The 54,617-nt window shown below is 69.8% G+C and carries 54 protein-coding genes (1 of these 54 running past the window's edge); 34 read left to right on the top strand and 20 right to left on the bottom strand.

Annotation, left to right across the window (positions count from 1 at the left end; genetic code table 11):
- From HNQ70_RS15245 to HNQ70_RS15215, 7 genes are all read left to right on the top strand, one after another.
- On the top strand, positions 1 to 3,242 hold the 3' portion of the coding sequence (locus HNQ70_RS15245; RefSeq protein ID WP_183969258.1) for a DUF3683 domain-containing protein. 841 nt of this gene lie to the left of the window's left edge; the window shows 3,242 of its 4,083 coding nt (coding positions 842-4,083); its start codon lies beyond the left edge, outside the window; its stop codon occupies positions 3,240 to 3,242.
- A gap of 70 nt (positions 3,243 to 3,312) precedes the next feature.
- Positions 3,313 to 4,083 carry an SDR family NAD(P)-dependent oxidoreductase gene (locus HNQ70_RS15240; protein ID WP_183969256.1) on the top strand — a complete coding sequence of 257 codons (771 nt, stop codon included), beginning with the start codon at positions 3,313 to 3,315 and terminating at the stop codon, positions 4,081 to 4,083.
- A gap of 102 nt (positions 4,084 to 4,185) precedes the next feature.
- Positions 4,186 to 4,644 carry an HIT family protein gene (locus HNQ70_RS15235; protein WP_183969254.1) on the top strand — a complete coding sequence of 153 codons (459 nt, stop codon included), beginning with the start codon at positions 4,186 to 4,188 and terminating at the stop codon, positions 4,642 to 4,644.
- Between the two features lie 110 nt (positions 4,645 to 4,754).
- Positions 4,755 to 6,470 carry a hypothetical protein gene (locus tag HNQ70_RS15230; protein WP_183969252.1) on the top strand — a complete coding sequence of 572 codons (1,716 nt, stop codon included), beginning with the start codon at positions 4,755 to 4,757 and terminating at the stop codon, positions 6,468 to 6,470.
- Positions 6,471 to 6,591: 121 nt separating this feature from the next.
- The gene (locus tag HNQ70_RS15225) at positions 6,592 to 6,963 is read left to right on the top strand and encodes a gamma-butyrobetaine hydroxylase family protein (RefSeq protein WP_183969906.1); all 372 of its coding nucleotides are present in this window, start codon (positions 6,592 to 6,594) and stop codon (positions 6,961 to 6,963) included.
- Positions 6,960 to 7,700: a bifunctional demethylmenaquinone methyltransferase/2-methoxy-6-polyprenyl-1,4-benzoquinol methylase UbiE gene (gene ubiE / locus HNQ70_RS15220; RefSeq protein ID WP_183969250.1), complete on the top strand. Its 741-nt coding sequence runs from the start codon at positions 6,960 to 6,962 to the stop codon at positions 7,698 to 7,700. Before HNQ70_RS15225 ends, ubiE begins: the two co-directional genes overlap by 4 nt.
- Before the next feature lie 127 nt (positions 7,701 to 7,827).
- The gene (locus HNQ70_RS15215) at positions 7,828 to 8,769 is read left to right on the top strand and encodes a Tim44 domain-containing protein (protein ID WP_183969248.1); all 942 of its coding nucleotides are present in this window, start codon (positions 7,828 to 7,830) and stop codon (positions 8,767 to 8,769) included.
- On the opposite strand, the gene HNQ70_RS15210 is transcribed toward HNQ70_RS15215, so the two are convergent.
- A complete protein-coding gene (locus tag HNQ70_RS15210) occupies positions 8,720 to 9,166 on the bottom strand; it encodes a septal ring lytic transglycosylase RlpA family protein (RefSeq protein ID WP_183969246.1) in 447 nt (148 codons plus the stop codon). The two genes, HNQ70_RS15215 and HNQ70_RS15210, sit on opposite strands and share 50 nt — an antisense overlap.
- Positions 9,167 to 9,366: 200 nt before the next feature.
- Here HNQ70_RS15210 and HNQ70_RS15205 point away from each other — a divergent pair, with 200 nt between their 5' ends.
- A complete protein-coding gene (locus HNQ70_RS15205) occupies positions 9,367 to 10,275 on the top strand; it encodes a ubiquinone biosynthesis accessory factor UbiJ (RefSeq protein ID WP_183969244.1) in 909 nt (302 codons plus the stop codon).
- 31 nt (positions 10,276 to 10,306) lie between these two features.
- Here HNQ70_RS15205 and HNQ70_RS15200 read toward each other — a convergent pair whose 3' ends face one another.
- The 3 genes from HNQ70_RS15200 to HNQ70_RS15190 all read right to left on the bottom strand — a co-directional run bounded on the left by HNQ70_RS15200 (position 10,307) and on the right by HNQ70_RS15190 (position 13,691).
- Positions 10,307 to 11,458, bottom strand: a complete 1,152-nt coding sequence (locus HNQ70_RS15200) for a YbdK family carboxylate-amine ligase (protein ID WP_183969242.1) — start codon at positions 11,456 to 11,458, stop codon at positions 10,307 to 10,309.
- Entirely contained in the window at positions 11,451 to 12,659 is a 1,209-nt protein-coding gene (locus HNQ70_RS15195; protein ID WP_183969240.1) for a cation:proton antiporter, read from the bottom strand. The genes HNQ70_RS15200 and HNQ70_RS15195 overlap by 8 nt, the downstream gene beginning before the upstream one ends.
- Before the next feature lie 270 nt (positions 12,660 to 12,929).
- Complete coding sequence (locus HNQ70_RS15190) at positions 12,930 to 13,691, bottom strand: SDR family oxidoreductase (RefSeq protein WP_183969238.1); 762 nt, start codon at positions 13,689 to 13,691, stop codon at positions 12,930 to 12,932.
- A 79-nt stretch (positions 13,692 to 13,770) separates the two neighbouring features.
- On the opposite strand from HNQ70_RS15190, the gene HNQ70_RS15185 reads away from it, so the two are divergent.
- Positions 13,771 to 13,932: a hypothetical protein gene (locus HNQ70_RS15185; protein WP_183969236.1), complete on the top strand. Its 162-nt coding sequence runs from the start codon at positions 13,771 to 13,773 to the stop codon at positions 13,930 to 13,932.
- A gap of 6 nt (positions 13,933 to 13,938) precedes the next feature.
- Here HNQ70_RS15185 and HNQ70_RS15180 read toward each other — a convergent pair whose 3' ends face one another.
- The 11 genes from HNQ70_RS15180 to HNQ70_RS15130 form a co-directional block, all read right to left on the bottom strand.
- Positions 13,939 to 14,370 (bottom strand): GreA/GreB family elongation factor, encoded by a 432-nt coding sequence (locus HNQ70_RS15180; RefSeq protein ID WP_183969234.1) that lies wholly within the window; start codon positions 14,368 to 14,370, stop codon positions 13,939 to 13,941.
- Positions 14,371 to 14,674: 304 nt separating this feature from the next.
- Positions 14,675 to 15,319 carry an urease accessory protein UreG gene (gene ureG / locus HNQ70_RS15175; RefSeq protein ID WP_183969232.1) on the bottom strand — a complete coding sequence of 215 codons (645 nt, stop codon included), beginning with the start codon at positions 15,317 to 15,319 and terminating at the stop codon, positions 14,675 to 14,677.
- Positions 15,316 to 16,008, bottom strand: coding sequence for an urease accessory protein UreF (locus HNQ70_RS15170; RefSeq protein WP_183969230.1), 693 nt, complete (start codon positions 16,006 to 16,008; stop codon positions 15,316 to 15,318). The genes ureG and HNQ70_RS15170 overlap by 4 nt, the downstream gene beginning before the upstream one ends.
- Complete coding sequence (gene ureE, locus HNQ70_RS15165; RefSeq protein WP_183969227.1) at positions 16,005 to 16,637, bottom strand: urease accessory protein UreE; 633 nt, start codon at positions 16,635 to 16,637, stop codon at positions 16,005 to 16,007. The genes HNQ70_RS15170 and ureE overlap by 4 nt, the downstream gene beginning before the upstream one ends.
- Positions 16,637 to 18,361 (bottom strand): urease subunit alpha, encoded by a 1,725-nt coding sequence (gene ureC, locus HNQ70_RS15160; protein ID WP_183969224.1) that lies wholly within the window; start codon positions 18,359 to 18,361, stop codon positions 16,637 to 16,639. The genes ureE and ureC overlap by 1 nt, the downstream gene beginning before the upstream one ends.
- A gap of 46 nt (positions 18,362 to 18,407) precedes the next feature.
- A complete protein-coding gene (locus HNQ70_RS15155) occupies positions 18,408 to 18,713 on the bottom strand; it encodes an urease subunit beta (protein ID WP_183969222.1) in 306 nt (101 codons plus the stop codon).
- Between the two features lie 11 nt (positions 18,714 to 18,724).
- Positions 18,725 to 19,357, bottom strand: a complete 633-nt coding sequence (locus HNQ70_RS15150) for a HupE/UreJ family protein (protein ID WP_343060798.1) — start codon at positions 19,355 to 19,357, stop codon at positions 18,725 to 18,727.
- 56 nt (positions 19,358 to 19,413) lie between these two features.
- Positions 19,414 to 19,716 (bottom strand): urease subunit gamma, encoded by a 303-nt coding sequence (gene ureA, locus HNQ70_RS15145; protein WP_183969215.1) that lies wholly within the window; start codon positions 19,714 to 19,716, stop codon positions 19,414 to 19,416.
- Positions 19,717 to 19,899: 183 nt separating this feature from the next.
- Complete coding sequence (locus tag HNQ70_RS15140) at positions 19,900 to 20,739, bottom strand: urease accessory protein UreD (protein ID WP_183969213.1); 840 nt, start codon at positions 20,737 to 20,739, stop codon at positions 19,900 to 19,902.
- A gap of 32 nt (positions 20,740 to 20,771) precedes the next feature.
- Positions 20,772 to 21,665 (bottom strand): response regulator transcription factor, encoded by an 894-nt coding sequence (locus HNQ70_RS15135; RefSeq protein WP_246434997.1) that lies wholly within the window; start codon positions 21,663 to 21,665, stop codon positions 20,772 to 20,774.
- Complete coding sequence (locus HNQ70_RS15130) at positions 21,649 to 25,053, bottom strand: hybrid sensor histidine kinase/response regulator (protein WP_183969209.1); 3,405 nt, start codon at positions 25,051 to 25,053, stop codon at positions 21,649 to 21,651. The genes HNQ70_RS15135 and HNQ70_RS15130 overlap by 17 nt, the downstream gene beginning before the upstream one ends.
- A 194-nt stretch (positions 25,054 to 25,247) precedes the next feature.
- Between HNQ70_RS15130 and urtA the strand changes: the two genes are divergently transcribed.
- From urtA to HNQ70_RS15080, 10 genes are all read left to right on the top strand, one after another.
- A complete protein-coding gene (gene urtA, locus HNQ70_RS15125) occupies positions 25,248 to 26,516 on the top strand; it encodes an urea ABC transporter substrate-binding protein (RefSeq protein WP_183969207.1) in 1,269 nt (422 codons plus the stop codon).
- Between the two features lie 96 nt (positions 26,517 to 26,612).
- The gene (urtB, locus tag HNQ70_RS15120) at positions 26,613 to 27,527 is read left to right on the top strand and encodes an urea ABC transporter permease subunit UrtB (protein WP_183969205.1); all 915 of its coding nucleotides are present in this window, start codon (positions 26,613 to 26,615) and stop codon (positions 27,525 to 27,527) included.
- A 25-nt stretch (positions 27,528 to 27,552) separates the two neighbouring features.
- Positions 27,553 to 28,755 carry an urea ABC transporter permease subunit UrtC gene (gene urtC, locus HNQ70_RS15115; RefSeq protein WP_183969203.1) on the top strand — a complete coding sequence of 401 codons (1,203 nt, stop codon included), beginning with the start codon at positions 27,553 to 27,555 and terminating at the stop codon, positions 28,753 to 28,755.
- Between the two features lie 24 nt (positions 28,756 to 28,779).
- Positions 28,780 to 29,523, top strand: a complete 744-nt coding sequence (urtD, locus tag HNQ70_RS15110) for an urea ABC transporter ATP-binding protein UrtD (RefSeq protein WP_183969201.1) — start codon at positions 28,780 to 28,782, stop codon at positions 29,521 to 29,523.
- Between the two features lie 25 nt (positions 29,524 to 29,548).
- Positions 29,549 to 30,238: an urea ABC transporter ATP-binding subunit UrtE gene (urtE, locus tag HNQ70_RS15105; RefSeq protein WP_183969199.1), complete on the top strand. Its 690-nt coding sequence runs from the start codon at positions 29,549 to 29,551 to the stop codon at positions 30,236 to 30,238.
- A gap of 60 nt (positions 30,239 to 30,298) precedes the next feature.
- A complete protein-coding gene (fmdA, locus tag HNQ70_RS15100; RefSeq protein WP_183969197.1) occupies positions 30,299 to 31,528 on the top strand; it encodes a formamidase in 1,230 nt (409 codons plus the stop codon).
- A gap of 49 nt (positions 31,529 to 31,577) precedes the next feature.
- Positions 31,578 to 31,931: an FmdB family zinc ribbon protein gene (locus HNQ70_RS15095; protein WP_183969195.1), complete on the top strand. Its 354-nt coding sequence runs from the start codon at positions 31,578 to 31,580 to the stop codon at positions 31,929 to 31,931.
- A gap of 85 nt (positions 31,932 to 32,016) precedes the next feature.
- Positions 32,017 to 33,057: an aliphatic amidase gene (locus HNQ70_RS15090; protein ID WP_183969193.1), complete on the top strand. Its 1,041-nt coding sequence runs from the start codon at positions 32,017 to 32,019 to the stop codon at positions 33,055 to 33,057.
- 67 nt (positions 33,058 to 33,124) lie between these two features.
- Positions 33,125 to 33,949 carry a CbbQ/NirQ/NorQ/GpvN family protein gene (locus HNQ70_RS15085; protein WP_183969192.1) on the top strand — a complete coding sequence of 275 codons (825 nt, stop codon included), beginning with the start codon at positions 33,125 to 33,127 and terminating at the stop codon, positions 33,947 to 33,949.
- Between the two features lie 4 nt (positions 33,950 to 33,953).
- Entirely contained in the window at positions 33,954 to 35,759 is a 1,806-nt protein-coding gene (locus HNQ70_RS15080; protein WP_183969190.1) for a nitric oxide reductase activation protein NorD, read from the top strand.
- A gap of 24 nt (positions 35,760 to 35,783) precedes the next feature.
- Here the strand turns inward: HNQ70_RS15080 and HNQ70_RS15075 are convergent, their stop codons facing one another.
- A complete protein-coding gene (locus tag HNQ70_RS15075) occupies positions 35,784 to 36,299 on the bottom strand; it encodes a nuclear transport factor 2 family protein (RefSeq protein WP_183969188.1) in 516 nt (171 codons plus the stop codon).
- 215 nt (positions 36,300 to 36,514) lie between these two features.
- Here HNQ70_RS15075 and HNQ70_RS15070 point away from each other — a divergent pair, with 215 nt between their 5' ends.
- Positions 36,515 to 37,342 carry an NADPH-dependent oxidoreductase gene (locus HNQ70_RS15070; RefSeq protein ID WP_183969186.1) on the top strand — a complete coding sequence of 276 codons (828 nt, stop codon included), beginning with the start codon at positions 36,515 to 36,517 and terminating at the stop codon, positions 37,340 to 37,342.
- Positions 37,343 to 37,425: 83 nt separating this feature from the next.
- Here the strand turns inward: HNQ70_RS15070 and HNQ70_RS15065 are convergent, their stop codons facing one another.
- Entirely contained in the window at positions 37,426 to 38,292 is an 867-nt protein-coding gene (locus HNQ70_RS15065) for an alpha/beta fold hydrolase (protein ID WP_343060797.1), read from the bottom strand.
- A 160-nt stretch (positions 38,293 to 38,452) separates the two neighbouring features.
- On the opposite strand from HNQ70_RS15065, the gene dctP reads away from it, so the two are divergent.
- From dctP to HNQ70_RS15050, 3 genes are all read left to right on the top strand, one after another.
- Positions 38,453 to 39,493 carry a TRAP transporter substrate-binding protein DctP gene (dctP, locus tag HNQ70_RS15060; RefSeq protein WP_183969184.1) on the top strand — a complete coding sequence of 347 codons (1,041 nt, stop codon included), beginning with the start codon at positions 38,453 to 38,455 and terminating at the stop codon, positions 39,491 to 39,493.
- 129 nt (positions 39,494 to 39,622) lie between these two features.
- Complete coding sequence (locus HNQ70_RS15055) at positions 39,623 to 40,168, top strand: TRAP transporter small permease subunit (RefSeq protein ID WP_183969182.1); 546 nt, start codon at positions 39,623 to 39,625, stop codon at positions 40,166 to 40,168.
- 15 nt (positions 40,169 to 40,183) lie between these two features.
- Positions 40,184 to 41,503: a TRAP transporter large permease subunit gene (locus tag HNQ70_RS15050; RefSeq protein ID WP_183969180.1), complete on the top strand. Its 1,320-nt coding sequence runs from the start codon at positions 40,184 to 40,186 to the stop codon at positions 41,501 to 41,503.
- A 49-nt stretch (positions 41,504 to 41,552) separates the two neighbouring features.
- On the opposite strand, the gene HNQ70_RS15045 is transcribed toward HNQ70_RS15050, so the two are convergent.
- On the bottom strand, positions 41,553 to 41,738 hold the full coding sequence (locus HNQ70_RS15045; RefSeq protein WP_183969178.1) for a hypothetical protein: 186 nt from the start codon (positions 41,736 to 41,738) through the stop codon (positions 41,553 to 41,555).
- A gap of 157 nt (positions 41,739 to 41,895) precedes the next feature.
- On the opposite strand from HNQ70_RS15045, the gene HNQ70_RS15040 reads away from it, so the two are divergent.
- The 5 genes from HNQ70_RS15040 to HNQ70_RS15020 all read left to right on the top strand — a co-directional run bounded on the left by HNQ70_RS15040 (position 41,896) and on the right by HNQ70_RS15020 (position 45,551).
- A complete protein-coding gene (locus HNQ70_RS15040) occupies positions 41,896 to 43,221 on the top strand; it encodes a M16 family metallopeptidase (protein WP_183969176.1) in 1,326 nt (441 codons plus the stop codon).
- Entirely contained in the window at positions 43,218 to 43,622 is a 405-nt protein-coding gene (locus tag HNQ70_RS15035) for a DUF302 domain-containing protein (RefSeq protein ID WP_183969174.1), read from the top strand. The genes HNQ70_RS15040 and HNQ70_RS15035 overlap by 4 nt, the downstream gene beginning before the upstream one ends.
- A 133-nt stretch (positions 43,623 to 43,755) precedes the next feature.
- Positions 43,756 to 44,136 carry a DUF6746 family protein gene (locus tag HNQ70_RS15030; RefSeq protein ID WP_221302836.1) on the top strand — a complete coding sequence of 127 codons (381 nt, stop codon included), beginning with the start codon at positions 43,756 to 43,758 and terminating at the stop codon, positions 44,134 to 44,136.
- Positions 44,137 to 44,191: 55 nt separating this feature from the next.
- Complete coding sequence (locus tag HNQ70_RS15025) at positions 44,192 to 45,205, top strand: DnaJ C-terminal domain-containing protein (RefSeq protein WP_183969172.1); 1,014 nt, start codon at positions 44,192 to 44,194, stop codon at positions 45,203 to 45,205.
- Positions 45,206 to 45,236: 31 nt separating this feature from the next.
- Positions 45,237 to 45,551, top strand: coding sequence for a MerR family transcriptional regulator (locus HNQ70_RS15020; RefSeq protein WP_183969170.1), 315 nt, complete (start codon positions 45,237 to 45,239; stop codon positions 45,549 to 45,551).
- Positions 45,552 to 45,591: 40 nt separating this feature from the next.
- Here HNQ70_RS15020 and HNQ70_RS15015 read toward each other — a convergent pair whose 3' ends face one another.
- Together HNQ70_RS15015 and HNQ70_RS15010 are read right to left on the bottom strand one after the other, a co-directional pair.
- Complete coding sequence (locus HNQ70_RS15015) at positions 45,592 to 45,756, bottom strand: hypothetical protein (protein ID WP_183969168.1); 165 nt, start codon at positions 45,754 to 45,756, stop codon at positions 45,592 to 45,594.
- A 109-nt stretch (positions 45,757 to 45,865) separates the two neighbouring features.
- Complete coding sequence (locus HNQ70_RS15010) at positions 45,866 to 48,406, bottom strand: ATP-binding protein (RefSeq protein ID WP_183969166.1); 2,541 nt, start codon at positions 48,404 to 48,406, stop codon at positions 45,866 to 45,868.
- A gap of 208 nt (positions 48,407 to 48,614) precedes the next feature.
- Here HNQ70_RS15010 and HNQ70_RS15005 point away from each other — a divergent pair, with 208 nt between their 5' ends.
- The 6 genes from HNQ70_RS15005 to HNQ70_RS14980 all read left to right on the top strand — a co-directional run bounded on the left by HNQ70_RS15005 (position 48,615) and on the right by HNQ70_RS14980 (position 54,385).
- The gene (locus HNQ70_RS15005; RefSeq protein ID WP_183969164.1) at positions 48,615 to 49,352 is read left to right on the top strand and encodes a PEP-CTERM sorting domain-containing protein; all 738 of its coding nucleotides are present in this window, start codon (positions 48,615 to 48,617) and stop codon (positions 49,350 to 49,352) included.
- On the top strand, positions 49,297 to 49,659 hold the full coding sequence (locus HNQ70_RS15000; RefSeq protein ID WP_183969162.1) for a PEP-CTERM sorting domain-containing protein: 363 nt from the start codon (positions 49,297 to 49,299) through the stop codon (positions 49,657 to 49,659). The genes HNQ70_RS15005 and HNQ70_RS15000 overlap by 56 nt, the downstream gene beginning before the upstream one ends.
- Before the next feature lie 134 nt (positions 49,660 to 49,793).
- Positions 49,794 to 50,192, top strand: a complete 399-nt coding sequence (locus HNQ70_RS14995) for a hypothetical protein (protein WP_183969160.1) — start codon at positions 49,794 to 49,796, stop codon at positions 50,190 to 50,192.
- A gap of 25 nt (positions 50,193 to 50,217) precedes the next feature.
- Positions 50,218 to 52,656, top strand: a complete 2,439-nt coding sequence (locus HNQ70_RS14990; protein WP_183969157.1) for a DNA/RNA helicase domain-containing protein — start codon at positions 50,218 to 50,220, stop codon at positions 52,654 to 52,656.
- An 83-nt stretch (positions 52,657 to 52,739) separates the two neighbouring features.
- On the top strand, positions 52,740 to 53,024 hold the full coding sequence (locus tag HNQ70_RS14985; protein ID WP_183969155.1) for a helix-turn-helix domain-containing protein: 285 nt from the start codon (positions 52,740 to 52,742) through the stop codon (positions 53,022 to 53,024).
- Between the two features lie 2 nt (positions 53,025 to 53,026).
- Positions 53,027 to 54,385 (top strand): type II toxin-antitoxin system HipA family toxin, encoded by a 1,359-nt coding sequence (locus HNQ70_RS14980; RefSeq protein ID WP_183969152.1) that lies wholly within the window; start codon positions 53,027 to 53,029, stop codon positions 54,383 to 54,385.
- The last annotated feature ends 232 nt before the right edge of the window (positions 54,386 to 54,617 follow it).

The raw sequence follows: 54,617 nt of genomic DNA, 5'->3' as shown, positions 1-54,617 counted from the left end.
CTGACGCAGCCGAGCGCGCCGGCCTGGTGTTCGCGGTGGATCCAACCTCGATCGACGCCTCCTGCATTGGCGGCAACGTCGCGATGAACGCCGGCGGCAAGAAGGCCGTGCTCTGGGGCACCGCGCTCGACAACCTCGCCTGGTGGCGGATGGTCGACCCCGACGGCAACTGGCTGGAGGTCACCCGGCTGGCCCACAACCTGGGCAAGATCCATGAGGTGGACGTCGCCCGCTTCGAGCTGCGCTGGTTCGCGCCGGACCAGCTCGGCGCCGACGGCGGCATGCGCGGCGAGCCGCTGCGCACGAAACTGCTCGAGATCGAGGGTCGCGCCTTCCGCAAGGTCGGACTGGGCAAGGACGTCACCGACAAGTTCCTCTCCGGGCTGCCGGGCGTGCAGAAGGAGGGCTGCGACGGACTGATCACGTCGGCGCGCTGGGTGCTGCACCGGATGCCGAAGCATGTGCGCACGGTGTGCCTGGAGTTCTTCGGCCAGCCCAAGGACGCGGTGCCCTCGATCGTCGAGATCAAGGACTACCTGGACGGCCTGTCGAAGGCGCTGCCGGCCGCGGACGCGCCGCGCGTGCTGCTTGCCGGCCTCGAGCACCTGGACGAGCGCTACCTGCGCGCGGTGGGCTACACCACCAAGTCGCGCCGCGGCGGCCTGCCCAAGATGGTGCTGATCGGCGACATCGTCGGCGACGAGGACGAGGCCGTCGCGCGCGCCGCCTCCGAGGTCGTCCGGATCGCCAACAGCCGCGCCGGCGAGGGCTTCACTGCGGTCTCGCCCGAGGCGCGCAAGGCCTTCTGGGCCGATCGCTCGCGCACTGCCGCCATCGCCCGCCACACCAACGCCTTCAAGATCAACGAGGACGTGGTGATCCCGCTGCCGCGGATGGGCGAGTACACCGACGGCATCGAACGCATCAACATCGAGCTTTCCACCCGCAACAAGCTGCGCCTGCTCGACGAGCTCGACGCAGTCCTCGCCGGCGACCTGCCCGCGGGCAAGCGCGGCGACGCGGACTCGGACCCGCGCGCCACCGGCGAACTGCTCGCCGCGCACCTCGGCGAGGCGAGGGCGCTGATCTCCCGCACCCGCGAACGCTGGCGCTTCCTGCTCGACGAGATCGACCTCCCGCTGGCCGAGGCGATCGGGCGCTTCGGCGCGGTGGGGCTGTCGCACCTGCTGCCCGATGCGCGCGCACGCATCGATGCCGACGAGCGCGAGCAGGCGCCTGCCGAGCGCCGCGCGCGCCTGTTCCACATGCTGCAGGACCGCAGCATCCGCGTGTCCTGGAAGACCGAGGTGCGCGCGCCGCTGTGCGGCATCCTCCAGGGCCAGCCCTTCGAGGCGCTGCTCAAGGCCTGCGACGACAGTCATCGCCGCGTGCTGCGCAGCCGTGTGTTCGTGGCGCTGCACATGCATGCCGGCGACGGCAACGTGCACACCAACATCCCGGTCAACTCCGACGACTACCCGATGCTCAAGGAGGCCGAGGCCGCGGTGGCGCGCATCATGGCGCTGGCCCGCTCGCTCGACGGCGTGATCTCCGGCGAGCATGGCATCGGCATCACCAAGCTCGAGTTCCTCGGCGAGGACGAGATCGCCGCGTTTCGCGACTACAAGACGCGCATCGACCCCGAAGGCCGCTTCAACAAGGGCAAGCTGCTGCCCGGCGGCGACCTGCGCAACGCCTATACGCCCAGCTTCGGGCTGATGGGCGCGGAATCCCTGATCCTGCAGCAGTCCGACATCGGTTCGATCGCCGATTCGGTCAGCAACTGCCTGCGCTGCGGCAAGTGCAAGCCGGTGTGCTCGACGCATGTGCCGCGCGCCAACCTGCTCTACTCGCCGCGCAACAAGATCCTGGCCACCTCGCTGCTGGTCGAGGCTTTCCTGTACGAGGAGCAGACCCGCCGCGGCGTCTCGATCCGCCACTGGGACGAGTTCTCCGACGTGGCCGACCACTGCACCGTCTGCCACAAGTGCCTGACACCCTGCCCGGTGGACATCGACTTCGGCGACGTGTCGATGAACATGCGCAACCTGCTGCGCAAGATGGGCAAGAAGAAGTTCAATCCCGGCAACGCCGCGGCGATGTTCTTCCTCAACGCCACCGACCCCGACACCATCAATGCCACGCGTGCCGCGATGGTGGGCGTGGGCTACCGGGCGCAGCGTTTCGCCAACGACCTGCTCAAGCGCTTCGCCGGCGCGCAGACCCGCAAGCCGCCGGCCACGGTCGGCAAGGCGCCGCTGGTGTCGCCGCCGCTCAAGTCGCAGGTGATCCACTTCATCAACAAGAAGATGCCGGGCAACCTGCCCAAGAAGACGGCCAGGGCGCTGCTCGACATCGAGGACCACCGCTACGTCCCCATCATCCGCGACCCGAAAGCCACCAGCGCCGACACCGAGGCGGTCTTCTACTTCCCCGGCTGCGGCTCGGAGCGCCTGTTCTCGCAGGTGGGGCTGGCCACGCAGGCGATGCTCTGGCACGTCGGCGTGCAGACCGTGCTGCCGCCGGGCTACCTGTGCTGCGGCTATCCGCAGCGCGGCTCCGGGCAGTTCGACAAGGCGGACAAGATCATCACCGACAACCGGGTGCTGTTCCACCGGCTGGCCACGACGCTGAACTACCTCGACATCCGCACCGTGGTGGTCAGCTGCGGCACCTGCTACGACCAGCTGGCGGGCTACGAGTTCGAGAAGATCTTCCCCGGCTGCCGCATCGTCGACATTCACGAGTTCCTGATGGAGAAGGGCGTGAAGCTCGAGGGCGTCACCGGCGCACGCTACATGTACCACGACCCCTGCCACAGCCCGATCAAGCAGTACCAGCCGCTCACCGTGGTCAACGCGCTGATGAACGAATCGCTCAACGGCCGCATCGAGAAGAACGACCGCTGCTGCGGCGAGTCGGGGACGCTGGCCGTCAGCCGGCCCGACATCTCCACCCAGGTGCGCTTCCGCAAGGAGGAGGAGATGCGCCGCGGCGCCGACGCGCTGCGCGCCATCCCGGTGGTCGGCGCCGACGGCAGCGAAGCGGCCTTCGACGGCCCGGTCAAGGTGCTCACCTCCTGCCCGTCCTGCCTGCAGGGCATGTGGCGTTACTCGGAGGACGCCAAGGTCGACGCCGACTACGTCGTGATCGAGATCGCGCGCCACGTGCTTGGGCAGCATTGGCTGCCGGAGTTCGTCGGCCGCGCGAACGACGGCGGTATCGAGCGGGTGCTGCTGTGATTTCCGCGTTCCGCTTCTCGGAACGCGCCCGTCCTGCGCCGGCCCCGGCCGGCCTATACTCGTGACCACCATGTACAAACCATTCGATCTCAGCGGCCGCACGGCGGTCATCACGGGCGGCAACGGCGGCATTGGCATGGGCATGGCGAAAGCCCTGCTCCAGTCCGGCGCGCAGGTCGCGATTTGGGGCAATCGTGCCGAGAAGACCGAGAAGGCGCGCGAGGAACTGTCCGCGCTGGGCAAGGTCCACGCCTTCGTCTGCGACGTCGGCGACGAGGCGGCGGTCGATCGCACCTTCGCTCAGTCGGTCGAGGCGCTCGGCGGCCGCGTTGACGCCTGCTTCGCCAACGCCGGCGTGTCCTCCAAGGGCCCCACGCCCATCCACCAGATGGCGGCCGAAGAGTTCCGCCGCGTCATGCGCATCAACGTCGAAGGCGTGTTCTACACCTTCCGCGCGGCGGCCAGGCACATGATCGACGGCGGCCATGGCGGGTCGCTGGTCGCCACCGCCAGCACCGCGGCGATCGAGGGCGCGGCGCGCAACAGCCACTACGGCGCCTCCAAGGGCGCGGTCACCTCCTACTGCCGCGCGCTCGCCGTCGAGCTCGCGCGTCACCAGATCCGCGTCAATTCCATCCTGCCGGGCTGGATCGTCACCGAGATGACCGAGCGTTCGGTCGGCGACGACCGCTTCGCCTCCGCGGTGATGCCGCGCATCCCCGCGCGCCGCTGGGGCACGATGGACGACTTCGGCGGTGTCGCCGTCTACCTGGCGAGCGATGCCGCCGCGTACACCACGGGCGAGCAGTTCGTGATCGACGGTGGCTATACGAAGTTCTGATCGCTTGGTTTCCGCCGCAGGCGCGACCCCGGCCCCGAGCCGCGGTCGCGCTTTTTCCTTGAGCGGCCCGACAGGCACGGGCCGTCCGCGAGGAGCCTCGGGATGAATTCTCCGTCCGCTCCGCTCGTCCGCGCCTGCCCGCTCTGCGAAGGCCCCGGCGGCGAGATCCTCTGGCAGGGCGATCGCCTGCGCGTGATCCTGGCCGACGAGCCGGCCAACCCCGGCTTCACCCGCGTGATCTGGACCGCTCACGTCGCCGAGATGACCGATCTCCCCGGCAGCGCGCGTGCTGCGCTGATGGCCGCCGTCTGGACCGTGGAGGCGGCAATGCGCGAGGTCATGCGGCCCGACAAGGTCAATCTCGCGAGTCTTGGCAACGCCGTGCCGCATCTGCACTGGCACGTGATTCCGCGCTGGCGCGACGATGCGCAGTTTCCGCAGCCGGTGTGGGCCGCACCGGTGCCAGGGCGCGAAGCGGGCACCGAGAGACTGCGGCTGCTGGTCGAGCGGGCCATTCCCGCCTACCGCCGCCTGCTGGCGCAGCACCTGGGCGGCTGCTGAGCGCCATCCGTCGGCCCGGTGCCGCCGACGCGTCCCCTGGGCGGTCCCCGCCGCAGCCCTTCGCAGCATCATCGGCGAATCGCGGCCGGATGCCGCCGGACGGACTGCCGATGACTGCCGAAGCCTTGCTCGAACCTTCGCGCGTGCGCGACGCCGCCAGTTGCCGGGCCTGGCTCGAGCGTCTGGCCGCCGCCAGGGCCGGGCGCCTTGAGTCGGTCGACCGCCTGTGGCGGACTCTGCAGGGGGCCGGCCACCCTACCGAGCAGCAGCTCGAGATCGCCGAGCAGGCGCGGCCGGCGCACCTCGGCGAGGTCGAGGCCGTGCTCGAGCGCATCGACCCGGCGGCCTACCCGACGCCCGACCGGGAGCGTGCGCAGCTCGCCGCAGTGCTGGCCAGCCTTGCGCTCGCGCGCGACGTCTATCGCGGCATTCACGTCCGCCTCCAGGAGGAGGCCATGTCAGGCGGCCAGGCGCGGGCGGGTGACGACGCCGCAGCCCGTCCGGCTGCGCCTGCGGGCCGCTCGGCCAGCGCGGTGCCGGCTGCTGCGCTGCGCTCGGTGATTCCGCTGGTCCGTGCACTGGACTACCAGGTCCGCCTGCTGGCGGCGATGCAGCGGCTGCGGCTGGCGATCGACACGGACGAGTGGGAGACGCTCTGCATGCTCGCAGAAGCCCTGCGCGCGAGCACTTTTCTCGACACCCAGATGCCGGACCCGGCGCCGCTGCTCGGCAGGCCCGCGACCTCGCGGGCCCTGTTCGTGTATCCGCTGCTGCTCCGGCTGGCGGCGCCCTGGAGCCTGGGGACGGCGGAGTTCAGGCTCGCTGCGCGGCTGGCGCGGCGCTGGGCCGGCCTGGTGGGGTTCAGGCTCGACGAGGCCGCAGGCGCGGAGGCCGACCTGCGGCACGGGCCGGCGCTGATGCTCAGCGAGCGCCGCACCGTCCGGCTGGTGACCCGCAGGCTGAGGCGCAGGCTCGACGAGCGCCGCCGCGATCTCGCTGCGATCGACCCCAAGGCCGCCGAGCGCCTGCCGGCGGGGCTCTCGCCCGACGCCGCCCGCCAGCTGCTGGCCGACCTGGAGCGGCGCTGGTGCGATCCGCACATCGTCCAGCAGGTCCCGGACGTCCCCCTGGGGCGGATGGGTCTGCGCTTCGCGCTGCCGCAGGCCGACAACGCCGGCGCGGGCCCACAGGATCGCCGGCCTGCGGCGCTGCACGCGGCGGCGACGCGCGCCTACATCTACGGCCGCTTCGAGCACAACACGATCATCCGGCAGGCGCTCGACCCGAGGCGGCCCGCCGACGCCCTTTCCTCCTGGGCGCAGGGCGCGCAGGAGGCCGAGTGGGTGTCGATCGAGCGCGCGCAGTCGGTGTTCGAGACGGAAGCGGTGACGCCGGGGCTGGAGCTCGGCGGGCTCGCGATGGTGGTTGCGCCCAGGGCGGAGACTGCCGGCGGCAACGCCCGTACCGCACGGGCCGAAGCCGCCAGGGGGCGGATGTTCGGCCGCGTCGTGTCGCTCGGCCAGCGTCTTCCGCAAGACCTGCGCCAGCCCACCCGCAAGCGGATCGGACTGAACGTCTGGTCCGGGTCGCCGGTGGTGGTGGGTGTGCGGATCGGGGAGTTTGCGCCCTGGCAGGACGCGTTCATGCTCTGCCCGGACCCGGCCACGGGCGAGCCGGCCAGTCTCGTGATGCCGGCCGGCGCCTTCTTGTCGGCCGCGTCGGCCACCCTGCGCGAAGCGATGCGCGAGCGCCGGATCCGGCTCGAGGAGCTGCTCGACCGAACCCGCCAGTTCGACCGGGTCAGGTTCGTCCCGGAAAAGAGCTGATCCGCGCGGTCGCGCAGGCTGCAGATCTTTCCGGCCGCAGGGCCGCCGAGCCGGGCGGGCGACGGATTCCGCTAAGATGGTCGACCGCACTCCGTGCGCCTCGACGACAGCGTTCGCGCAGATGGCAGGCCTCGACAGCAAGACCCCGCATCCCACCAGCATCGTCGTGCACCGGCAGTCCCGCGTGCTCGAGATCGAGTTCGACCAGGGCAGCGCCTTTCGGCTGCCCTTCGAATTGCTGCGCGTCTATTCCCCATCGGCCGAGGTGCGCGGTCACGGCCCGGGGCAGGAAGTGCTGCAGATCGGCAAGCGCGGTGTCGACATCGTCGCGCTCGAGCCCGTCGGGAACTACGCGGTGCAGCCGCGCTTCTCGGACGGCCATGCCACCGGCCTGTATTCCTGGGACTACCTGTACTGGCTCGGCGTCAACCAGGAGACCCTCTGGAACGACTACCTGAAGCGGCTGGAAGCCGCGGGAGCAAGCCGCGAATGAGCGATCCGGACAGCACGCATTTCGGTTTCCAGGAAGTGCCGGAGGACCAGAAGGCCTCCCGCGTCGGGGCCGTCTTCGACTCGGTGGCCAGTCGCTACGACGTGATGAACGACCTCATGTCGGCGGGCCTGCACCGCGTCTGGAAGGCCTTCTCGATCGCCCAGGCCGCGGTTCGCCCCGGCATGAAGGTGCTCGACGTGGCCGGCGGCACTGCCGACCTGTCCCGGGAGTTCGCCCGCCGGGCCGGCCCCGGCGGCGAGGTGTGGCTCACCGACATCAATGCGTCGATGCTGCGCATCGGCCGCGACCGCATGCTGGACGACGGCCTCGTCCAGCCCGCGCTCCAGTGCGACGCCGAGCACCTGCCTTTCCCGGACGCTTATTTCGACCGGGTGATGGTGGCCTTCGGCCTGCGCAACATGACCCACAAGGACCAGGCGCTCGCCGAGATGACGCGGGTGCTCAAGCCCGGCGGCAAGCTGCTGGTGCTCGAGTTCTCGCGGGTCTGGAAACCGCTGGAGCCGCTCTACGACCTGTATTCCTTCGGCGTGCTGCCCTGGCTGGGCAAGCGCATCGCCGGCGACCCGGAGAGCTACCGCTACCTGGCCGAATCGATCCGCATGCATCCCGACCAGGAAACCCTCGCGCAGATGATGCGCGATGCCGGACTGTCGCGCGTGCGCTTCTTCAACATGGCCGGCGGCGTGGTCGCGCTGCACGAGGGCGTCAGGCTGTAGGCGCAGGCGCGACCAAGTCACTGGGACGGGGCGTCCGCAGCTGTCATGCTCGCCCAGAGCGAGGGCGAGGCACTGGGCCCGTAACGAACGAATTGCATTGAATGACATCGCACGGAGGAGTGCACCCATGAAGATTCTCGGAAAGTTCCTGGCGGTCGGCCTCGTGTCGGTCGCCTTTTTCGCGGCAGAAGCCGAGGCGAAGAGGCTCGGCGGCGGCAAGAGCTTCGGCCGCCAGTCGAACACCGCCACGCAGCGTGACGCCACGCCGGCGCAGCAGAACGTGACGCCCTCGCAGTCCGCCCAGACCCAGGCCGCGGCCCGGCAGAATCCGGCGGCGGCCTCGGCCGCGCAGCCGGCGCGCAACCGCTGGCTCGGTCCGGTGGCCGGCCTTGCGGCAGGTCTCGGGCTGGCCGCGCTCGCCAGCCACCTGGGCCTCGGCGAGGAACTCGCATCGATGATGCTGATCCTGCTGATGGTCGTCGCCGCAGTGGTGGTGGTCCGGATGGTGATGGCGCGTCGTGCCCAGCCTCGCCCGGCCTTCCAGACGGCGGGCTATCCGGCCGACGGCGTGGGCTCGGAGGCCAGCGTGCGGTTCTCGCCGCTCCCCCGTGACCAGGGCGGCTCGGCGCGCCCCGGCACCCCGGTGGTGGGTCCTGCCGCGGCAGCTGCGCCGGACTTCGGCGCGCAGGCCCGCATCCCCGACGGTTTCGACGTCGAAGGCTTCGTGCGCAACGCCAAGGTGCAGTTCGTGCGCCTGCAGGCGGCGTTCGACGCCGGCGACGTCAACGATCTGCGCGAGTTCACCAGCCCGGAGATGTTCGCCGAGCTCAAGATGCAGATCGGAGAGCGCCAGGGCGAGCCCAACCGGACCGACGTGGTGCGGCTCGACGCCGAACTGCTGGGCATCGAGTCAAGCCAGGTCGATCATGTCGCCAGCGTCCGCTTCTGGGGGCTGGTGCGTGAGAACGAGGCCGCGCCGGCCGAGCCCATCGACGAGGTCTGGAACCTCGTCAAGCCGGTCAGCGGGCAGGGCGGCTGGGTCCTCGCGGGGATCCAGCAGTTGGGCTGAGGATCGGGTCCAGCACTTCCAGCCTGGCCCGCACCAGGCCCTTGCGGATCATGCCGAGCAGCCTCGCCGCGGCGGGGCTGACATCGGCGATCCGCGCACCATGGAACGGCCCGCGGTCGTTCACCGTCAGCACCACGCTGCGTCCGGTGTTCAGCGTGGTCACTCGCACCAGCGTCCCGAAAGGCAGGTGCGGGTGCGCCATGGTCATGGCCTCCGGGTCGAACAGCTCGCCGCTGGCCGTGGCCCGTCCGGCGAAATGCTGCGCGTAGAAGCTGATCCTGCCCTGCTCGTGCGCGAGCATCTGCGCCGCCACCGGGGCGAGCGAATCGGCCTCCTGGGCGATGGCCGCCGGCCCGCCGGGCAGCAGCGTCCAGGCCGCGATCAGCAGGGCCGCCATCGCCGGTGCTCCGGGGCGCGCTCGTCCGGCGCAGCTTGCGGCGCGCAGCTCAGCGGGTTCGCGGGGTTCGCGGCTGCTCGCGCAGCGCAGTGCTGATGGGGCCGGGCTAGGCATCGGGTCTCCGGTCTCGCAGTGCGTCTGATTGTAGTCGGTTCACCGTTGCCGCCTGTGCCTTGGCGGGCGGTAACGGCCGCCGGCCGATGTACCGTATCATCGCGACGATGAACGTCGGCCCCGAAGATCCCCCGATCGATTCCCCCGCCTCGCCGGCGGTCGCCATGTTCGGCGAGTTCGCATGGCAGGTCCGCGATCGCGCGCTGCGGGTCGTCCATGCGGCGCTGGAGCACCTGCTGCGGCAGCAGTCCTGGGCGCGCGACCGCCTCCGGATGCACGCCGGGCGCTCGGTGCGCGTGGCCTTCGATGGCGTCGTCCCGGGCGGCGGCACTGCGCCGGAGTTCCTCGCCACCATCGACTCCGAGGGCCTGCTGCGCGCGTCTGCCCCCGGCACGCCTGCCGATGCCACGCTGCTCCTGAAACCTTCCGCCGACGCGCTGGCCACGCTGCTGCGAGACGGCCCGCAGGGCCTGTCCGCCCACCTGCGGATCGAGGGCGACGTGATGCTCGCCGCAACGCTGGGCGAACTCGCCCAGCACCTGCGCTGGGACGCGGAAGAGGACCTCAGCCGGGTGGTCGGCGACGCCGCGGCCCATCGCCTGGTGAGGCTTGCGGGTCAGGGCTTCGGCTTCCTTCGCGATCTCGGCCGGCGGTTCGAGTCGGCGGCGGGGCAGTTCCTGGGCGCTCCGCAGGGGCCGCTGGCGGCCGGCAATCAGCTCGATGCGCTGCGTCGTGATGCCGCCGGCCTCGACCGGCAGTTGCAGGGGCTCGAAGCCCGCGTCGCCCGGCTCGCACGCGGCCGCATTCCCGGCAGGCAGTTCGAACGCACCGGCCAGCCAGAACGCACCGGCCAGCCAGAACCGGCCTTCCCTGGCGCTGTCCGGGGCCCCGCTTCGACCGGCGGGCCCGCTTCGACCGGCGGGCCCGCAGGGGCCTCATCCTCGCCCGGGCTGCCGGACAACCCCTACCTGCCGCCGCCTTCGCCGCGGCGCTGAGCGCGCGCGGACAGGGAGCGCCCGCGGGCGCTCAGCCCCGGCCGCTCCAGCGCAGCGTCTGACGCCGCACCACTTCCGGCAGCAGGAGTTCCTTGGCGTACTGCTGACGGATCCAGGTCGCGTCGTTGCCGCGGCCCGCAGCGTCCTCGCCGAGCTGGCGGCAGGCGGCCTCGCAGCCCAGCGCGGCGGCGTGCGGCCGGATGCGCTCGATCGTCGAGAGGATGTCCTCCCTGAGGCTGCGGTGCGCACCCGTCTTCGGATCGACGTAGGTGCCCTCGAAGCCGAAGCGGCAGGCCTGGAAGCGGTTGAAGGTATAGACCAGGTAGTCGTCTTCCACCGGCTCGACGGGACGTTCCTCGAGCAGCCAGCGAGAGACCGCCTGGATGTAGCCTGCGATCGCGGCGGCCTTCTCGATGCTGAGCGGCGTGTCCATCACGCGCACCTCGATCGTGCCGAACTCGGGCTTGGGCCGGATGTCCCAGTAGAAATCCTTCATGCTCTTGACCACGCCGGTGCGGGTCATCTTGCCGAAGAACTCGCCGAAACCCTGCCAGGTCAGCACGAAAGGCGCGCGGCCGGACAGGGGGAAGGCGAAGACCGAGTTCAGGCGCGCCGACTGGAAGCCGGTGTCCACGCCCTGGACGAAGGGTGACGAGGCTGACAGTGCGATGAAATGCGGGATGTAGCCCGACAGCGAATGCAGCAGCCAGAGCGCCTGGTCCGGGTTGGAACAGCCGACGTGCACATGCTGGCCGAACACGGTGAACTGCTTGGTCAGGTAGCCGTAGAGCTCGGACAGCTGGTGAAAGCGCGGCGTGTCGAAGATCTTGCGCTCGCTCCACTGCTGGAAGGGGTGCGTGCCGCCGCCGCTGAGCCCGACGTTGAGCTTTCTCGCCGCCGCGACCAGTTCGTCCCGGATTCCCGACAGCTGGGCCAGCGCGTCCGCGTGGTTCTCGCAGATCCCGGTGGCCATCTCGATCATGCTCGAGGTGACTTCCGGCTTCACGTCGGCGGTCAGCCGCGAGCGCTTCATCACCCGCAGCAGGTCGGCCGACCCGGAAGTGAGGTCGTAGTCGTGGGTGTTGACGATCTGCAGCTCGAGCTCGACGCCCAGCGTCAGCGCGCGTGACTCGGCGAAGGGCTCAAGCGCCTCCGGAGCCTGCCCGGCGATTTCCTCAGACATGGGTTTCTCCGCTTCGGCGCAGCGCCCAGTGGACAACGAGCGGGCCGAGGAGCTCGAGCAGGGCGATGGTGCTGAACATGATCGGCCCTGCGTGCGCGGTCAGCTCGGGCGAGGCGGTCAGCAGGTCAGCGGTCAGCAGGAAGGCCAGGCCAGAGGCCGGCATCAGCGCGACGCCCAGCGCCACCGACTGCCGCGTGCCCAGGCCGCTCGGCCAGGACAGCACCGCGCCGGCAACGCCCTTGGCCAGCGCGCGCGCCGCCACCAGCGCCAGCGCGATCACGCCGCCCGCCAGGAACTGCCCCATCGACACCGCCATCCCGGTGCACAGGAACAGCGCGGCGACCAGCACCCCGCCTGCGGTGCCGAAGTGCCGCGGCAGCAGCAGCGGGCGCTCCGAATAGATCTTGAGGACCATTCCCGCGATCAGCGGCGTGAGCAGCCCGGACAGCCGGCCCATGTCCACCAGCGCCAGCGCCAGCAGCAGCATCCCGAGCAGGACCAGCACCGCGTTGTCCTCGCGGGCGTCGAAGTGCCGGGCGGTCCAGCGGATCGCGAAGGCCAGCGCCACGCCGAGCAGGCTCGAGCCGACGATCACGTACACCGGGTAGCCCAGCGCGGTCAGCACCGGCCCGCCGCCCTCGTGGTTCAGCCAGCCGAGCATCGCCTTGGTGCCGAGCACAGCGTAGATCGAGTTCAGCGCGCTCAGCATCATCAGGCGTTCGGTCACCTGCCCGCCGGCGCGGAACTCCGAGACGACGCGCATCACCACGGCCGGCGAGGTGGACATCAGCACCACTGCGATGGCGGTTGCGCTGGTCGGGTCGGTGCCGGTCAGCCGCAGCACCGCGAACACCGCGGCGAAGCTCGCAGCGGCCTCGCCCAGGCTGGTGACCAGGATCCAGGGATTGGCCTTCAGCCAGCGCAGGTCGACCCGGGAGCCGAGCTCGAACAGCAGCACCGCGATCGCCAGGTCGATGACCAGGCGCAGGTCGCCGGGAAGCGCCAGCGGGTCGAAGCCCAGGCCCCAGGAGCTGAACAGCAGGCCGACGAGGAAGTAGCCGGTGACCCGCGGCAGGCGCATCACGCGGAACAGCAGTTCGCCGGCCATGCCGGCGGCGATCGCGGCCAGCGCGATCCACAGGACGGTGTCGGGCTGGGACGGCAGGTCTGGCAGGAAGCGGTTCAGGCTGCTTGCAGTCATCGGTCGCCATGTTCGGGCGGGCCCCGAAAGGGGCGCCGGGCGGCCTGCATGCGTGGGGCGCCGGAGCGCCCCTGCGACCTGGGCGGTCGGGTGCGCAGGCTGGAGGATGCCGGCGGCAGGGCCGCCTGGCGAGAGTGCCGGCGAATATAGCACGCGGATCCGGGAGGGCGCCGAGCCCCGGGGCCGCGCTCCGGGTGGCTGCGCGGCCGGGTCGGCCTGCGACCGGATCAGCCCGCGTCCGGAAAGCGTCCGGTTCAGCCTGCGGCCAGATCAGCCCCGCCCGACGAAGGGCATCTTGGTGGCCATGATGGTCATGAACTGCACGTTCGCCTCCAGCGGCAGCGAGGCCATGTGCATCACGGCGTCCGCGACGTGCTGGACGTCCATCCGCGGCTCCACCGCCATCGTTCCATCGGCCTGGGGGATGCCCTGGGCCATGCGTTCGGTCATCTCGGTGGCGGCGTTGCCGATGTCGATCTGGCCGCAGGCGATGTCGTACTTCCTGCCGTCGAGCGAGGTGGCGCGCGTGAGGCCGGTGATCGCATGCTTGGTGGCGGTGTAGGGCGCGGAGTCGGGCCGCGGCGCGTGCGCGGAGATCGAACCGTTGTTGATGATGCGTCCGCCGCGCGGCGACTGCGCCTTCATCACCCGGAAGGCGGCCTGGGTGCAGAGGAAGGCGCCGGTCAGGTTCACGTCCACCACCCGGCGCCACTGGTCGGGCGTGAGGTCTTCGAGCGGGATCGCGGGTGCGCCGGTGCCGGCGTTGTTGAAGAGCAGGTCCAGCCGGCCCCAGGCGGCGCGGGTGCGCTCGAAGAGCGCGTCGACCGCTGCCGGGTCGGCGACGTCGGTGGGCACGGCGAGCGCGTGATGCAGGGGCGCGCCGGAGCTCCGGATCGCGGCCTCGAGCAGTTCAGCGCGCCGACCGGCGAGCGCGACCCACCAGCCCGACCTGAGCATGGTGACCGCCACGGCGCGGCCGATGCCGGTGCCCGCGCCGGTGACGATTGCAACCTTCCCGCCCGAATTCGTCATCGCTCCGCTCCAGGCTCAGCTTGTGAGCCTCTCGTTGCATAGGATCGCATCGATACAACCCGACGCGAAGGAGTCCAGCATGGCACCAAGGCACCCGATTGCACCGGTCGTTCCCGCGGGTCGCCCCCGGCCGCGTTCCAGGCCCATGGTGCCCAGCCGCCGCCGGCTCGACCCGGATCGGATCGTCGGCTTCGCCTGTGCGGCGCTGCTGCCCCTGGCGCTCTGGCTGGCGCGCACCTGAACGCCGTCAGAGAGTGAAGTCCCCGCTGGCTTCGGGCTGGAACAGGATTTCCAGGATCCGCAAGGGCGGCGGCGCGGAGCCGGGTGAGCCCGGCTCGGCGATCTCGCCGACGCGCTTGCCCAGCAGCGCGGCGCCGATCGGCGAGAGCACCGACACGAAGCCTTCGGCCGGGTCGGTGTCTTCCGGGTAGCACAGCGTCAGCACGCTGCGCTTCCCGGTGGCGGTGTCCTCGACGGAAACCCTCGAGTACATCGTCACCACCTCCGGCGGCATCTCGCGGGGGGAGACGAGGTCGGCGCCCTCGAGCACTTCGTGCAGCGGGCTGCCGGTCGGCACAGCGGGGTTGCGCAGCATGCGGGGGTCGCGCTGCAGCAGGCGGGAGATGCGGACGTGGTCGAGCTCGCTCAGGGTCCGGTCTTCGTTGAAAGTCGGTTGCATGGTGTACTCCGAATGAATGCGGATCGGGCGCCCGCGGACGCGGGCTGCCAGGGGCGCCTTGTAGGGCCCGGCGATCGGATCAGTGCGCTGGAACTGTGTGGGTGTGGTCGGTGATCGCCGGGCTCAGACGAGGCAGGCCGGCTGCCGCGGTCGGACGCACAGCAGCTGGCGTCGCGACTTGCGCGCGAAGCCATCGGCCCGGGCGCTGTTGCGCGCGCAGGCCGTGCTTGGGTCGAACGGGCTGAATGTCACCATCAGGGCAGGATAGCCCATCGGCGGGGGAAAGCAAGTGCCCGCCCCCGGGTCAGCCGGCGAGCAGTCCGCGTCGCTCGATGAAGCCGATCACGTCGGCGAGTCCGGCCTGGGTCTTGAGGTTGGTCATCACGAAGGGCCGGTCCGGGCGCATCCGGCGGGTGTCGGCCTCCATCACGCCGAGGTCGGCGCCCACGTATGGGGCCAGGTCGGTCTTGTTGATCACGAACAGATCGCTGCGCGTGATCCCGGGGCCGCCCTTGCGCGGAATCTTCTCGCCGGCGGCCACGTCGATCACGTAGATGGTGAGGTCCGAGAGCTCCGGACTGAAGGTGGCGGCCAGGTTGTCGCCGCCCGACTCGATGAACACGATGTCGGCGTCCGGGAAGCGCTCGAGCATGCGGTCGATGGCCTCGAGGTTGATCGAGGCGTCCTCGCGGATCGCGGTGTGCGGGCAGCCGCCGGTCTCGACCCCCATGATGCGCTCGGGTTCCAGCGCTCCGGCAACGGTCAGCAGGCGCTGGTCCTCCTTCGTGTAGATGTCGTTGGTGACCACCACGAGGTCGTAGCGTTCGCGCATCGCCTTGCAGAGCATCTCGAGCAGGGTGGTCTTGCCAGAGCCCACGGGACCACCGACGCCGACGCGCAGCGGTGGGAGCCGGCGGCTGCGGCCTGGAATTGAATGCAGTGCGCTCATGATCGGAACAGCCTCGAGTACTGGGTTTCGTGGCGGGCCGACAGCACCGCCAGCATCGGAGATGAGGACTGGCGCTCGTCCTCGGGCAGCGCCAGCGCGATTTCCACGGCCTGCGGGATCGCCGCGGCGAGCCGCTCGAGCACCCGCTGTCCGCCGTTCTGGCCGAGCGGCACAGCCTTGATCGCCGCCTGCGCCATGTTCTCGGCCCAGCCGAAGGCGAACGCCAGCAGCGCTTCCCGCGGGCCTGCGCCGGCCTGCGCCGCGGCCAGCGCGAAGGCCACCGGCCAGGCCGGCGCCGGGCGCAGCGCCGCGAGCGCATCCAGGCGGGGATCGGCGCCGCGGTTGCGCAGCCATTCGACCAGCGAACGCCCGGTCTGCTCGGCCTGGCGGCGCAGTTCCGCGGTTTCTCGGGTGGCGAGCGCCCAGTCGTTCAGCGCGGAAACCCGCGCGAGGTCGCTGCGGGCCCAGGCTTGCAGCGCGTCGGCGAGCACCGGCAGGTCGGCACGGGCCAGGCCCAGCCGAAGCTGGTCGAGCAGCCAGTCGCCGGCCTGGACTTCGCCTGCGACACTGCCGCCGTCCACCGCGGCTTCCAGCCCTTCGGAATAGCTGAAACCGCCGACCGGCAGTGCCGGCGACGCGAGCCACATCAGCTGCAGCAGCGTGGAGGCGGGGAGGGGCGCGCAGCTCATCTGGCGGGGGCGCCCGCACGGCTGGCGTCGTCTCCGTGGCCGCGTGGCGCGGCGGCGTCATCGCCATGCCCATGCGCGTGCAGCGCGGCGGGGCCATGTCCGTGCGCGTGCCCGTGCGGCACGTCGTCGCCCTGAACATGCCCGTGCCCGTGCCCCGAATAGGCGCCGCCCTCCGGTTCGAACGCGCCGACCGTCTCCTCGACCTCGAGGCCCATTGTGCGCAGCATCGCGGCCAGCACGTGGTCCGGGTCCAGCTTCAGGCACTCGGGAGCGAGCTCGAGGCGGACATGGCGGTTTCCCAGGTGGTAGGCGGCGCGGACCAGGTCGAACCGAGACCCGGAGGCGCGGGCGCGCACCACCATCACCGGCTCGTCGGCGGCCACCACCCGGGCCAGCGAGCCGTCCTCGGCGACCAGCACGTCACCGCCGCGCAGCACGCTGCCCCGCGGCAGGAAGACGCCCAGCCTGCGGCCGGCGGAGTCGACCGCGTCGAAGCGGCTGCGCTGGCGGACGTCCCAGGGCAGCATCAGCGCGGGGGCGCGGCGGACCAGTGCCGGTGCGAGCCCGCCGCCGCCGGCGAGCACGCGGCAGACGGTGAGCAACGGTGCGGGGACGCTGGCGGCGCGCATCAGAAGAGGAAGTAGCGCTGGGCCATCGGCAGCACGCTGGCCGGCTCGCAGGTCAGCAGTTCGCCGTCCGCGCGCACCTCGTAGGTCTGCGCGTCCACCTGCATGCGCGGCGTGTAGGCGTTGTGGATCATGTCGGCCTTGCGCACGCTGCGGCAGGCGCGCACCGCCGAGACCGCCTTGCGCAGCCCGAAGGCCTGCGCGATCCCGCCGTCCACCGCGGCGCGGCTCATGAAGGTGATCGAGGTGGCGGAGCGCGCGCCGGCGAAGCTGCCGAACATCGGCCGCTGGTGCACCGGCTGGGGTGTCGGGATGGAGGCGTTCGGGTCGCCCATCGCGGCCATCGCGATGAAGCCGCCCTTGAGCACCAGCGAGGGCTTGACGCCGAAGAAGGCCGGCCGCCAGAGCACCAGGTCGGCCCATTTGCCGGGCTCCACGCTGCCAACTTCGTGGGCGATGCCGTGCGCCAGCGCCGGGTTGATCGCCAGCTTGGCGACGTAGCGGCGCACCCGCTGGTTGTCGGCGGCGCCGTCTCCGGGCAGCGGCCCCCGCTGGGCCTTCATCTTGTGCGCCGTCTGCCAGCAGCGCAGGATCACTTCGCCCACCCGTCCCATCGCCTGGCTGTCGGAACTGAAGATGCTGATCGCGCCGAGGTCGTGGAGCACGTCCTCCGCGGCGATCGTCTCCCGGCGGATGCGGCTCTCCGCGAAGGCCAGATCCTCGGCGATCCCCGCGTCCAGGTGATGGCAGACCATCAGCATGTCCAGGTGCTCGTCGATCGTGTTGATCGTGTACGGCCGCGTCGGGTTGGTGGAGCTGGGCAGCACGTTGGGCTCGCCCAGCACCCGGAGGATGTCCGGCGCATGACCGCCGCCCGCGCCCTCGGTGTGGAAGGTGTGGATGGTGCGGCCCTTGAAGGCGGCGATCGTGTCTTCGACGAAGCCGCTCTCGTTCAGCGTGTCTGTGTGGATCGCGACCTGGATGTCGTGCTCCTCGGCCACGCCGAGGCAGCAGTCGATCGCCGAGGGGGTGGTCCCCCAGTCCTCGTGCAGCTTCAGGCCGATGGCGCCGGCCTCCACCTGCTGGCGCAGCGCCTCCGGGCGGCTCGCATTGCCCTTGCCGAAGAAGCCCAGGTTCATCGGGAAGGCCTCGGCGGCCTGCAGCATCCGCTCCAGGTTGGCCGGGCCCGGCGTGCAGGTGGTGGCCATCGTTCCCGTTGCCGGACCCGTGCCGCCGCCGAGCATGGTCGTGATGCCGCTGGCCAGCGCTTCGTCGATCTGCTGCGGGCAGATCCAGTGGATGTGGCTGTCGATGCCTCCCGCGGTCACGATCATCCCCTCGCCGGCGATGATCTCGGTGCCGGGGCCGATCACGATGTCGACGCCGGGCTGGATGTCGGGGTTGCCGGCCTTGCCGATCGCGGCGATCCGCGTGCCCCGGATGCCGATGTCGGCCTTGACGATGCCCCAGTGGTCGACGATGACGGCATTGGTGATGACGCAGTCCACCGCATCGCCGGCTCCTGGGCCGTTCGGACGCTGGCCCTGGCCCATGCCGTCGCGGATGGTCTTGCCGCCGCCAAACTTCACTTCCTCGCCGTAGCCGCCGGCGCGCAGCGTGAAGTCGCGCTCGATCTCGATGACGAGGCCGGTATCGGCAAGCCGCAGCCGGTCGCCGGTCGTGGGGCCGAACATCTCGGCGTAGGCCTGCCGGGAGATCGAGGTCATGGTCGGTCCTGTGAGGATGCGGGCGTCATCCGGGCGTGCTGCGGCGTCACAGCGGCCCCTGCACCTGGCCGCGGAACCCGTGCACCAGGCGCCCGCCCGCGTAGTCGACCAGGGTCACGGTGCGCTGCTGGCCGGGCTCGAAGCGCACCGCAGTGCCCGAGGCGATGTCCAGCCGCATGCCGCGGGCCGCGGCGCGGTCGAAGCGCAGCGCGCCGTTGGTTTCTGCGAAGTGGTAGTGCGACCCGACCTGGATCGGCCGGTCGCCGGAATTCTCCACGGTCAGCGTGAGGCGGCGCCGGCCCGGATTGAGCTCCAGGTCGCCGGCGGCGGGAATGAGTTCGCCCGGAATCATGACAAGTCGGCTCAGGCGCGCGCGGCCATCGACGCGAGCAGCGCGACGCCGGTCAGCGCGGTGGCTGCGCCCGCGACGCGGGCCCACCAGGCGTTGGCGCCGCGGCTGGCGAATCCCAGGCCAAGGCCGGCTGCGAGCAGCATGACGCTGGCCGCGAGCATTCCCGCCAGCGGACCGAAGCTGGCGGCGTGCAGCTCGGCGGCGTGCGCCGCGCCATGGAACGCGGCGAACGCGCCAGCGGGCATTGCCAGCGCGACCGCCGACAAGCGGGCGCGCGCCGTCACCAGGGCGCCCAGCACCAGCAGCGAGGCTGCGATCGCCGGCTCCACTGCCGGGAAGTGCACACCGGTTCGGGCCAGCAGCGCACCGGCCAGCATCGCTGCAGCGAACACGGCAGGCGCGAGCCAGGCGCGGCGGGCGTGCGCCGCGGCGGCGAAGCCCACAGCCAGCAGCGCGAGCAGGTGGTCGATGCCCGTGAACGGATGCGCCAGTCCGTCGAGGAATCCGTGGTGGACGCCGGCGTCCGCGCCGGTGTGCGCGGCGGCGCCGGTCGACAGGGCGGCCAGCAGCAGGGCGAGGCCGGCCCGCAGGGGGACCGTGTCTGCGCGGCTGGCGCGCAGGGGCAAGGGGAGCGCGTTCGTCACTTGTTTCTCCTGGGGCGAGTGGATCGGGCAGGGGGCTCATGCACCTGCGTGGTGCGTCATGCAATCGGCTGGTGCACGGTGACCAGCTTGGTGCCGTCGGGGAAGGTGGCCTCGACCTGGATGTCCGGGATCATTTCCGCCACCCCGTCCATCACCTCGCTGCGCGACAGGATCGACTTTCCGGCGCTCATCAGCTCGGCCACCGTCCTGCCGTCGCGCGCGCCTTCCATGATCGCGGCGCTGACGTAGGCCACCGCCTCGGGGTAGTTGAGCTTGAGCCCCCTGGCCTTGCGCCGCTCGGCGAGCAGCGCGGCAGTGAAGATCAGCAGCTTGTCCTTCTCGCGCGGGCTCAGGTCCATCGGTTTCGTTCATGAGGTGTGTGCAATCGATGCCGCGATGCTGCGCGCAGCGGCTGGCTGCGCGACGGTGCAACGGCGCTACGGGTGAGAGCAATGCAACAAGCGGGCCAGGACGATCGCGGGGCGCTGCGGCGGGCGCCCTCGGGGCCAAGGCCCTCGCGACTGCGGCCCTCGCCGGGCCGCTCAGGTGCGCCAGATCCTCGGCGCCGCTGGCGGCAGCTTCCAGAGCCGCTCCCGCCAGACGCGGCGCACCGCCTGCACGGCCTCCCAGAGCGGCTCCACCCGGGGTGCCAGCGCGCGCAGCAGCACCAGTCCCGGCGCCGGCGAGGTGGCGCCGGACCGCGCCGCCAGTGGGCCCGCGGCCAGCGCCTGCCGGGCGTCGTCCAGCAGCGCCTCGCGCAGCGCGTCCGGCCAGGCCTCGCCGCAGGCGCACCACACCGTCGCCATCGCCCGCTGGCCGTCCCAGCCCAGCGGACCGTCCAGCAGGCGCCCGAACCAGGGGTCCGCCGCATCCACGATGGCGCGGTCCAGCCAGCTGCCGGGCAGCTCGATCCGCTGCTCGTAGCGTCCCAGGTCGAAGGCCTGGCCGGAGGCCGGCAGACCCAGCGCCAGCATGTCCCAGCCGATCATCTGCGCGCCGCCGGCCAGCGAGAAGCGCATCCGGTTGGCGGCGTGCGTGCCGCGATAGGCGATCGTCTCGAGGGGCAGCCACTCGAGCCGTGCGCCGGGTTCGAGCCGGGCGTCGACCGACTGCAGCGCCTGCTCGCCGAGGCTGCGATAGAAGCGGGTCGCGCCGGGCGTGGTGATCAGCGCATGGGTGCCCTGGCCGAGCGTGGCGACCAGCTCGAGGCGGTCGCCCCCGGCAAGCCCGCCGGGCGGGTGGACCAGCACATGGTGGCAGGTGCCCGGCCCCTCCGGGTGCAGGCTCTTGAGCACGCGCAGCGGGCCGTGATGACGGTCGCGGCCCACGGTGCGCTGCCCGTCCAGCCGGTAGTCGAGTTGCAGTCTTCCCTGCCATGCCATCGCGTCGTTCCGTGTTCCCGTCGGGTGCAGGGTCAGCCCAGCGTGCGCGAGGCCAGCGCGGCGGCGGCCGCGCGGGTTTCGACGCCGAGCTTCTCGAACACATGCTCCAGGTGCTTGTTCACGGTGCGCGGGCTCATGCCGAGGATCTCGGCGATGTCGCGGTTGGTCTTTCCCTTCGCCACCCAGGACAGCACCTCGGTCTCGCGCGGCGTGAGCGCAGCGCTCTCGATGCGGTCCTCGCGCGCCGCGGGGTCGCGCCGCACGAGCAGCAGCATTGTCTCGTCCAGGCCCGCCCGGCCGAGGCTTCTGGCCACGAGCTGCTGGCCCGCGCTCGCCGGGGCGTCGAGCTCTCCGCCCGGCGCCAGCGCGATGGCCTGCGCGAGCCATTCGGGCGCGGGGTCGCCGTCGTTGCCGGCGAAGCACTCCGCCAGCCAGCGTCCCGCCTGCGGCGAGCGCCATGCGACGCGGGCGCGCGCGTCGAGCATCAGAACCCCCAAGCCGCCGAGGTCGACCGCGTCGCGGGCGAGCCGCGCCACGCGGGCGTTGCGCAGATGGGTGGCCAGCCGCGCGAGCACCTCGCCCGCGCGCACCGGCTTGACCACGTAGTCCACCGCCCCGCTCTCGAAGCCCTGGACGACGTCGCCGGTCTCGCTCAAACCCGTCATGAAGATCACCGGCACGTGCGCCCAGGCAGGGTTGGCCTTGATGCGGGCGCAGGTCTCGAAGCCGCTGAGCCCGGGCATCAGGGCGTCGAGCAGAATCGCGTCCGGAACCAGGTACTCCAGCCGCGACAGGGCTTCGGTGCCGCTGCGCGCGACCAGCACCGTGTAACCCTCCTGCTCGAGGAGCTCGCAGAGCCAGCGCAGGGTGTCCGGGGCGTCGTCGACGACCAGCACCGTGCCGGTGTTCTCAGGATTCGGGGTCATCGGGCATCCGCAACTGGGCGGCCAGGGCATCGAAATCGAAGGCATCGACCAGCCGGTGCCAGCGGGCGCAGGTGGCCGCCAGTTCCGGCTGCTCGGAGGCGAGGCGCTCGAGCGCCTCGCGCAGCGCCCTGGGCTGGCCGCTCAGCGCGAAGCGACGCAGCGTGGCAAGGGTCTCGGCGGGAATCCGCGCCAGATCTTCCGGGCTGGCGAGCTCCGCCGCCGGCGCCGGACCCGTGACCGGCAGGGCGTCCGCCCCGTCCTCGGAGAGCCACTCGAGCCGCAGCAGCCGCCCCAGCGCGTCGAGCAGCTCCGACTCGATCACCGGCTTGGCGACGAAGGCCTGCGCGCCCGCGGCTGCCAGGTTCTCCGCGCGATTCTCGAAAACGTCGGCGGACACCATGACGATCGGCAGGTCGGTCATCCCGGATGCGCGGACCCGCCTGGCCGTCTCCCAGCCGTCGAGGTCGTCCATGCTGATGTCCATCAGGATGGCGTCCGGGCGCGCTTCGCGGATGCTCTCCAGGCACTCGCTGCCGCTGGCCGATTCGCGCAGCGTGAAGCCCAGCGGGGCGAGCAGTCCGGACAGCAGCTGGCGCTGGATCGGCTGGTCGTCGACCACCAGCAGGGTGCGGCGCGGGCCCGCATAGCCGCCGATCGGGCGGTGGCGCGGCGGGCGGGGCAGCGACTTCAGGCTGGAGTGGGTCAGCTCGCGCAGATACAGGCGCACCGTGAAGGTGCTGCCGGAGCCGGGCGTGCTGCGCACCGAGAGCTCGCCGCCCATCAGCTCGGTCAGCAGGTGAGTGATGGTCAGGCCCAGCCCGGTGCCGGGCTCCGCGGTGCGCCGCCCCCCGCTGCCGCGCTCGAAGGGCAGGAAAATGCGCTCCAGGTCCTGGGGCTCGATGCCGATCCCGGTGTCCTCGACCTCGAAGCGGATCACCGCGCGGCGCGCATCCACCCGCAGCGTCACGCGTCCCGCTGCGGTGAAGCGCACCGCGTTGCCCAGCAGGTTCAGCAGGATCTGCCGCAGGCGTTTCGCGTCCGACTGCACATAGGCCGGGACCCGGCCCGAGGTCTCGTAGACGAAATCCAGGCCCTTGCCCTGGGCGGCCGGCCCGACCATGCGCACCACGTCCTCGAGGAGCTCGCGAAGCGACACGGGCGAGGCGTCCAGCCGCAGCCTGCCGGCTTCGATCCGCGCCAGGTCGAGCAGGCTGTCGACCAGCGCCCGCAGGTGCTCGCCGCTGCGGTGGATGGTGGTGACCGCGTCGCGCGACGAGGGGTCGAGGCGGTTGCCGCGCAGCAGGATCTGCGCATAGCCCAGGATGCCGTTGAGCGGGGTCCGCAGCTCGTGGGTGATGCCGGCGACGTAGCGGGTCTTGGCCTCGCTCGCCGCCTCGGCCACTTCCTTGGCCGTCTGCAGCGCCGCGTCGGTGCGGCGATGCGCGTCGATCTCGCTCTGCAGGCGCTCGTTCTGCCGCGCGGATTCGTCCTGCGCCATCCGGCGGCTCTCGCTGGCCAGCACGACCCACCAGGCGCACACCGCCGCGACCAGCACGAGCAATGCGAACACCTTGGCGAAGGGCGCGGCCAGCAGCCCGTTCCCGGTGGCGAAGCGCTCCTGGTCGAAGACCACCGCGAGCACCAGTGCGATGGCCAGGCACAGCGAGACGAGCACCACTGCGAAGTGGCCGAGCCGGCCGCTCAGGCGGCGCGCGAGCGGCGCCGGCAGCACCCCGGCGATCGCGTCAAGCGCCTGCTCCGAGGCGCGCGAGCGCGACTTGCAGCGATCCCGGCAGCGGGACTCCAGCGTGCAGCACAGCGAGCAGATGGCGCCCCCGTAGGCCGGGCAGGCGGCCATGTCCTCGGATTCGAAGCGGTTCTCGCAGACGGTGCAGCGCACCATGCGGCCCGGCTCCCAGGAGCCGGACGGGATGCGTGCAAGGTAGCGCCGGCCGCGGGTCAGCCAGGCGATCGCCGGTGCCGCCGCCATCGAAGTGCCCAGCGCGATGAAGGGCGAGAAGGCTTCAGCTTCCGGCCCGAGCAGGCCGGTGTACGCGGTGATCGCCGCCCCGGTCGCCAGCGTCATCGCGCCCAGCCCCACCGGGTTCAGGTCGTAGAGGTGGGCGCGCTTGAACTCGATGTGCCGCGGACTGAGCCCGAGCGGCTTGTTGATCACCAGGTCGGCCACCAGGGCGCCGATCCACGCGATGGCGACGTTGGCGTACAGCCCCAGCACCCGCTCGAGCGCGCCGAACACGTCGAGCATCATCAGCAGCAGCGCGATCGACACGTTGAACGCCAGCCAGACCACCCGCCCCGGGTGGCTGTGCGTGAGCCGGGCGAAGAAGTTGGACCAGGCCAGCGATCCGGCGTACGCGTTGGTGACGTTGATCTTCACCTGCGAGACGATCACGAAGACCACCATCACCGCCATCGCGGTGCCGGGGTGCCCGAAGGCCTCCATGAAGCCCGCCAGGTACATCTCCGTGGGCTTCACTGCCTGCGCCGCGGTGGCGCCTTGCTCCAGCGCCAGCGCGGCGAGCAGCGCGCCGGCCAGCATCTTCAGCATCCCGGGCACCACCCAGCCGGGCCCCGCGATCACCACCGCGCTCCACCAGCGCCAGCGGTTCTCGCGAGTCTGCTCGGGAAGGAAGCGCAGGTAGTCCACCTGCTCGCCGATCTGCACCACCAGCGCGATGGCGACGGTGGCGGCCGCGCCGAACATCAGCGGATCGAATTCGCTGCTTCCCGAGACGCTGCCGCGCAGCTGCGAAAGCGAGGTGTAGGCCTGTGGATTGGAGAAGGCGAGGGCGAGGAAGGGCAGCGCGAACAGCACCAGCCAGACCGGCTGCGTCCAGAGCTGCAGCCGCGAGATCAGCGTGATGCCGTGGGTGACCAGCGGAATCACCACCACTGCGGAGATCACGTAGCACCAGGCCAGCGGCACCTCGAGCACCATCTGCAGCGCGAGCGCCATGATCGCCGCCTCGAGCGCGAAGAAGATGAAGGTGAAGCCCGCGTAGATCAGCGAAGTGATCGTCGACCCCAGGTAGCCGAAGCCCGCGCCCCGGGTCAGCAGGTCCATGTCGATGCCGTGGCGCGCCGCGTAGATGCTGATCGGCAGGCCGGTCAGGAAGGTGATCAGCCCCACGGCGAGGATCGCCCACAGCGCGTTGGCGAACCCGTAGTTCAGCGCGATCGTCCCGCCGATGGCCTCCAGCGCCAGGAAGGACACCGCCCCGAACGCGGTGTTCGCCACCCGAAACTCGGACCACTTGCGGAAGCTGCGCGGCGTATAGCGCAGCGCGTAGTCCTCCAGGGTCTCGTTGGCGACCCAGGCGTTGTAGTCGCGGCGGATGCGGAAGATCTTCTGTGGAGCGGCGGCCAAGGGGATGCCCTGAAACGGTGCAGGCCTTCCTTGCAAGCAAGAAACGCGCCAGATACGCAAGTACGTCAATCGACGTATTCAGCGTTTTTGCGGCGCAGCACAAAGTTCGACCCAACACGCAGCCGATTGCTCCGGCAGACGCGGCGTGCAGCACCTCCCCAGGTCAAACAAGTTCTTGTGCAAGGAGCCTCCAGATGTCGCACGATCACGACGACCCCACCGGCGCCGCCGCCTACAACCTCCGCCGCCGTCGCCTGCTGCAGGGCATGAGCGCCTTGCCGCTGGCCGGCCTGCCCACTCTCGGCTTTGCGCAGAAGACCCCCACGGCGCAGGCGATGACCACCGGCAAGGCGGTCACGGACACCGAGGTCACCGTGGGCCAGCTGCACTCGGCCACCGGCACCATGGCCATCTCCGAGACCGGCTCCATCCAGGCCGAACAGCTCGCCATCGACCAGATCAACGCGATGGGCGGCGTGCTCGGCCGCAAGATCAAGGTCATCAAGGAGGACGGCGCATCCGACTGGCCGACCTTCGCCGAGAAGTCGCGCAAGCTGATCATCAACGACAAGGTGGCCTGCGTCTTCGGCTGCTGGACCTCGGCCTCGCGCAAGGCGGTGCTGCCGGTCTTCGAGAAGGAGAACAACCTCCTCTACTACCCGACCTTCTACGAGGGCCTGGAGCAGTCGAAGAACGTGATCTACACCGGCCAGGAGGCCACCCAGCAGATCATTTACGGCCTGGACTGGGCCGCCAAGGAGAAGAGCGCCAAGAAGTTCTTCCTGGTGGGCTCCGACTACATCTGGCCGCGCACCTCGATGAAGATCGCGCGCAAGCACATCGAGGCCTTCCAGAAGGGCAAGGTGGCAGGCGAGGAGTACTACCCGCTCGGCCACACCAACTTCAACTCGCTGATCAACAAGATCAAGGTCGCCAAGCCGGACTGCATCTTCGCGGCGGTGGTCGGCGGCTCCAACGTGGCCTTCTACAAGCAGCTCAAGGCCGCGGGCATCACCGGCGACAAGCAGTTCCTGCTCACGCTCTCCGTCACCGAGGACGAAATGCTCGGCGTCGGCGGCGAGAACTTCGCCGGCTTCTTCTCGTCGATGAAGTATTTCCAGTCGCTCGACAACGACAACAACCGCAAGTTCGTCGAGGCCTTCCGGGCCAAGTACGGGCCCAAGGCGGTGATCGGCGACGTCACCCAGGCCGCCTACCTCGGCCCCTGGCTCTGGAAGGCGGCGGTCGAGAAGGCGGGCAGCTTCGACGTCGACAAGGTGGTTGCCGCCTCGCCGGGAATCGAGCTCAAGAGCGCGCCCGAGGGCTACGTCAAGGTGCACCAGAACCACCACCTCTGGAGCAAGGCGCGCATCGCCCAGGGCCTGCCGGACGGCACCTTCAAGGTGGTCGCCGAGTCGGCGCAGCTGATCGAACCCAACCCCTTCCCGAAGGGCTACCAGTAAGCGAAACGGCGGACCGCGCGGCCTCTGCGCCGCGCGGTCCGCGGCCGCGGCGCCCGGTGCGCCGCGGTCCTTCCAGTCGTGTCCAAGGAGTCGGCGATGACCTTCCCGGAAATGCTCAACATCGGCCTGATGCAAGGCTTCGCGGGCCTGAGCCTGTTCTCGGTGCTGCTGCTCATGGGCCTCGGCCTGGCCGTGATCTTCGGCCAGATGGGCGTCATCAACATGGCGCACGGCGAGTTCATGACCATCGGCGCCTACACCGTGTTCCTCGGCTCCGTGCTGACCGAGAAGTTCGCGCCCGGGATGGTGCAGGCCTACTTCCCGGTGGCGATCGTCGCCGCCTTCCTGTTCGCTTTCGTTGCCGGCTGGCTCGCCGAGTGGGCGCTGATCCGGCATCTGTACAAGCGCCCGCTGGACACGCTGCTGGCCACCTGGGGCCTGAGCCTGGCGATGCAGCAGGTGTTCCGCACCGCGATCGGCCCGAAGGAGGTGAGCCCGACGCTGCCCGACTGGCTGATGGGCTCCTGGGCCCCCTCCGAAGGCCTGGACATCCCGATCAACGGCATGTTCGTGATGGCGCTCACGCTGGTCGTCACCGGAGGCCTGCTGTTCGCGATGTACCGGTCGCGCTGGGGACTGCGGGTGCGCGCCACGGTGGCAAACCGTGCGATGGCCAACGCCACCGGCATCAACACCCGGCTCACCGACCGGATGACCTTCGCGATCGGCTGCGGCATCGCCGGCGTCGCGGGCGCGGCCTTCACCACGATCGGCTCGACCGGCCCCACCAGCGGCTCGCTCTACATCGTCGACGCCTTCCTGGTCGTCACCTTCGGCGGCGCCGCCAGCCTGCTGGGCACCGTGGCCTCCGCCTTCGGCATCGCGCAGACCCAGTCGATCTCCGAGTTCTTCCTGTCCGGCTCGAACGCCAAGGTGCTCACGCTGCTCCTGGTCGTGTCGATCCTGATGATCCGCCCGCAGGGCCTGTTCGCGGCCAAGGTGCGCCGCTGAGCGGCGCCACGAGAGGAGAGATGCGATGAAATCCCTGCAATCCCTGTTGCGCCCCGGTCTCGGCGGCGTGGCGATCCTGGCGCTGCTGCTGCTGGTGGTGTTCCCGCTGGCGCTCGACAGCTTCCGGCTCAACCTGGTGGGCAAGTACCTCACCTACGCCTTCGTCGCGATGGGGCTGGTCATGCTCTGGGGCTACGGCGGCATCCTGAGCCTCGGCCAGGGGGTGTTCTTCGGGCTGGGCGGCTACATGATGGCCATGTTCCTCAAGCTCGAGGCCTCCGACCCGGAGAGCACGAAGATTCAGTCCACCCCGGGCATCCCCGACTTCATGGACTGGAACCAGCTCACCGAGCTGCCCTTCTGGTGGAAGCCCTTCGAGTCGCTGCCGCTGGCGCTGGCCGCGGTGGTGCTGGTGCCCACGGTGCTGGCCTTCATCATCGGCTTCGCGATGTTCAGGCGGCGCGTGGGCGGCGTGTACTTCGCGATCATCACCCAGGCGATCGCGCTGATCCTGACCGTGCTGATCATCGGCCAGCAGGGCTACACCGGCGGCGTCAACGGCATCACCGACCTGAAGACGATGCTCGGCTGGGACATCCGCAGCGATTCGGCCAAGACCATCCTGTACTTCGTCTGTGCGGGGCTGCTGCTGGCGTCGATCCTGCTGTGCCGCTGGATCCAGGCCAGCAAGCTCGGCACGCTGCTGCTGGCGATGCGCGACAAGGAGGACCGCGTCCGCTTCTCCGGCTACGACGTCTCGATGTTCAAGGTCTTCGTGTTCTGCCTGGCGGCGGCGCTGTCGGCCGTGGGCGGCGCGCTGTTCACGCTGCAGGTCGGCTTCATGTCGCCGAGCTTCGTCGGCATCGTGCCATCGATCGAGATGGTGATCTTCGCCGCGGTCGGCGGCCGGATGAGCCTGGTCGGCGCGGTCTACGGCGCGCTGCTGGTCAACGCCGGCAAGACCTTCTTCTCCGAGAGCTTCCCCGACCTGTGGCTGTTCCTGATGGCCGCGCTGTTCATCGGCGTGACGATGGCCTTCCCCAACGGCCTGGCCGGGCTGGTCGAAAGCCACCTCAAACCCTGGTGGGCGCGCCGCAAGGCGCAGCGCGCGGAGCTCGCGGAGCGCGTCGCCGCCGCGCACGCGGCCTTCCCGGATGCGCCTGCGCCGCGCGGCGCCGCGAGCCCCGAAACCAAGCTGCCCGGCGTCATCTCCAGCCAGCGCGCCTGAACCCCGGACCGAAGGAGCCATTCCATGAGCCCGAAAGAGTTCGTTCTGTACGTCGAGGGACTGACCGTGTCCTTCGACGGATTCAAGGCGATCGACGACCTCAACCTGTACGTGGACAAGGACGAGCTGCGCGTGATCATCGGCCCCAACGGCGCTGGCAAGACCACGCTGCTCGACCTGATCTGCGGCAAGACGAAGGCCAGCGCCGGCAGCATCAGGTTCAAGGACGAGGAGCTGACGAAGAAGCTGGAGCACGAGATCGTCCGTGCCGGCGTCGGCCGCAAGTTCCAGACGCCCTCCATCTACGAGAACCTGAGCGTCTTCCAGAACCTCGAGGTGTCCTTCCCGCGGGGCCGGTCGGTGTTCGGCGCGCTGGCCTTCAAGCGCACCCCCGAGGTCCTCGAGCGGGTGCGGACGGTGGCCGAGGAAATCGGCCTGGCCGACAAGCTCGAGACCGAGGCGGGCCTGCTCTCGCACGGCGAGAAGCAGTGGCTGGAGATCGGGATGCTGCTGATGCAGGAGCCGGAGCTGCTGATGCTCGACGAACCGATCGCCGGCATGAGCGCGCGCGAGCGTGAACTCACCGCCGAACTGCTCAAGCGCATCTGCCGCAAGCGCTCGATGATCGTCATCGAGCACGACATGGACTTCGTCGCGCAGATCGCGTCGAAGGTGACCGTGATGCACCAGGGAAAGATCCTCGCCGAGGGAACGATGGACGCAGTCCAGAACGATCCCAGGGTGATCGACGTCTACCTGGGCCACTGAACCGAATCGAAGCAAGGAGCGCGTCATGCTCGAAGTGAAGGATCTGCGGGTCAGCTACGGCCAGAGCGAGGCCCTGCATGGCATCTCGTTCGCCACTGGCGAGAACGAGGCGGTGGCGATCATGGGGCGCAACGGCATGGGCAAGACCACGCTGTTCAAGAGCCTGATGGGGGTGCTGCCGACGAAGTCCGGCACCGTCAGCGTGGCCGGCCAGGACGTCACCCGCGACGAGAGCTATCGGCGGGTGGCCAAGGGAATCGCCTACGTGCCGCAGGGCCGGATGATCTTCCCCACGCTGACCGTCGAGGAGAACATCCAGACCGGCCTTGAGAACAGCCGCAGCCGGCGCATCCCGGACGAAATCTATGCGCTGTTCCCGGTGCTGTTCGACATGCGCCGCCGCAAGGGCGGCAACCTCTCGGGCGGACAGCAGCAGCAGCTCGCGATCGCGCGCGCGCTGGTCACCGACCCCAAGGTGCTGCTGCTCGACGAGCCCACCGAGGGAATCCAGCCCTCGATCATCAAGGACATCGCCCGCGCGCTCAACGAGATCCGCAAGCTGCGCAAGATCACGATCGTGGTCTCCGAGCAGGTGCTCTCGTTCGCGATGGACGTGGCAGACCGGCTGTTCGTGATCGAGGGCGGAGTCCTCGTCCACGAGACCGCGCGCGCCGACACCGACGTCGCGCGCATCAGACAGTACCTGTCCGTCTGAACGACGCGACGCCGCAGGACGAACCCCCGTTTTCCTCACGCACCAAGCAGGAGACTCGCCATGCCCGAAACGCTCATCAAGGTCGACCTCGCCCAGTCGCCGTACGAGAACGAGAACATCCACAACCGCTGGCATCCGGACGTGCCGATGGCCTGCTGGGTGAAGCCCGGCGACGATTTCGTCCTCGAGACCTACGACTGGACCGGCGGCTACATCAAGAACAACGACAGCGCCGACGACGTGCGCGACGTCGACCTCACCACCGTGCACTTCCTGTCCGGCCCGGTGGGCGTCAAGGGCGCGGAGCCCGGCGACCTGCTGGTGGTCGAACTGCTGGACATCGGCGCCAAGCAGGACAGCCTCTGGGGCTTCAACGGTTTCTTCTCGAAGAAGAACGGCGGCGGCTTCCTCACCGACCACTTCCCGCTCGCGCAGAAGTCCATCTGGGACTTCGAGGGCATGTTCACGAAGAGCCGCCACATCCCGGGCGTGCGCTTCGCGGGCCTGATCCACCCGGGCCTGATCGGCTGCCTGCCCGACCGGAAGATGCTCGACATCTGGAACGAGCGCGAAGTGGACTTCATCGCCACGCAGCCAGACCGCGTTCCGCCGCTGGCCAACCCGCCGTTCGCGCAGACCGCGCACATGGGCAAGCTCAAAGGGGATGCCGCCACCAGGGCCGCCGCCGAGGGCGCACGCACCGTTCCGCCGCGCGAGCACGGCGGCAATTGCGACATCAAGGACCTGTCGCGCGGCGCGAAGGTCTACTTCCCGGTCTACGTGGACGGCGCGGGTCTCTCGGTGGGCGACCTGCACTTCAGCCAGGGCGACGGCGAGATCACCTTCTGCGGCGCCATCGAGATGGCCGGCTGGGTGCACATGAAGGTCGAGCTGATCAAGGGCGGCATGGCGAAGTACGGAATCAGGAACCCGATCTTCAAGCCCAGCCCGATCACGCCGAACTACAACGATTACCTGATCTTCGAAGGCATCTCGGTCGACGAGCAGGGCAAGCAGCACTACCTGGACGTGCACGTCGCCTACCGCCAGGCCTGCCTGAACGCGATCGAGTACATGACGAAGTTCGGCTACTCGCGCGCCCAGGCCTATTCGATCCTGGGCACCGCGCCGGTGCAGGGGCACATCAGCGGCGTGGTCGACATCCCCAATGCATGCGCCACGCTGTGGCTGCCCACGCAGATCTTCGACTTCGACATCAGCCCGAACGCCAACGGTCCGGTCAAGGCGATCACCGGCGACGTCGACCTGCCGATTTCGCAGGACCTCTGAGCGCGTCACGCCCCCGCAGTCCGACCTACCGACATCGAAGGAGAACGCGATGCCCACCTACGAATACGCCTGTCCCGACTGCGGGGGCTTCGACGCGTTCCGCAGCCTCGCCCAGCGCAGCGAGCCGGTCGAGTGCCCGGCCTGCGGCGCCCACGCGCCGCGGATGCTGAGCGCGCCCAGACTGTCCGCGATGGCGACCGGAACCCGCCGCGCGATCGAAACCAACGAGCGCGCCGCCAACCAGCCGAAGTCCTCGCGCGACCTCGCCGGCAGCTACGGCCGCCTGCGCCACCCATCGGGCTGCGGCTGCTGCTCCGGCGGCAGCATCCGGGGCGCCACCGTCCAGGCGGCCTCCGGCGCCAAGGCCTTCCCCACCAAGCGGCCCTGGATGATCAGCCACTGAGCCCGGCGCGCAGTCCGGCACGAGATTCAGCACGCGATCCGGCAGCACGTATCGCCACGCAACACCGAAACGCACAGGAGCAGCCATGCACCACGGAGACATCTCCTCCAGCAAGGACACCGTGGGTGTCGCGGTCGTCAACTACAAGATGCCGCGGCTCCACACCCGCGCCGAAGTGCTCGACAACGCCCGCAAGATCGCCGCGATGATCGAGGGGATGAAGCTGGGCCTGCCCGGGATGGATCTGGTGATCTTCCCGGAGTACAGCACCCACGGGATCATGTACGACTCCAAGGAGATGTACGACACCGCGTCCTCCTGCCCCGGCGAGGAGACCGAGATCTTCGCGCAGGCCTGCCGCAAGGCGAAGGTCTGGGGCGTGTTCTCGCTGACCGGCGAGCGCCACGAGGAGCACCCCAACAAGGCGCCGTACAACACGCTGATCCTTATGAATGACCAGGGCGAGATCGTGCAGAAGTACCGCAAGATCATGCCCTGGGTGCCGATCGAGGGCTGGTACCCGGGCAACTGCACCTACGTGTCCGAAGGCCCCAAGGGACTGAAGGTCAGCCTGATCATCTGCGACGACGGCAACTACCCCGAGATCTGGCGCGACTGCGCGATGAAGGGCGCGGAGCTGATCGTGCGCTGCCAGGGCTACATGTACCCGGCCAAGGACCAGCAGGTGCTGATGGCCAAGGCGATGGCGTGGGCCAACAACTGCTACGTGGCGGTGGCCAATGCCTCCGGCTTCGACGGCGTGTATTCCTACTTCGGCCACTCGGCGATCATCGGCTTCGACGGGCGCACGCTGGGCGAGTGCGGCGAGGAGGACTACGGCATCCAGTACGCCGCGCTCTCCAAGGGACTGATCCGCGACTTCCGCAAGAACGGCCAGTCGGAGAACCACCTGTTCAAGCTGCTGCATCGCGGCTACACCGGCAAGATCAACTCGCGCGAGGGCGACAAGGGCGTGGCCGCCTGCCCCTACGACTTCTACGCGAAGTGGGTCAACGACCCCGAGGGCACCCGCGAGATGGTGGAGTCGATCACGCGCAGCACGGTCGGCACCGAGGAGTGTCCGATCGAGGGCATCCCGAACCCCGACACCGTCGGGCATCGCTGAGCCACCGCTTCCCGTGCCGGGCCCGTGCCCGGCCGGGAACGACATCGAACCGAACCGAGGCCCGCCCTTGAGCGCCCTGCCGATCACTCACGACCCGCTGGCGCAATGGCGCCAGCATTCCGAGCCTTGGTACCTGCCGGTCGGCGACGAGGTCGCCTCCTTCGAGGCCGCCTACGCGCTGCGGCTGCCGGTGCTGCTCAAGGGCCCCACCGGCTGCGGCAAGACGCGCTTCGTCGAGCACATGGCCTGGCGGCTGCGCCGCCCGCTGGTCACCGTCAGCTGCCACGAGGACCTCACGGCGGGCGACCTCGTCGGCCGCTGGCTGCTCGACGCCGAGGGCACGCGCTGGCACGACGGGCCGCTGACGCTGGCCGCCCGCCACGGGGCGATCTGCTACCTGGACGAGATCGTGGAGGCGCGGCCCGACACCACGGTGGTGATGCATCCCCTCACCGACTCCCGTCGCGTGCTGCCGCTCGAGAAGCGCAACGAGCTGCTACACGCGCATCCGGACTTCCAGCTGGTGGTGTCCTACAACCCGGGCTACCAGGGGATGCACAAGCAGCTCAAGCCGTCCACGCGGCAGCGCTTCACCGCGCTGGAGTTCGGCTATCCGGCGCCCGACGCCGAGGCGCGCATCGTCGCGCACGAGGCGGGCGTGGAGCCGGCGCTCGCCGCGCAGCTGGTCGCGCTCGCGCAGCGTACCCGGCGCCTGGCGGGCGAGGGCCTCGACGAGGGCGCCTCGACGCGGATGCTGGTGCACGCGGCAGGGCTGGTGCGCGGCGGCGTGGCGCCCCGCGCCGCCTGCCTGCAGGCGGTAGTGCTGCCGCTGACCGACGACCCTGAGCTGATCGAGGCCCTGCGGGCTGCCGTGGAGGCGAGCTTCGCCTGATCCGATGCTGCCGGCTGCACGCGAGCGCTCTGGCGCCGGCCCGTCGCAGCCGGTGCGCGATCCGGTTCCGGCTTCGCCCGACCGCCGCACACCGCGGGTGCTGCGCGCCTACCTGCGCGCGCTGTGGCAGGCCGAGCCGCCGGCGATCGCGACGCTCGCGTCTCGGGCCCCGCGTGCGGTCCTCGCCGCGGGAGCGCTGCACCTGCCGGAGTGCGCGCTCGAGCCTGCGCTCGCGCGCCGCCTGCGCCTGGCCAGCGCCGCGCACGCGGGAGCGCATCTCGCCCATGGGGGGCCGCGACAGGCGCGCGGGTCGCTCAAACCGGCGCAGCTGGCGCTCGCAGGCCTGTTCGAGGACGCCCGCGTCGAGTGGCTGGCCGCGCGCGAGCTGCCGGGCCTGCGGGCGCTGTGGCTCGCCTTCCACCGGGCGGGGCCGGACAGTGCGAGCGACTTCGAGACGCTGATGGCGCGGCTCGCCCGTGTCCTGCTCGACCCCACGTGGCACGATCCGCACCCGTGGGTGCAGAAGGGGCGCGGCCTGTTCTTCGACGGACCGGAGGCGCGCGGGCTCGCGCTCGCCGATGCCGCATCCCTGCGCCGTGCGGCCTCGCTGCTGGGCAACGACATCGGCCAGATGCGGCTCCAGTTCAACGCGCGCAGCTATGTGGTCGAGCCCGAGTACCGCGACGACAACAGCCACCTCTGGACCTTCGACGAGACCCTGCCGCCCTCGTCGGTGGCGCTCGAGGCCTCGGAGAGCGGGGCGCGCCGCAGCGACGGCGATGGCGGCGCTTCGCGCGACGCGGCGCCTGGGCAGGCCGGTGTCGGTGCCGAGGTGCCGGCCGAGGATCGCTCCGCGGGTCAGCAGCCGGGCCTGGCCACCGGCGCCAGCGCCAGCAGGTATCCGGAGTGGGACCGGCTGATCGGGCGCCACCGGCCGGCCTGGGCCACGGTGTTGGAGGGCGAGCCAGCCGCCGAGGCGAGCGCGCAGGCCTGCCGGCAGCTTCGCGATGAGCTCGAAGGCGAAGTGGCGCTGGCGCGTCGGCTGCGCAGCCTCCTGCGCGCGGAAGGCGCGCTGCGGACCCGTGCGCGACCGCGCCGTGCGCCCGACGGCGACGGCTTCCACCTGGGTGCGCTCGTCGACGCCGGCGTCGCGCGGCGCATGCGCGTGTCCCCGGAACCGCGCGTCCACCTTCGGTCCGAGGAAGGCAGCGATCCGCTCGCCGTGACGATCCTGGTCGATGCATCGGCCTCCTCCGCGCGCGCGGCGCACGCCGGCGCTCGCACCCTGCTGCAGGCGGAGCGCCTGGCTGCGCTGGCCTGCGCCGATGCGCTCGAGCGCAGCGGCCACGACTGCGCGATCCGCGCCTTCGCCTCGGACGGTCGCCACGCGGTCCGGATGGAGCGCGTGAAGGACTTCGGCCAGGAGACCGGCGACCCGCTCGTGCTGGAGCGGGCCGCGGCCCTGCGCAGCGCATTGTCGACCCGCGTCGGCGCTGCGCTGCGCCACGCCGGGGCGACGCTCGCGCGCCGTCCGAACGCGCGCCGGCTGGTGCTGCTGCTCACCGACGGCGAGCCGCGCGACGTCGACGTCCACGACAGGCGTTACCTGCTCGAGGATCTTCGCGTGGCGGTCGGCGAGGTGCGCCGGCGTGGCGTCGCAGTGGCCTGCCTCAACCTGGACGCCTCGGCGCCTTCTGCGCGCCGCGACGCGCTGCGTCGCGCGTTCCCGCCGGGAGCCTGCGCCGAGGTGGCACGTCCGGCGCGGCTGGCCGAGGCGATCGTCGGCGTGCTCGCGGCGGCATTGCGCTGAGCAGGGCGGCGCGGGCCGGGCCTCTCAGGTCTTCGGGGCGCCGCCGGACTGCCGGATGCCGGCATAGACGTCGGTGATCCGCGCGCCGCCCCAGCCCTTGTCGTAGGGCGCGAGCATCTTCATCGTGATCGTCACGCGCTCGAACTTCCAGCCGTCCGCGGTCCGCCGGTAGCGGTCGTCGTAGCGCGCCGACATCCACCAGGCCTGCTCGCCGTCCGGCAGCGCATAGACCAGCGGCTCCCAGAGGTACCAGCGCCCCGTGGCCGAGTCGCCGTCGACCTCGATGATCGGGTTCGTCACCATGTGCAGCGCGAACGGCACGCGCGCCGGCGAGCCCTGGAAGAAGCGCCTGATCGCCTCGCGGCCGGAATGTGCGCCGATCGGACCGCCGTCCCAGACCGCATCTTCGGTGAACAGTTCAGCCAGCGGGTCGGCGTCGTAGCCGTCGTCGCACAGTTCGCAGTACCTGTGCTTGAGTCGCCTGATCGCCTCGAGGTCGGCGAGCCAGCGGACCAGTTGCGTCGTATCCATGTCGGGCATCGGGTTCTCCTTTCCGTTCGCGCTCGTGCAGGACCGCGGAGGGCCTGCCCGTCCCGCATGATGCGGCGCGCACCGGACCGCGTCCACGGCCGCGCGTTCGCCGCGCCGCGCCCGGGCGGTGGATTTCCGAGACCGGCGAGGTCGGCGCAGCAGCGGCTCCCGGTAGGCTTCCGGAGTTCCCCTTTCCTGCCACCCCAAGGAGCATCAGGCCCGTCATGACTCGACTCCACACGCTATGGAGCGACCGCTACGGTCGCGCCGCCGAAGCTCCCGACGCCGCCGGCGCGTCGTCGATCCTCGAGCACCTGCTGGCCCATCGCACGGTGCGTGCCTATCTCGACGAGCCGCTCGCTCCCGGCGTGCTGGCCGCGTTGATGGCGGCAGCGCAGTCGGCCGCCACCTCGGCCAACCTGCAGGCCTGGAGCGTGATCGCGGTGGAGGATCGCGAGCGCAAGGCGCGTCTCGCGGAGTTCGCGGGTTCGCAGGCGCACATCCGTGAGGCGCCGCTGCTCCTGGTCTGGCTCGCAGATCTCTCGCGTCTCGACCGCGGCGCCGGCCGCTGCGGGCTGCCCTCCGATGGCAACCGCTACCTGGAGATGTTCCTGGTGGCCGTCATCGATGCGGCCCTCGCCGCCCAGAACGCCGTGCTCGCCGCGGAGGCAATGGGCCTGGGCACCTGCTACATCGGCGCGATGCGCAACAAGCCGGAGCAGGTCGCCGCGGAACTCGGGCTGCCGCCGCGCGTGTTTCCCGTCTTCGGCCTCACCGTCGGCCGGCCGGATCCGAAGCGGCCCGCAGCGATGAAGCCTCGCCTGCCGCAGGCGGTCGTCCTGCATCGGGAGACCTACCGGGCCGACGACGATGCCGAGGCGCCCGCCGTTCGCGACTACGAGGACGTGATGCAGGGCTTCCAGCGAAGCCAGTCGATGAAGGAGATTCCCTGGTCGCGGCAGGCCAGCGAGCGCGTGTCCGGGCCCGGGAGCCTGTCGGGGCGTCATCGGTTGGCCGAAGCCATTCGGGCTCTCGGGTTCGAGCTGGACTGAATCCTGCGCGGCCGTTCCGGGCGCCGGGCGCCCGGCGCCGCTGGCCGCGCCGCCGCTGGGGCTCGCGCTCGCGCGGCGCGCCCTCAGGCGGGGCCCAGCGCCTCCGCCAGCGCCCGGTCGAATGCCTCGGCGCGCTCGAACTGCACCCAGTGCCCGGCGCCGGGGATCAGCGCCAGCGAGCGGAAGCCGGGAGCCAGCGCCAGCGCCGGTTCCAGGCGCTGCTGCACGCCGCGGTAGAGCGCATCCTCTGCGCCCCAGATGCCGTGGACCGGGCAGGTCAGCTGCGGCAGCGTGTGCCGGAGGATGTCGGTCTTCGCCAGCCGGCGCAGCTTCATCCGGTCCCGCGGCAGGTTCGCGGCATGCAGCGCCAGCGCCAGCGCGTCGATCGATTCCGGGCGGGCCAGCATCAGCGTGGCCAGGTTCTCCCTCAGCACCGCGTCGAGCTCATCGCCCGGCGGAAGGTGGGTCCAGGGCTTGAGCTCCAGTTTCCATTCCGGGTTGATGCCGAGCGCGGGCGCGCCCGAGATCACCAGCCGCCGGACGCGCTCCGGCCGCTGCGCCGCCATGAATACGGCGACCATGCTGCCGAAGGAGAATCCGACCAGGTCCACCGGCGCATCGCCGAGCAGCTGCTGCAGCGCGGCCTCCATCGGTCCGGGCAGGGCATCGGCGTCGCCGCCCCGCGGCGGGCGCGCCGACTCCCCGAAGCCAGGGAGATCCGGGATCCAGACCTGCCGGCCCGCCCGCACCAGCGCGCCGATGTTGCGCACCCAGTGGTTCCAGCTGCCGGATCCGCCGTGAAGCAGCACCACGGGCGCACCCTCGCCCCAGCGCCGCCAGGCCATCGTGCCGTCGCCGCAGGGCAGCTCGTGGCGCGTGCCGGCGCGCTCGATCGCCTCCGCGTCGGCGATCGAGCGAATGCGTGCAGGCAGCTCGGGTTCAAGTCTCACCAGCGGATCTTATCGGCACGGAAAACCTCAGGGAAAGCCCTTCCTTCCGGATTTCACTCAGGATGCCAGCAGGTTGACGTCGCAATGCGTGCGTGTTCCCATGCCCCGTCTGGAAACGGCCTACAGCCGATCCGATCGGCACAGAACAGGAGAGACAAGCATGACGAACAAGGACAGCACCCTGAACCGGCGAACCCTGCTGAAGTCCTCGGTTGCGCTGGCCGCGGCCCCGGCGGTCATCGGCACCGCCCGGGCCCAGTCCAGCGTCACCTGGAAGGTGCAGGCGCACTGGCCCAAGGCGTCGGCCTCGTTCAAGGACAGCCTCGAGTGGTTCGCCGCCGAGCTCGGCAAGCGCTCCGGCGGCCGCTTCAAGATGCAGCTCTTCGGCGCAGGCGAACTCGCCAAGGACCGCGAGATCTACAACATCGTGTCGCGCGGCGTCGTCGAGATGGGCACCATGTCGGCCGCCTACATCCTCGGCGAGGCGCAGGCCATGGGCCTGGCCTATGGCGTCCCGGGCACGCTGCGCGAGCCCTGGGAAATGGCGCACCTGCTCAAGAACATGGGCGTGGAGGCCCTGGTCAACGAGGAGCTCGCGCCCAAGGGCGTGATCTACCGGACCGAGAAGGCCTACACCACCGAGCTGGTCGTCAACAAGAAGATCAACAGCATGGACGACTTCAAGTCGCTCAAGCTGCGCTCGGCCGGTTCCATGCTCGACTACCTGTCGCTCGCGGGCGCGTCGCCCACGCAGGTCGCAGGTCCGGAGCTCTACCAGGCGATCTCCACCGGCGTGGTCGACGGCGCCCACTGGGGCGCCGCGCAAGGCGCGCTCACGATGAAGCTCTGGGAGGTCGCCCGCTACCACATGAAGCCGGCGCTGGGCATCACCACCGACTGCTACGTCTTCAACAAGGCGGCGGTCGAGAAGCTGCCGGCCGACCTGCGCCTGATCCTCATGTCGCTGGCCGACGAGCGCTTCTTCAGCCGCACCGCCGAGTACCAGCACAAGGAGGCGATCGCGCTGACCAAGGGCCGCACCTCGATGAAGGTCGAGGTCGTGCAGTGGCCCGACGCGGTGCAGAAGAAGTTCGCAGAGGCCTCGGATGCCATCCTCGCGAAGGAAGAGGCCAAGGGCGAGCGCGCGAAGAAGGGCGCCGCGGCGCTCAAGACGCTGATGAAGGACCTCGGCTACGTCTGAGTCCGGGCGACGGCGGCGCCCGGCTTGCGCCGGCCGCCGCAGTTGCCGGATGACCTGTCCGAATCGGCGCGCCGGGCATGAGCTGCCCGGCGCGTCCGCGTGTCTAGCCCACTGATCGAGAGGGTCCAGATGTTCCTCAAATTCGCCAGGGCCGTCACGACCCTGAACCACTGGATCGCGCGGACGGCCGCCTGGCTGATCCTGCCGATGTTCGCGATGCTGCTGATCGACGTCGCGATGCGCTACGCGGTCGGCCGGCCGAGCATCTGGACGTCCGAACTCACACAGCTCGTGTTCGGCGTCTACGGCGTGATCGCCGGCGGCTGGCTGCTCGCCGAGCGCGGGCACGTCAACGTCGACATCTTCTACGGCGCTTACTCCGTCAGGCGCAAGGCGCTGGTCGACGTCTGCACCTCGGTGCTGTTTTTCCTCTTCCTGGCGGTGCTGATCTGGCAGGGCAGTTCGATGGCCTGGGAGTCGGCGATGAAGATGGAAACCTCGCAGAGCATCTGGAACCCGCAGGTGTGGCCGGTGAAGCTCGCCGTGCCGGTGGCCGGCGTGCTGGTGCTGCTGCAGGGAATCATCCGGCTGGTGTCGGACGTCCGCGTGCTGATGGGGCTGCCGAACGACGAAGCGGTCTTCGGCAAGCAGGCCTCCGACCAACCCGCGCACTGAGACCAGGGAGCCAACGTGTCGGTCGAACTCATCACCTTCCTGTTCTTCGGGTCTCTGCTGTTCTTCCTGCTGCTCGGCGTGCCGCTGGCCTTCGTGCTCGGCGGCATCTCGATCATCTTCCTGTTCTTCTCGATGGGCCCGGTGAGCTTCTACATCGTGGCCTCGAAGTTCTGGGAGTCGATGACCAGCTTCACGCTGATCGCGATACCGCTCTACGTGTTCATGGCGATGCTGCTGGAGAGATCCGGGGTGGCGCACGCGCTCTACCGGATGATGCACCTCTGGTTCGGCGGCATGCGCGGCGGCCTGGCCATCGGCACGGTGGCGATCTGCGCGATCTTCGCCGCGATGAGCGGCATCAGCGGCGCCGCGGTGGTCACCATGGGCACAATCGCGCTGCCGCGAATGCTCGAGCGCGGCTACGACACCAAGCTCTCGCTGGGCGCGATCAACGCCGGCGGCGGCTGGGGCATCCTGATCCCGCCGTCGATCCCCATGGTGCTGTACGCGATGATCAGCGAGGTCTCGGTGGGCCGGCTGTTCGCCTCCGGCATCGGCCCCGGCATCCTGCTGTTCGTGCTCGTGACGATCTACATCGCCGTGCGGGCCTGGCTTCAGCCCTCGATCGCGCCGGCGCTGCCCCCGGAGGAGCGCGGCGACTGGAAGGAGAAGCTGGATTCGCTGAAGGCCGTGCTGCTGCCGATCATGATCGTGGTGATGGTGCTGGGCGCCATCTTTGGCGGCCTGGCCACGCCCACCGAGGCGGCTGCCATCGGCGTGTTCGGCGCGATGATCGCCGCGGCGATGAACAAGCAGCTGTCGGTGGAGGTGATGCGCGTCTCGGCGATGGCCACGCTTCGCCTGACCGCGCTGATCATGTGGATCCTGTTCGCGGCGCACGCGTTCTCTACTGCGTACAGCACGCTGGGGGCGCACGAGTTCATCCAGGACCTGATGGCGCTGATCCCCGGCGGCAAGTGGGGCGCGCTGGCCTTCATGATCTTCGTGCTGTTCCTGCTCGGCATGGTGCTCGACCCCGTGGGCATCATGCTGATCACGCTGCCGGTGTTCCTGCCGGTGATCGACGCGCACGGCTTCGACCCGATCTGGTTCGGCGTGATCTTCATCATCATGATGGAGATCGGCTACATGACGCCGCCCTTCGGTTTCAACCTCTTCTACATCAAGGGGGTGGCGCCACCGCACGTGGGCATGGGCGAGATCTACAGGTCGGTGATCCCGTACGTGATCGTCACGCTGATCGGGGTGCTGCTGATCATCATGTTCCCCGACATCGCGCTCTACTTCCCGAACCTGTTCTTCGGCAAGGGTTGAGCGCCCGCCGCGGGCCCGGGACGTCTCCGGGCCCGCGGCGGCGCGGGCATCACCCTACGCGCATTCCAGCGAAGCGCATCACCGTGCTCGCGCCCAGCAGCAGCGTGAACAGCAGCGCCGACGCGACCGGCCAGGCCTTCAGGAAGCTCCTGCGCGGCATGCCGGCCAGCAGCAGCCCGACAGAGGCCAGCAGTCCCAGAGCGACGGCTGCCGCGGTGATCGTTCCAATGCTCATCTGGTCGGTTTCTGTTGGGTTTGGTCGACGTTTGCGGTGCAGGGTGGATGAGTGCATGCGCCGCCGCGAGCGCCGGATGACGAGCGGCCGCATCGGCCCGATGCAGCGGGCGTAGACTGCCGGCATGCCCTCGTCGGCACGTCCCGGACCCGCCCGAATGACCCCAGCCCTGCATCTCGATACCGAACCCCGCGTCACCGAACTCTCCAACGGCGTGCGGGTGGTCGCGCTGCCCCTGCCGCACCTGGACAGCGCCAGCGTCAGCGTGTTCGTGCGCACCGGCAGCTGCCACGAGCACCTGTCTGGCAGCGGCATCAGCCACGTCGTCGAGCACATGGCCTTCAAGGGCACGCACACCCGCAGCTGCCAGCGGATCAATCTGGACGCGGAGCGGCTCGGCGCCGAGGTCAACGCGCACACCGACAAGGACCACACCGCATATCACATGCGCGGATTGGCGCGTGACGCCGGCGCCTTCGTGCGCATGCTGGCCGACATCGTCCGCAACGGCAGCTTTCCCGAGGCAGAGCTCGAGCGCGAGCGCCAGGTTATCCTGCAGGAGCTGGCCGAGGACGACGACGACGCGTTCTCGGCCGCCTACCGGCTGTTCGACCGGCTCTGCTACGGCAGCCATCCGCTGGCGCGGCCGGTCATCGGGCTGCGCCGCAACATCGAGCGCTTCACGCGTGACGAACTGCTCGCCTACGTCCGGCATCAGTATTCCGGTGTCAACCTGGTGGTGGCCGCGGCAGGACGGATCGACCCGGAGGCCGTGGTGCGCGAGGCGGAGGCTGCCTTCGGCGACATGCCACGCGGCACGGAAAACCGGATCGCGCCCCCGGCCTGGCACGGCGGCTTCGCGGTCCGGCGCATGGCCGGGGTCAGCCAGTCGCACGTGCTGCTCGGCTACCCGGCGGCGCCGTTCACCGAGGATGGACACCACGCGGTCGTCGTCGCGTCGGCGCTGTTCGGGGAGGGAATGAGTTCGCCGCTGCTCGACGAGATCCGCGAGCGGCGCGGCCTGGCCTATTACGTCGCCTGTTCGACCGACCTGAACGAATGGGCAGGGCAGTTCGTGATCGAGGCCTCGATGGGGCCGGAGAACGTCGAGGCCTTCGCCGACGAGGTGCTGCGGCTGCTGCGCGCGCAGGCCGAGGCCATCGAGCCGGTCGCCCTCGAGCGCGCACGCAACCAGATCGCAGTGCGCCGGGTCCACGTCCGTGAGCGGCCCTATCGCCGGCTCGAAGAGGCGGCGCTCGATCTGTTCGCCCTCGGGCGAGTGCGCACGCAAGCCGAGCGCCTGGAGCGGATGATGGCGGTCAGCGCCAGGGAGCTGCGCGAGGTCTTCGCGGGCATGATGGGCGATCCGCTGGCCGTCTCGGTCGCCGGCAAGGTGCGCGCCCCGGCGCAGGCGCACCTGAAGTCGCTGACCCAGGCGCCAGCATCGAATCCTTCCGTTGCATCCATGGAGAGCAGCCGATGAGCACCCCCTATGCATTCACCGTCGAACTCGGGCAGCCGATCGGGCTGGCGATGGAGACCCTGCGCGCGGCGCTTGCTGCCGAGCAGATGGGCATCGTCAGCGAGGTCGACGTCCAGGCCACGCTGAAGGCCAAGCTGGGCCTGGACAGCCCGCCGGCGCGCCTGGTCGGGGTCTGCAGCCCCAGGATCGCCCACCAGCTGATGAGCATCGACCCGGACCTTGCGGCGCTGCTGCCCTGCGGCTGCGGTGTCAACGAACTGGTACCGGGCCGCACCCGGATCGCGCTGCAGGATCCGCGAATGATCGCGGCAGCCTCCGGCAACGCCGCGGTGGCCGAAGCGACCGAGGAGGTCCGGGCTGCGCTCGAGCGGGTGGTGGCGCGATTGCGCGAGGCGGGCTGATCCCGCCGCTTCGCCGCCCGCCGCTTCCCCTCCCGGCGCGTGCTCGCCGGGTCGAGGCAGGCTTGAATTCCGTCGATCCCGGAGCCACCTCCCGGGCAGACGTCTGCGCATCCAGCTACAAGGAGCCACATCGATGAAGAAGACCGCAGCCATTGCCGCCGTCGCCGCAGCGCTGGCCTTCGTTCCCGCCGCACAGGCATCAGGGTCGGGCGGTGACGTCAGGCACTTCAAGGGCAAGCCCTCCGCGACGCTGCCCGACGCGGTGCGCAACCTGTCGGAGTCGAACGCCCGGCTGGAGCGACTGCTGAAGGGCCCGGTCGACGACGTCGCCATTGCCGAGATCCATCAGCTCACCTACACGATGGAAAACGGCCTGGAGAAGCTCCGGAAGGAGCTCGACACGCTCGCCGAGACGCTGGAGCACCTGCACAAGGCCTCCGAAAAGATGGAGCGCGAGAAGGTCCTGCGCCACGGCGCCGACTATCTTTCGGTGTCGCGCCAGGTGATCAAGTGAGTCGGTAAGCGGCTGGCTGCGCGCGGGCAGCGGCCGATCCTGGAAGGTGGTGGGCATGCAGATTCCCGATTACTACGCGAAGCTGGGCGTCGCCAGGGATGCCAGCAAGGACGACATCCGGAAGGCCTACCGGAGGCTGGCGCGCAAGTTCCATCCCGACGTCAGCAAAGAGGCCGATGCTGCAGCGCGGATGGCTGAGATCAACGAGGCCAACGAGGTCCTGTCCGATCCCGAAAAGCGCGCGGTCTACGACCAGGTGGGGCACCAGGCCTGGGCGCAGGGCGCGCGTAGCGCGGACGACGTGCGCCCGCCGCCGGGCTGGGGGCAGGGCTTCGGCGGTCGGGGCGCAGGTGCCGACGCAGGTGTCGGTGCCGGTCACGCCGGACCCGGCTTCAATGGCGGCGATTTCGGCCAGGACCACAGCGAGTTCTTCGAGGAGCTGTTCGGACGCGCCGCGCGCGAGCGCGCCCGCCGCAGCGCATCGCAGGCCGGCCGCGGCCCGGAGTCCTGGCGTGGCGAGGACCAGCACGCAGAGCTCGCGATCGACCTCGAAGAGGCTTATCGGGGCAGCGAGCGCACCCTGCGCCTGGAGGGCATGCGTATCGACGCCCACGGCAGGGCGGCGCCCGAGGTGCGCACCCTCGACGTGAAGATCCCCGCGGGCGTGGCCGAGGGGCAGCTGATGCGCCTGGCCGGCCAGGGGCACCCGGGCTTCGGCGGCGGCGCGGCCGGCGACCTCTTCCTGAAGATACTCATCCGCCCCGACCCGCATCATCGGGTCAGCGGCCGGGACGTGCACATGCGGGTGGCGGTCACCCCCTGGGAGGCTGCGCTCGGTGGCGAGGTCACGGTGCGCACGCCGGCGGGCCGCATCTCGGTGACGGTCCCGGCCGGCTCGGTGGCGGGCCGCAAGCTGCGCATCAGGGGCAAGGGAATTCCGGGGGCGCGGCCAGGCGATCTCCTGATGGAGCTCGACATCGCAGTGCCCAGCGCCGTCACCGCCGACCAGAAGGCCGCCTGGGAAGCGCTGGCGAAGGCGTATCCGGGCTTCGATCCGCGCCCGGCCTGAGCCGCATTTCACCGAAGCGAAGGAGACGAGCATGTCGCCAGGTTTCCCGCCCGACCCGATCGGAGAGATCGAGGTCATCGAGGGCGAGATGCTGCGCATCGACGAGATCGCCCGCCTGTGCAGCGTCAGCGTCGAGTGGGTGCTGGGCCACGTCCATGGCGAAACCCTGCTGGCCGAGTGGCGTGAGGGGGTCTGCTACCTGTCGAGCACGGCGCTATGGCGCGCGCGGCAGATCGCGTCGATCGAGTCCCGTTTCGAGGCCGACCCGCAGCTCGCGGCGCTGGTAGTGGACCTGATGGACGAGGTGCGCGAACTGCGCGCCAGGCTGGCGCTGTACGAGCGCTGATCGCATCGGGCTCGACCGGCGCGCCCGCCGCCGGCCTGTTTCAGGGCTGCTGCCGCGCCGCGCCGAGCAGGTCCGCGTCCGCGTGGTACTGGCGCCGCCAGCCCGCGAACCCGCAGACGTGAGGCTTCGCGCCGTTCATCTTGTGCGGCTTGCAGAGCAGGCAGCCCGCGCGGGCGTTCTTCGGTTTCTTGCGTTTGTGGTTCATCGCTGCAGCCGATCCAGGTTACGGAGTCGACGGGCTGGGGACTGTACTAGAGATGCGGACCGGCAGCCACCGCCGGGCGTGAGCGTGCCCGACTTGGACGGGCGTGCGTTCAGCCCTCGGCCGGTTCCAGCGCCAGCGCGTACGCCGCCTCGGTCTCCAGTGCCGCCCCGGCTGCCATCCAGGCGGCGACTTGGGCTGCCGCGGCCTTCGCGGCCAGTTCCTGCATGGCATGTGCCCTGGCGCGCAGTTCCGCGGGCTCCTCGGCATCCACGCCGGACACGCGCGACGCTGCCTGGCCGTAGCCCAGCAGCATCGCCACCGTCGACCAGCGCTGCTCCCGGGCGGCCAGGCAGGCGGCGGTCGCCGCGTATCTGCTGCCGAGGTCGTAGCGGACGATCAGCGGCGCCGCGCGTGCCAGCGCCTCGCGAGCCGCCTGCGTGTCTGACCCGAAGAGATGGGCAGTCGCCAGGCTGCCAAGGGAGAAGGCCAGGAAGATGCCGCGGGTTGGCAGCGCATCCAGCCGGCTGGCTGTGTCGCGCAGCGTATCGACTGCGAAGTCGAGTTCACCCGTGGTGATGGCAATGCTGGCCATCGTCCAGGCCAGCACGCCTTCCCATTGCGTGGCGCCGCAGACGGACAGCAGGGCACGCGCCTGGCCGTACAGGTCCATGGCCTCGTCGTAGCGGCAGGCCCCCATCGCCAGGCGCGCGCTGGCGCTGAGCAGCTGTGCGCGCACGCGCGGCGGTGCGTGCGGATCGTGCAGGCGTCGCATCTCGTCGAGCACCGCCTCCTGCTGAGCGTCGGGCGCGGTGGTGCCGGGGATCAGCAGCAGCAGTGTCATCCCCAGGGTGGCCGGATCGCCGGCCTGCCGCAGCAGCGCTGCAGCGTGCTGGGCGGCGGCGCGGGCGCGCTGCTGCTGCGACCAGATCAGCATCCAGGCGTAGGTGTGCAAGAGGCGCCCGTGGGCCAGCGGCGGCGTGCGCTCGCTGACGCATGCCAGTGCGGCCGCGCAGTAGCGCGCGCCTTCGGGCTGCTGTGACAGCGCCTCGCGCCACAAGGGGCCGGCGTCGCCCACCATGCGCACCGCCAGCTCGGGGTCATGCGCCAGCGCCCAGTCCATCGCGGCACGCAGATTGGCCTGATCAGGCCAGTAGCGCTCCAGCATGGCGGCGTCCGACAGCAGCCAGTAGTCCTGCGCCGCCTCCTCCAGGAGCCGCCCAAAGAGACGCGCGTGGCGCTCGAGAACGGCGGCCGTCTCGCCGGCCTGCGCCAGGCTCTCCAGCGCATACGCGCGGGTGGTCTCCAGCAGGCGCAGGCGCGGCGGATCGTCGGCGTCGGCGAGCACGAAGGACTTGTCGACCAGCGCGCCCAGCTGGTCGAGGACGGCCCATCGGTCGATACTCTCGCCAGCAGCCACGTCCCGAGCGCATTCGGCGGAGAAGCTGCCGGCGAAAGCGCCCAGGCGGCGGAACACCGTCTGTTCGTCGGACGTCAGCAGGCCGTGGCTGAAGGCGAGTGCCGCGCGCAGCGTCTGGTGCCGTGGCAGCTTCAGCCGCGAGCCGCCGGCCAGTACCTCGAAGCGTTCGTCGAGCCGCGCCAGCAGGCCCTCGAGCCCCAGCAGCGGCACCCGCACTGCGGCCAGCTCGAGCGCAAGCGCGATTCCGTCCAATCGCTGGCAGAGGGCCGCCACCCGCGGGGCATTGGCCTCGGTCAGCGTGAAGTGCGGCGCCGCCGCCTGGATGCGATGCACCAGCAGCTGCACCGCGCCGCTGCGCTGCACGTCGCCCAATGTGGGCGACGACGGCAGCGACAGCGTGCCCAGCCGGAACACCCGCTCGTGCATGCACCTGAGCGGCGCCTGGCTGGTGACCAGCACCCGCACCCGCGGCGCGGCGTCGTTGATTGCCTGCACCAGAGAGGCCACGGCCTCCAGCACATGCTCGCAGTTGTCCAGCAGCAGCAGTGCGTCCTGGCGCCGCAGCACGTCGACCGCAGTCCCGACCGGCGTCTGCCCAGGCGCCACCTGGAAGCCGAGCGTCTGCAGGACGGCCGGCGCCACCAGCTCGCCGCGGGTGAGCTCGGCCAGGTCGACCGCCCACACGCCGTCTGCGTGCTCGGCCCGGCGCGCGTCTGCCACCGCCCTCGCCAGGTGGGTCTTGCCCACGCCGCCGGCGGCGACCAGGGCCACGGTGCGGTGGCTGTCGAGCAGCGCGCGCAGCTGCGCCAGTTCGGCATCGCGGCCGTACAGGGGAGGCAGCGCCACGGGCAGGTTGCTGCTTCGGCGGGCCCGGGCAGCCGACGCCGGCGGACGCTGCGGTGCCGCGGCATCGCGCGTGCCCTTCGCAGTGTCGGCGCCTTCACTTCGGACCCTCATCGCCAGGCGGTAGCCGCGCCCGGGGATCGTCGCGATCGCCCTCGGGCCCAGCACGCGGCGCAGGCTGCTGACCTGCACCTGCAGGTTGTTCTCCTCGACCATAAGGCCGGGCCAGACGCGCTCGAGCAGCTCGTTCTTCGTCACCACGCGGTCGTGGTGGGCCACCAGCGTCAGCAGCACGTCGAAGGCGCGTGAGCCGATGGAAATGGGGGCATCGCCTGCAAGCAGCCGGCGCTCCTGCGCCCTGAGCTCAAAACCGTCAAACAAGTATCGCAAGCCCAGGCTCCGGAGATCGGTCATGCCGGCGGACCGGCGCATCGAAAGCCGCCCGATTCGCGGGGGGCGGCAAGATCGTTTCAGGAATTTTCAGGACTCTCAAGGACGAGGGGTCTCTCAGCGGGAAAAATAACCTGCAGCCCTGAAGAGTGCCCGCTACCCTTCGGATCTGCGTCAAGCACCTTTCGCAACGAAAATGGACGCCGAAATGTCGATCAAGAGCACTTGCTTTCTCTCGGCGCCGTCCCTGCCGGGCGTGGCTGCCGCAGGGCGCAGTATCAACCCAAGGAACGGAAAGCCGAGCCCCATGAAAGCATCTGCATCCAGACATCTCCTCGCCTGTGCCCTGCTGGCAGGCAGCGCAAGCGCCTTCGCCGAGGTCGTGTCAGACCAGCAGACGGGGCCGCTCGTCGTTTACACCGGCAATCTCGCGTTCACCCCGTGGGCCTGGCAGCAGGAGGTGATCGTCGGTGTCGGCGGCCTTCTCTCCAGGGTGGATTTCGGCATTCAAGACGGGGTCGGCGGCCACACGCTGCGCTTTGCGATCAACCGCGGCAGCGGATGGCAGTCGGATGCCGACGACTTCAGCACCACCTTCACCGCGATCAACGGCACCAATACGGTGGACCTGTCGGGCGCAGGACTGAGTTTCGCGGCGGGCGAGCGTTTTGCGCTGGAGTTCCAGGCCACCACCGATAACCAGTACATGGGCCTGCACATGGCCGCCGCGGGCAGCTATCCGGGCGCCCTGCAATTTTCGTATAACGGGGGGCAGCCGACGCTTTCTTACGAGAACAGGCCGGCGGTTTTCACCACCTACATGGACAACAGCATCGCCGCCACGGTCCCGGAACCGGGAACCCTGGCCATGGTCATGCTGGGACTGGGCGTTGCCGGATGGACCGCACGCGGCAGGGCTGCCGGCACCCCGCCGGCATCGGCCTGAAGGCCGCCTGAGTCTGGCGGCCACCAACTGGCACAAGACGATCGACCTCAGCGCCACGTTGATCACGGCGTCGGCTTACGAGAATACGACTAACGCCCAGGGCATCGCCATCGATTGGTACGCCCTGGACTTCGGCGCGTCGAACGATTCGCCCAACGGCGGCAGCTGGACCTGGGACATCCTGTACGCTGGTGCCACGACGGGGCCGGTGGGTGAGAATCAGGCCGTCCCCGAACCCGCCTCCGCGGCACTGCTGCTGGCCGGACTTGCAGGCACGGCCGTGTTCCGTCGCCGCAAGGAGGACTGAAACGCTGCAGGCGGCACCAGGCTGTTGCGGCGCTCCCGCATCTGCCTGGTGAGCCGCCGCGGGCAAGGAGTCATGTGCCGAGAAACCGTGAGGGAACCGTGTCCCGCAAAGGGCTGAGGCCGTGGGCGACCTGCATGGTCCTCGTTGCCGCATTGGCTCTGCCCGCGTGTTCCAAGGATTCGACGGGCGTGCCGGTGCAGCGGGACGCGGAGCCCCATCAAGGCAACGTGGCCAATGCAGGTGCAGCGACTGCAGAAGCAGTGGCGCGCGCGGTCCAAGCCGACGCAGCGACCCTGTGGCGACGCAGCGGCGAGGGCGCCGGCCTGACGGTGCGCACCGAAAGCGTGACCTGGCGCGACGGCGCCCTCGGCTGCCCGTCGTCCGACCGCATGTACACGCAGGCCCTGGTGCCTGGCTGGCGGATCGTCGTCACCGACGGCTCACGCAGCGCGACGTATCACGCCTCGCGCAGCGGCCGCTGGCTGCTCTGCCCTCCGGAACGGGCGCAGGCGCCGCTGCCGGGCTCGGACTGATCGGTTCGGACCCCTCTTAGCCCACATGATCATCTACCAGGCCAGCAAGCGGCAGTTCCTGCACCACGCGCTGCGTGAGGACATCGAGGACGTCGTCAGCCGCCAGTACCGCAGTGCCACGGGCCACGGCGTGAGCCCGGCCGAAGTGCGGGCCTGGAAGCACTCGCTGCTCGAGATGGCCAAGGTGCTGGGCGACGAGGAGATCCCCGAAGACGCTGGCGTGGCCATCGAGTACCAGCTTCCGCAAAGCTCCAAGCGCATCGATTTCGTGATCACCGGCGAAGACGCGGACGCTCGCAGCAAGGTCGTCATCGTCGAGCTCAAGCAGTGGTCCGAGTCGCGCCGCAGCGAGAAGGATGCCGTCGTGTGGGCGCGCCGCGGCGGTGCGGGCGAGCGCGAGGGGCCGCATCCGTCATACCAGGCGTGGTCCTACGCCGCCTACCTGGAGGACTTCAACGCTGCGGTGCAGGACGGCGCCATGACGCTGCAGCCCTGCGCCTACTTGCACAATCACCCGCGCGACGGCGAGATCGACCACCCGCACTACCGTGACCATCTGGCGCGGGCGCCCTTGTTCCTGGCACGTGAGCACAGCAAGCTGCAGGCCTTCATCCGCGAGCACGTGCGCCACGGCGATCGCAAGGGGGCTCTGTACGCGATCGAGAACGGGCGCATCCGACCGTCGAAGATGCTGATCGACAGTGTGGCAGGGCTGCTGCAGGGCAAGCCCGAGTTCGTGCTGATCGACGACCAGAAGGTGGTGCACGAGACCATCCTGCAGGTCGATACCCAGGCGGCAGAGCGCAAGCAGGTCGTGATCGTGCAGGGCGGACCGGGCACAGGAAAGTCGGTGGTCGCCATCAACCTGCTCGGTGCGCTCATCGGGCGCGGACGCAATGCGCGCTACGTTTCCAAGAACGCCGCGCCGCGCGCCGTCTATGAAGCCAGGCTGGCGGGCACCTTCACCAGGACCCGCATCGGCAACCTGTTCAGCGGCTCTGGCGCCTTCGTCAACGACGAGGTTGACACCTACGACACCCTGATCGTCGACGAGGCGCACCGGCTGAACGAGAAGAGCGGCCTGTACCGCAACCTCGGCGACAACCAGGTGAAGGAACTGATCAGGGCTGCGCGCTGCACCGTGTTCTTCGTCGACGACGACCAGCGGGTGACCTTGCTGGACATCGGCCACACCGAAGAGCTTCGACGCCAGGCGCGCGAGCTCGGCGCCGAGATCACCGAGCTCGAGTTGTCGTCCCAGTTCCGGTGCAACGGATCGGATGGCTACCTGGCGTGGCTGGACAACACGCTCGACATCCGCGAGACCGCGAACCCGACCCTGGACACCCGCGAGTACGACTTCCGGGTGTTCGACAACCCGGCCGACCTGCACGCACTGATCGAGCTGAAGAATCGCGCCAACAACCGTTCGCGCGTGGTGGCCGGCTACTGCTGGAAGTGGCCGAGCAAGAGGGACCCGCAAGCCTGGGACATCGATCTTCCGCAGTTCCACTACCGGCGCCGCTGGAACCTGGACAAGGACGGCAGCCTGTGGATCGTGATGCCGGGGTCGGTGGAGCAGGTGGGTTGCATCCACACCTGTCAGGGGCTGGAGCTGGACTACGTGGGCGTCATCATCGGGCCGGACCTGGTCTTCCGCGACGGACGGATCGTGACCGATGCGACGAAGCGAGCGCCGTCGGACCAGTCCGTCAAGGGGCTCAAGGGAAAGCTGAAGACCGATCCTGAAAACGCCCGCGCGCTGGCCGACACCATCGTCAAGAACACCTATCGCACCCTGATGACGCGAGGCATGAAGGGCTGCTACGTGTACTGCACCGATGCGCCGCTGGCAGCCTACCTCCGGTCTCGGCTTCGCGCCGTGTCGGAGATGGCGCCCCCCGACGTTCCGGAGGCGCTCTCCTCGGCGCTTGCGGGTGCGCCGTCCAAGGTCGTCCCCTTGCGGCCAGTGTCGAAGGAAGACCGGGCGGCCGGCGTGGCTGCAGTGCCGGTCATCGACCTGCGCTTTGCGGCAGGCGCCGTCTCGGACGCGCAGGTCCTCGACCATGCGGCCGACGACTGGGTGGCATTGCCGGACTGGGTGCGACCGCAGCCCGGGCTGTTCGTCGCGCGGGTGGTGGGCGAGTCGATGAACCGCCGCATCCCGAACGGTTCATGGTGCCTGTTCCGCGCCAACCCGCCGGGAACGCGCGAGGGCAAGGTGGTCGTGGTGCAGCACCGCAGCATCGCGGACCCGGAGACCGGGGGGCAATACACCGTCAAGCGCTATGCGAGCGAGAAGATGCCGGGCGAGGATGGCGCCTGGCAGCATCTGCGCATCACTCTGCATCCGGACTCCGATCGACCGGGATTCGAGCCGATCGAGATCCGCCTGGGCGAAGGCGAGGACGAGTTCTCGGTCGTGGCCGAGCTGTTGCTGGTCTTGCCGACGGTCGGCGACTGACTGGATTGTCTTTACAGCTTTAAGGCAGTATTCTGAGAATACAAATCAAAAACTGTAAGTTCAACTTACAGCATAGGATATGTATGACTCGGTTCACCGTGCGCACTGCAGACCAGTTGCCCCCGCTGCTTCAGGCTTTCCGAAAGGACGCAGGCCTCACCCAGAGCGAAGTCGCATTGCGCCTGGGCGTCTCGCAGCAAACCTACTCTGCCATGGAACGAAATGCGGACAAGGTGGGCACCGCGAGGCTGCTGAAGCTGCTGAACATCCTGGGGGCGGAATTGATCCTCGGCAAGCCCTCGCCCGCACCGGCGCCCGCGCGGCCTGGTACGTCGACCTTGCCTGGCACTGATCGATCCATCTGGTAAGCATGGGTCGCCGTTCTCATACCCGGACACTGGGCCTCTGGATGAACGGGGCCCATGTCGGCGCCTGGAGCCTGGCGCCCAATGCGCCCGACACGCTCCAGTACGACCTCGCCTGGACGCAGTCGGAGCAAGGACGCCCCTTGTCCCTGTCCTTGCCGTTCACGCCAGGCAATGCGCCCCATCGCGGCGCGAAGGTCCGTGCCTACTTCGAGAACCTGCTGCCCGACAGCAAGGACATCCGCGAACGGCTAGCGCGCCGTTTCAGCACCGGGTCGACCGACGCCTTCCATCTGCTGGCCGAAATCGGCCGGGACTGCGTGGGCGCGCTGGAGATCCTGCCCGACGGACAGGTCTCGACCGGCATCTCGCCCTTGCAGGCCGAGCCCTTGAGCGAAGCACGGGTCGCCCAGGTGCTGCGCGGAGCGACGACCTCCAACCCCATGGGATGGGGAACTGAAGACGACCTCCGCATCTCCATCGCGGGCGCCCAGGAGAAGACGGCCCTGCTCCAGCGCGATCGGCAATGGTGTCTGCCGCAAGGTGACACTCCGACCACGCACATCTTCAAGCTGCCCCTGGGGTTGATCGGCGGCATGAAGCTGGACATGCGCGATTCGGTGGAGAACGAGTGGCTGTGCTCGCTGATCCTGAAGGAGTTCGGGCTGCCCGTGGCGAACTGCCAGCCCATGCAGTTCGAGGACCTCAAGGTGCTGGTGGTCGAGCGCTTCGACCGCGCCTGGTGGACGCATCCCTCAGGCGACAACCGCCTCATCCGGCTTCCGCAGGAGGACATGTGCCAGGCTTTGGGAGTGCATCCGGAGGCGAAGTACGAAGCCGACGGCGGGCCCGGCATGGACCGCATCCTGGACGTGCTGGATGGCTCCATGACCCGGGAGAAGGACCGGCGCGACTTCTTCAAGGCGCAACTGCTCTTCTGGATGCTTTGCGCCACCGACGGCCACGCCAAGAACTTCAGCCTGTTCCTGCGCCCGGGTGGCCGCTACCAGCTCACCCCGCTGTACGACGTGTTGTCGGCTTACCCGGTCCTGGGGGAAGGGCCATCGATGGTTTCCCCCTTCAGGGCCAAGCTGGCCATGGCGGTGCGCTCGAAGAATGCGCACTGGCGAATGCGGGACATCCTGCGGCGGCACTGGCTGGCACTTGGCGCGCGCCACGGCGTGGTAACTGAAGATGGCCGCGAGGTCGCGTTCCTGATCGACGAGGTCGTCTCTCGAACGCCCCAGGTCATCGCCGCCGTGCGTGCCAGGCTGCCCGACGGATTTCCGATGCGGGTGGCAAACAGCATCCTCGACGGTCTGCAGGGCGCCGGGCGCCGGCTTGCGGATCCGGAACGGCTTTGACGATGTCGGTGCCTCAGCGCGGGGGAGTGGGGGGGCGATACGCAGCGAATTGATGCACGGCGCCTACATGGCGCTTACACGACACCGGAAAGCAAAAAGGCCAACCCCGAAGGATTGGCCTAAGTGCTTGATTTTCTTGGTGGCCAAGGGCGGAATCGAACCACCGACACGCGGATTTTCAATGTCGGCTGCTAGGGTTCTCGTTCGGTCCCGAAACTTCCCAAGTTGTTGA

The organism is Quisquiliibacterium transsilvanicum, from assembly GCF_014202215.1.
In the GTDB taxonomy this organism is placed as follows: Bacteria; Pseudomonadota; Gammaproteobacteria; order Burkholderiales; family Burkholderiaceae_E; genus Quisquiliibacterium; species Quisquiliibacterium transsilvanicum.
The sequence above is the reverse complement of the archived record's forward strand: the minus strand, read 5'-3'. Positions and strand labels throughout refer to the sequence as shown.

What these genes read in the sequence shown, in the direction of transcription:
- HNQ70_RS15240 (WP_183969256.1), top strand. Translation starts at nt 3,313, where the DNA reads ATGTACAAACCATTCGATCTCAGCGGCCGCACGGCGGTCATCACGGGC.
- HNQ70_RS15235 (WP_183969254.1), top strand. Translation starts at nt 4,186, where the DNA reads ATGAATTCTCCGTCCGCTCCGCTCGTCCGCGCCTGCCCGCTCTGCGAA.
- HNQ70_RS15230 (WP_183969252.1), top strand. Translation starts at nt 4,755, where the DNA reads ATGACTGCCGAAGCCTTGCTCGAACCTTCGCGCGTGCGCGACGCCGCC.
- HNQ70_RS15225 (WP_183969906.1), top strand. Translation starts at nt 6,592, where the DNA reads ATGGCAGGCCTCGACAGCAAGACCCCGCATCCCACCAGCATCGTCGTG.
- ubiE (WP_183969250.1), top strand. Translation starts at nt 6,960, where the DNA reads ATGAGCGATCCGGACAGCACGCATTTCGGTTTCCAGGAAGTGCCGGAG.
- HNQ70_RS15215 (WP_183969248.1), top strand. Translation starts at nt 7,828, where the DNA reads ATGAAGATTCTCGGAAAGTTCCTGGCGGTCGGCCTCGTGTCGGTCGCC.
- HNQ70_RS15210 (WP_183969246.1), bottom strand. Translation starts at nt 9,166, where the DNA reads ATGGCGGCCCTGCTGATCGCGGCCTGGACGCTGCTGCCCGGCGGGCCG.
- HNQ70_RS15205 (WP_183969244.1), top strand. Translation starts at nt 9,367, where the DNA reads ATGTACCGTATCATCGCGACGATGAACGTCGGCCCCGAAGATCCCCCG.
- HNQ70_RS15200 (WP_183969242.1), bottom strand. Translation starts at nt 11,458, where the DNA reads ATGTCTGAGGAAATCGCCGGGCAGGCTCCGGAGGCGCTTGAGCCCTTC.
- HNQ70_RS15195 (WP_183969240.1), bottom strand. Translation starts at nt 12,659, where the DNA reads ATGACTGCAAGCAGCCTGAACCGCTTCCTGCCAGACCTGCCGTCCCAG.
- HNQ70_RS15190 (WP_183969238.1), bottom strand. Translation starts at nt 13,691, where the DNA reads ATGACGAATTCGGGCGGGAAGGTTGCAATCGTCACCGGCGCGGGCACC.
- HNQ70_RS15185 (WP_183969236.1), top strand. Translation starts at nt 13,771, where the DNA reads ATGGCACCAAGGCACCCGATTGCACCGGTCGTTCCCGCGGGTCGCCCC.
- HNQ70_RS15180 (WP_183969234.1), bottom strand. Translation starts at nt 14,370, where the DNA reads ATGCAACCGACTTTCAACGAAGACCGGACCCTGAGCGAGCTCGACCAC.
- ureG (WP_183969232.1), bottom strand. Translation starts at nt 15,319, where the DNA reads ATGAGCGCACTGCATTCAATTCCAGGCCGCAGCCGCCGGCTCCCACCG.
- HNQ70_RS15170 (WP_183969230.1), bottom strand. Translation starts at nt 16,008, where the DNA reads ATGAGCTGCGCGCCCCTCCCCGCCTCCACGCTGCTGCAGCTGATGTGG.
- ureE (WP_183969227.1), bottom strand. Translation starts at nt 16,637, where the DNA reads ATGCGCGCCGCCAGCGTCCCCGCACCGTTGCTCACCGTCTGCCGCGTG.
- ureC (WP_183969224.1), bottom strand. Translation starts at nt 18,361, where the DNA reads ATGACCTCGATCTCCCGGCAGGCCTACGCCGAGATGTTCGGCCCCACG.
- HNQ70_RS15155 (WP_183969222.1), bottom strand. Translation starts at nt 18,713, where the DNA reads ATGATTCCGGGCGAACTCATTCCCGCCGCCGGCGACCTGGAGCTCAAT.
- ureA (WP_183969215.1), bottom strand. Translation starts at nt 19,716, where the DNA reads ATGGACCTGAGCCCGCGCGAGAAGGACAAGCTGCTGATCTTCACTGCC.
- HNQ70_RS15140 (WP_183969213.1), bottom strand. Translation starts at nt 20,739, where the DNA reads ATGGCATGGCAGGGAAGACTGCAACTCGACTACCGGCTGGACGGGCAG.
- HNQ70_RS15135 (WP_246434997.1), bottom strand. Translation starts at nt 21,665, where the DNA reads ATGACCCCGAATCCTGAGAACACCGGCACGGTGCTGGTCGTCGACGAC.
- urtA (WP_183969207.1), top strand. Translation starts at nt 25,248, where the DNA reads ATGTCGCACGATCACGACGACCCCACCGGCGCCGCCGCCTACAACCTC.
- urtB (WP_183969205.1), top strand. Translation starts at nt 26,613, where the DNA reads ATGACCTTCCCGGAAATGCTCAACATCGGCCTGATGCAAGGCTTCGCG.
- urtC (WP_183969203.1), top strand. Translation starts at nt 27,553, where the DNA reads ATGAAATCCCTGCAATCCCTGTTGCGCCCCGGTCTCGGCGGCGTGGCG.
- urtD (WP_183969201.1), top strand. Translation starts at nt 28,780, where the DNA reads ATGAGCCCGAAAGAGTTCGTTCTGTACGTCGAGGGACTGACCGTGTCC.
- urtE (WP_183969199.1), top strand. Translation starts at nt 29,549, where the DNA reads ATGCTCGAAGTGAAGGATCTGCGGGTCAGCTACGGCCAGAGCGAGGCC.
- fmdA (WP_183969197.1), top strand. Translation starts at nt 30,299, where the DNA reads ATGCCCGAAACGCTCATCAAGGTCGACCTCGCCCAGTCGCCGTACGAG.
- HNQ70_RS15095 (WP_183969195.1), top strand. Translation starts at nt 31,578, where the DNA reads ATGCCCACCTACGAATACGCCTGTCCCGACTGCGGGGGCTTCGACGCG.
- HNQ70_RS15090 (WP_183969193.1), top strand. Translation starts at nt 32,017, where the DNA reads ATGCACCACGGAGACATCTCCTCCAGCAAGGACACCGTGGGTGTCGCG.
- HNQ70_RS15080 (WP_183969190.1), top strand. Translation starts at nt 33,954, where the DNA reads ATGCTGCCGGCTGCACGCGAGCGCTCTGGCGCCGGCCCGTCGCAGCCG.
- HNQ70_RS15075 (WP_183969188.1), bottom strand. Translation starts at nt 36,299, where the DNA reads ATGCCCGACATGGATACGACGCAACTGGTCCGCTGGCTCGCCGACCTC.
- HNQ70_RS15070 (WP_183969186.1), top strand. Translation starts at nt 36,515, where the DNA reads ATGACTCGACTCCACACGCTATGGAGCGACCGCTACGGTCGCGCCGCC.
- dctP (WP_183969184.1), top strand. Translation starts at nt 38,453, where the DNA reads ATGACGAACAAGGACAGCACCCTGAACCGGCGAACCCTGCTGAAGTCC.
- HNQ70_RS15055 (WP_183969182.1), top strand. Translation starts at nt 39,623, where the DNA reads ATGTTCCTCAAATTCGCCAGGGCCGTCACGACCCTGAACCACTGGATC.
- HNQ70_RS15045 (WP_183969178.1), bottom strand. Translation starts at nt 41,738, where the DNA reads ATGAGCATTGGAACGATCACCGCGGCAGCCGTCGCTCTGGGACTGCTG.
- HNQ70_RS15040 (WP_183969176.1), top strand. Translation starts at nt 41,896, where the DNA reads ATGACCCCAGCCCTGCATCTCGATACCGAACCCCGCGTCACCGAACTC.
- HNQ70_RS15035 (WP_183969174.1), top strand. Translation starts at nt 43,218, where the DNA reads ATGAGCACCCCCTATGCATTCACCGTCGAACTCGGGCAGCCGATCGGG.
- HNQ70_RS15030 (WP_221302836.1), top strand. Translation starts at nt 43,756, where the DNA reads ATGAAGAAGACCGCAGCCATTGCCGCCGTCGCCGCAGCGCTGGCCTTC.
- HNQ70_RS15025 (WP_183969172.1), top strand. Translation starts at nt 44,192, where the DNA reads ATGCAGATTCCCGATTACTACGCGAAGCTGGGCGTCGCCAGGGATGCC.
- HNQ70_RS15020 (WP_183969170.1), top strand. Translation starts at nt 45,237, where the DNA reads ATGTCGCCAGGTTTCCCGCCCGACCCGATCGGAGAGATCGAGGTCATC.
- HNQ70_RS15015 (WP_183969168.1), bottom strand. Translation starts at nt 45,756, where the DNA reads ATGAACCACAAACGCAAGAAACCGAAGAACGCCCGCGCGGGCTGCCTG.
- HNQ70_RS15005 (WP_183969164.1), top strand. Translation starts at nt 48,615, where the DNA reads ATGTCGATCAAGAGCACTTGCTTTCTCTCGGCGCCGTCCCTGCCGGGC.
- HNQ70_RS14995 (WP_183969160.1), top strand. Translation starts at nt 49,794, where the DNA reads ATGGTCCTCGTTGCCGCATTGGCTCTGCCCGCGTGTTCCAAGGATTCG.
- HNQ70_RS14990 (WP_183969157.1), top strand. Translation starts at nt 50,218, where the DNA reads ATGATCATCTACCAGGCCAGCAAGCGGCAGTTCCTGCACCACGCGCTG.
- HNQ70_RS14985 (WP_183969155.1), top strand. Translation starts at nt 52,740, where the DNA reads ATGACTCGGTTCACCGTGCGCACTGCAGACCAGTTGCCCCCGCTGCTT.
- HNQ70_RS14980 (WP_183969152.1), top strand. Translation starts at nt 53,027, where the DNA reads ATGGGTCGCCGTTCTCATACCCGGACACTGGGCCTCTGGATGAACGGG.